This is a genomic window from Kitasatospora sp. NPDC092039 (assembly GCF_044756065.1).
Taxonomy (GTDB): Bacteria; Actinomycetota; Actinomycetes; order Streptomycetales; family Streptomycetaceae; genus Kitasatospora.
Genome location: NZ_JBIVSD010000005.1, coordinates 61,682 through 117,346, shown reverse-complemented (window position 1 = coordinate 117,346; position 55,665 = coordinate 61,682). Strand labels below are relative to the sequence as shown.

General features: G+C 73.9%; 52 protein-coding genes (1 of these 52 running past the window's edge). 31 read left to right on the top strand and 21 right to left on the bottom strand.

The annotated features are described in order from the left end of the window. Nucleotides 1–1,088: the 5' portion of an MFS transporter gene (locus tag ACIQI7_RS12850; RefSeq protein WP_401108284.1), read on the bottom strand. 154 nt of this gene lie to the left of the window's left edge; 1,088 of the gene's 1,242 nt are visible here — the first part of the coding sequence; it begins with the start codon at nt 1,086–1,088; its stop codon lies beyond the left edge, outside the window. 109 nt (nt 1,089–1,197) lie between these two features. Here ACIQI7_RS12850 and ACIQI7_RS12845 point away from each other — a divergent pair, with 109 nt between their 5' ends. The 10 genes from ACIQI7_RS12845 to ACIQI7_RS12800 all read left to right on the top strand — a co-directional run bounded on the left by ACIQI7_RS12845 (nt 1,198) and on the right by ACIQI7_RS12800 (nt 11,018). Continuing rightward, entirely contained in the window at nt 1,198–2,382 is a 1,185-nt protein-coding gene (locus tag ACIQI7_RS12845) for an ROK family transcriptional regulator (RefSeq protein ID WP_401108282.1), read from the top strand. 101 nt (nt 2,383–2,483) lie between these two features. After that, the gene (locus ACIQI7_RS12840) at nt 2,484–2,900 is read left to right on the top strand and encodes a molybdopterin-binding protein (RefSeq protein WP_387747787.1); all 417 of its coding nucleotides are present in this window, start codon (nt 2,484–2,486) and stop codon (nt 2,898–2,900) included. Between the two features lie 105 nt (nt 2,901–3,005). Beyond that, a complete protein-coding gene (locus tag ACIQI7_RS12835; RefSeq protein ID WP_401108279.1) occupies nt 3,006–3,452 on the top strand; it encodes a hypothetical protein in 447 nt (148 codons plus the stop codon). Further along, nucleotides 3,449–4,153: a glycerophosphodiester phosphodiesterase gene (locus tag ACIQI7_RS12830; RefSeq protein WP_401108277.1), complete on the top strand. Its 705-nt coding sequence runs from the start codon at nt 3,449–3,451 to the stop codon at nt 4,151–4,153. The genes ACIQI7_RS12835 and ACIQI7_RS12830 overlap by 4 nt, the downstream gene beginning before the upstream one ends. Next, nucleotides 4,150–5,247, top strand: coding sequence for a winged helix DNA-binding domain-containing protein (locus tag ACIQI7_RS12825; protein WP_401108274.1), 1,098 nt, complete (start codon nt 4,150–4,152; stop codon nt 5,245–5,247). Before ACIQI7_RS12830 ends, ACIQI7_RS12825 begins: the two co-directional genes overlap by 4 nt. A 99-nt stretch (nt 5,248–5,346) precedes the next feature. Beyond that, nucleotides 5,347–6,456, top strand: coding sequence for an AI-2E family transporter (locus tag ACIQI7_RS12820; RefSeq protein WP_401108272.1), 1,110 nt, complete (start codon nt 5,347–5,349; stop codon nt 6,454–6,456). A gap of 58 nt (nt 6,457–6,514) precedes the next feature. Next, nucleotides 6,515–7,402 (top strand): virginiamycin B lyase, encoded by an 888-nt coding sequence (locus tag ACIQI7_RS12815; RefSeq protein ID WP_401108269.1) that lies wholly within the window; start codon nt 6,515–6,517, stop codon nt 7,400–7,402. Between the two features lie 372 nt (nt 7,403–7,774). Then, complete coding sequence (ctaD, locus tag ACIQI7_RS12810) at nt 7,775–9,463, top strand: cytochrome c oxidase subunit I (protein ID WP_401108851.1); 1,689 nt, start codon at nt 7,775–7,777, stop codon at nt 9,461–9,463. A 104-nt stretch (nt 9,464–9,567) separates the two neighbouring features. Beyond that, entirely contained in the window at nt 9,568–10,101 is a 534-nt protein-coding gene (locus ACIQI7_RS12805; protein ID WP_401108266.1) for a hypothetical protein, read from the top strand. Nucleotides 10,102–10,298: 197 nt separating this feature from the next. After that, nucleotides 10,299–11,018, top strand: coding sequence for a response regulator (locus ACIQI7_RS12800; RefSeq protein ID WP_401108848.1), 720 nt, complete (start codon nt 10,299–10,301; stop codon nt 11,016–11,018). A gap of 38 nt (nt 11,019–11,056) precedes the next feature. Here the strand turns inward: ACIQI7_RS12800 and ACIQI7_RS12795 are convergent, their stop codons facing one another. Together ACIQI7_RS12795 and ACIQI7_RS12790 are read right to left on the bottom strand one after the other, a co-directional pair. Next, nucleotides 11,057–11,638 (bottom strand): TetR/AcrR family transcriptional regulator, encoded by a 582-nt coding sequence (locus ACIQI7_RS12795; protein ID WP_401108263.1) that lies wholly within the window; start codon nt 11,636–11,638, stop codon nt 11,057–11,059. Continuing rightward, the gene (locus ACIQI7_RS12790) at nt 11,635–12,780 is read right to left on the bottom strand and encodes a saccharopine dehydrogenase (RefSeq protein ID WP_401108260.1); all 1,146 of its coding nucleotides are present in this window, start codon (nt 12,778–12,780) and stop codon (nt 11,635–11,637) included. Before ACIQI7_RS12790 ends, ACIQI7_RS12795 begins: the two co-directional genes overlap by 4 nt. A 39-nt stretch (nt 12,781–12,819) precedes the next feature. On the opposite strand from ACIQI7_RS12790, the gene ACIQI7_RS12785 reads away from it, so the two are divergent. The 3 genes from ACIQI7_RS12785 to ACIQI7_RS12775 all read left to right on the top strand — a co-directional run bounded on the left by ACIQI7_RS12785 (nt 12,820) and on the right by ACIQI7_RS12775 (nt 16,008). Next, the gene (locus ACIQI7_RS12785) at nt 12,820–13,659 is read left to right on the top strand and encodes an alpha/beta fold hydrolase (protein WP_401108257.1); all 840 of its coding nucleotides are present in this window, start codon (nt 12,820–12,822) and stop codon (nt 13,657–13,659) included. A gap of 277 nt (nt 13,660–13,936) precedes the next feature. Further along, nucleotides 13,937–14,788, top strand: coding sequence for a universal stress protein (locus tag ACIQI7_RS12780; protein WP_401108254.1), 852 nt, complete (start codon nt 13,937–13,939; stop codon nt 14,786–14,788). A gap of 215 nt (nt 14,789–15,003) precedes the next feature. Continuing rightward, complete coding sequence (locus ACIQI7_RS12775; RefSeq protein WP_401108251.1) at nt 15,004–16,008, top strand: Acg family FMN-binding oxidoreductase; 1,005 nt, start codon at nt 15,004–15,006, stop codon at nt 16,006–16,008. 75 nt (nt 16,009–16,083) lie between these two features. On the opposite strand, the gene ACIQI7_RS12770 is transcribed toward ACIQI7_RS12775, so the two are convergent. Genes ACIQI7_RS12770 through ACIQI7_RS12760 form a run of 3 tightly spaced genes read right to left on the bottom strand, consistent with a single transcriptional unit; the run spans nt 16,084 to nt 18,961 of the window. Next, the gene (locus ACIQI7_RS12770; protein WP_401108248.1) at nt 16,084–16,569 is read right to left on the bottom strand and encodes a copper chaperone PCu(A)C; all 486 of its coding nucleotides are present in this window, start codon (nt 16,567–16,569) and stop codon (nt 16,084–16,086) included. Further along, entirely contained in the window at nt 16,566–18,803 is a 2,238-nt protein-coding gene (locus ACIQI7_RS12765) for a heavy metal translocating P-type ATPase (protein WP_401108245.1), read from the bottom strand. Before ACIQI7_RS12765 ends, ACIQI7_RS12770 begins: the two co-directional genes overlap by 4 nt. After that, the gene (locus ACIQI7_RS12760) at nt 18,800–18,961 is read right to left on the bottom strand and encodes a hypothetical protein (protein ID WP_401108243.1); all 162 of its coding nucleotides are present in this window, start codon (nt 18,959–18,961) and stop codon (nt 18,800–18,802) included. The genes ACIQI7_RS12765 and ACIQI7_RS12760 overlap by 4 nt, the downstream gene beginning before the upstream one ends. 509 nt (nt 18,962–19,470) lie before the next feature. On the opposite strand from ACIQI7_RS12760, the gene ACIQI7_RS12755 reads away from it, so the two are divergent. Further along, on the top strand, nt 19,471–21,669 hold the full coding sequence (locus ACIQI7_RS12755) for a M4 family metallopeptidase (RefSeq protein WP_401108240.1): 2,199 nt from the start codon (nt 19,471–19,473) through the stop codon (nt 21,667–21,669). Nucleotides 21,670–21,789: 120 nt separating this feature from the next. Here the strand turns inward: ACIQI7_RS12755 and ACIQI7_RS12750 are convergent, their stop codons facing one another. The 4 genes from ACIQI7_RS12750 to ACIQI7_RS12735 form a co-directional block, all read right to left on the bottom strand. Beyond that, nucleotides 21,790–22,191: an NTP pyrophosphohydrolase gene (locus ACIQI7_RS12750; protein WP_401108238.1), complete on the bottom strand. Its 402-nt coding sequence runs from the start codon at nt 22,189–22,191 to the stop codon at nt 21,790–21,792. A 110-nt stretch (nt 22,192–22,301) separates the two neighbouring features. Continuing rightward, nucleotides 22,302–22,715 carry a PPOX class F420-dependent oxidoreductase gene (locus ACIQI7_RS12745; protein WP_401108235.1) on the bottom strand — a complete coding sequence of 138 codons (414 nt, stop codon included), beginning with the start codon at nt 22,713–22,715 and terminating at the stop codon, nt 22,302–22,304. A gap of 50 nt (nt 22,716–22,765) precedes the next feature. Further along, nucleotides 22,766–23,290 carry an AAA family ATPase gene (locus ACIQI7_RS12740; RefSeq protein ID WP_401108232.1) on the bottom strand — a complete coding sequence of 175 codons (525 nt, stop codon included), beginning with the start codon at nt 23,288–23,290 and terminating at the stop codon, nt 22,766–22,768. A 103-nt stretch (nt 23,291–23,393) separates the two neighbouring features. Next, nucleotides 23,394–24,746, bottom strand: a complete 1,353-nt coding sequence (locus tag ACIQI7_RS12735) for a D-alanyl-D-alanine carboxypeptidase family protein (RefSeq protein ID WP_401108229.1) — start codon at nt 24,744–24,746, stop codon at nt 23,394–23,396. A gap of 162 nt (nt 24,747–24,908) precedes the next feature. On the opposite strand from ACIQI7_RS12735, the gene ACIQI7_RS12730 reads away from it, so the two are divergent. Then, nucleotides 24,909–25,106: a hypothetical protein gene (locus tag ACIQI7_RS12730; RefSeq protein ID WP_387747827.1), complete on the top strand. Its 198-nt coding sequence runs from the start codon at nt 24,909–24,911 to the stop codon at nt 25,104–25,106. A 230-nt stretch (nt 25,107–25,336) separates the two neighbouring features. Here the strand turns inward: ACIQI7_RS12730 and ACIQI7_RS12725 are convergent, their stop codons facing one another. The 4 genes from ACIQI7_RS12725 to ACIQI7_RS12710 all read right to left on the bottom strand — a co-directional run bounded on the left by ACIQI7_RS12725 (nt 25,337) and on the right by ACIQI7_RS12710 (nt 26,938). Continuing rightward, nucleotides 25,337–25,498 (bottom strand): hypothetical protein, encoded by a 162-nt coding sequence (locus ACIQI7_RS12725; protein ID WP_401108227.1) that lies wholly within the window; start codon nt 25,496–25,498, stop codon nt 25,337–25,339. Nucleotides 25,499–25,508: 10 nt separating this feature from the next. Beyond that, nucleotides 25,509–25,679: a transposase gene (locus ACIQI7_RS12720; protein ID WP_401108225.1), complete on the bottom strand. Its 171-nt coding sequence runs from the start codon at nt 25,677–25,679 to the stop codon at nt 25,509–25,511. Nucleotides 25,680–25,756: 77 nt separating this feature from the next. Further along, nucleotides 25,757–26,047, bottom strand: a complete 291-nt coding sequence (locus tag ACIQI7_RS12715; RefSeq protein WP_401108222.1) for a hypothetical protein — start codon at nt 26,045–26,047, stop codon at nt 25,757–25,759. Nucleotides 26,048–26,125: 78 nt separating this feature from the next. Continuing rightward, nucleotides 26,126–26,938: a TetR/AcrR family transcriptional regulator gene (locus ACIQI7_RS12710; RefSeq protein ID WP_401108219.1), complete on the bottom strand. Its 813-nt coding sequence runs from the start codon at nt 26,936–26,938 to the stop codon at nt 26,126–26,128. Between the two features lie 80 nt (nt 26,939–27,018). Here ACIQI7_RS12710 and ACIQI7_RS12705 point away from each other — a divergent pair, with 80 nt between their 5' ends. The 3 genes from ACIQI7_RS12705 (at nt 27,019) to ACIQI7_RS12695 (ending at nt 32,822) form a co-directional block, all read left to right on the top strand. Further along, nucleotides 27,019–27,870, top strand: a complete 852-nt coding sequence (locus ACIQI7_RS12705) for a siderophore-interacting protein (protein ID WP_401108217.1) — start codon at nt 27,019–27,021, stop codon at nt 27,868–27,870. 172 nt (nt 27,871–28,042) lie between these two features. Further along, nucleotides 28,043–31,630 carry a S8 family serine peptidase gene (locus ACIQI7_RS12700; RefSeq protein WP_401108214.1) on the top strand — a complete coding sequence of 1,196 codons (3,588 nt, stop codon included), beginning with the start codon at nt 28,043–28,045 and terminating at the stop codon, nt 31,628–31,630. A 223-nt stretch (nt 31,631–31,853) separates the two neighbouring features. Continuing rightward, complete coding sequence (locus tag ACIQI7_RS12695) at nt 31,854–32,822, top strand: alpha/beta fold hydrolase (protein WP_387747841.1); 969 nt, start codon at nt 31,854–31,856, stop codon at nt 32,820–32,822. An 81-nt stretch (nt 32,823–32,903) separates the two neighbouring features. On the opposite strand, the gene ACIQI7_RS12690 is transcribed toward ACIQI7_RS12695, so the two are convergent. From ACIQI7_RS12690 to ACIQI7_RS12680, 3 genes are all read right to left on the bottom strand, one after another. Next, on the bottom strand, nt 32,904–34,328 hold the full coding sequence (locus ACIQI7_RS12690; RefSeq protein ID WP_401108211.1) for a VWA domain-containing protein: 1,425 nt from the start codon (nt 34,326–34,328) through the stop codon (nt 32,904–32,906). Then, nucleotides 34,325–35,221: an AAA family ATPase gene (locus tag ACIQI7_RS12685; protein WP_401108210.1), complete on the bottom strand. Its 897-nt coding sequence runs from the start codon at nt 35,219–35,221 to the stop codon at nt 34,325–34,327. Before ACIQI7_RS12685 ends, ACIQI7_RS12690 begins: the two co-directional genes overlap by 4 nt. Before the next feature lie 178 nt (nt 35,222–35,399). Beyond that, nucleotides 35,400–36,068: a Tat pathway signal sequence domain protein gene (locus tag ACIQI7_RS12680; RefSeq protein WP_401108207.1), complete on the bottom strand. Its 669-nt coding sequence runs from the start codon at nt 36,066–36,068 to the stop codon at nt 35,400–35,402. Nucleotides 36,069–36,674: 606 nt separating this feature from the next. Here ACIQI7_RS12680 and ACIQI7_RS12675 point away from each other — a divergent pair. The 4 genes from ACIQI7_RS12675 to ACIQI7_RS12660 all read left to right on the top strand — a co-directional run bounded on the left by ACIQI7_RS12675 (nt 36,675) and on the right by ACIQI7_RS12660 (nt 40,273). After that, on the top strand, nt 36,675–37,403 hold the full coding sequence (locus ACIQI7_RS12675; RefSeq protein ID WP_401108204.1) for a TetR/AcrR family transcriptional regulator: 729 nt from the start codon (nt 36,675–36,677) through the stop codon (nt 37,401–37,403). A gap of 185 nt (nt 37,404–37,588) precedes the next feature. Then, a complete protein-coding gene (locus tag ACIQI7_RS12670; RefSeq protein WP_387747851.1) occupies nt 37,589–38,245 on the top strand; it encodes a DUF6230 family protein in 657 nt (218 codons plus the stop codon). Between the two features lie 2 nt (nt 38,246–38,247). After that, nucleotides 38,248–38,778: a DUF6114 domain-containing protein gene (locus ACIQI7_RS12665; protein WP_401108202.1), complete on the top strand. Its 531-nt coding sequence runs from the start codon at nt 38,248–38,250 to the stop codon at nt 38,776–38,778. A gap of 247 nt (nt 38,779–39,025) precedes the next feature. After that, a complete protein-coding gene (locus ACIQI7_RS12660; protein WP_401108199.1) occupies nt 39,026–40,273 on the top strand; it encodes a globin domain-containing protein in 1,248 nt (415 codons plus the stop codon). 19 nt (nt 40,274–40,292) lie between these two features. On the opposite strand, the gene ACIQI7_RS12655 is transcribed toward ACIQI7_RS12660, so the two are convergent. Next, nucleotides 40,293–41,696 (bottom strand): selenium-binding protein SBP56-related protein, encoded by a 1,404-nt coding sequence (locus ACIQI7_RS12655; RefSeq protein WP_401108195.1) that lies wholly within the window; start codon nt 41,694–41,696, stop codon nt 40,293–40,295. Between the two features lie 478 nt (nt 41,697–42,174). Here ACIQI7_RS12655 and ACIQI7_RS12650 point away from each other — a divergent pair, with 478 nt between their 5' ends. The 3 genes from ACIQI7_RS12650 to ACIQI7_RS12640 all read left to right on the top strand — a co-directional run bounded on the left by ACIQI7_RS12650 (nt 42,175) and on the right by ACIQI7_RS12640 (nt 44,809). After that, complete coding sequence (locus ACIQI7_RS12650) at nt 42,175–43,161, top strand: alpha/beta hydrolase (protein WP_401108192.1); 987 nt, start codon at nt 42,175–42,177, stop codon at nt 43,159–43,161. Between the two features lie 161 nt (nt 43,162–43,322). After that, the gene (locus ACIQI7_RS12645; protein WP_401108846.1) at nt 43,323–44,117 is read left to right on the top strand and encodes a spermidine synthase; all 795 of its coding nucleotides are present in this window, start codon (nt 43,323–43,325) and stop codon (nt 44,115–44,117) included. Nucleotides 44,118–44,260: 143 nt separating this feature from the next. Beyond that, the gene (locus ACIQI7_RS12640; RefSeq protein WP_401108189.1) at nt 44,261–44,809 is read left to right on the top strand and encodes a hypothetical protein; all 549 of its coding nucleotides are present in this window, start codon (nt 44,261–44,263) and stop codon (nt 44,807–44,809) included. A gap of 125 nt (nt 44,810–44,934) precedes the next feature. Here the strand turns inward: ACIQI7_RS12640 and ACIQI7_RS12635 are convergent, their stop codons facing one another. After that, nucleotides 44,935–45,282, bottom strand: coding sequence for a low molecular weight phosphatase family protein (locus tag ACIQI7_RS12635; RefSeq protein ID WP_401108186.1), 348 nt, complete (start codon nt 45,280–45,282; stop codon nt 44,935–44,937). Between the two features lie 118 nt (nt 45,283–45,400). Here ACIQI7_RS12635 and ACIQI7_RS12630 point away from each other — a divergent pair, with 118 nt between their 5' ends. Then, a complete protein-coding gene (locus ACIQI7_RS12630; protein WP_401108183.1) occupies nt 45,401–45,784 on the top strand; it encodes a hypothetical protein in 384 nt (127 codons plus the stop codon). A gap of 113 nt (nt 45,785–45,897) precedes the next feature. Here ACIQI7_RS12630 and ACIQI7_RS12625 read toward each other — a convergent pair whose 3' ends face one another. Next, nucleotides 45,898–46,164: a VOC family protein gene (locus ACIQI7_RS12625; protein ID WP_401108843.1), complete on the bottom strand. Its 267-nt coding sequence runs from the start codon at nt 46,162–46,164 to the stop codon at nt 45,898–45,900. A gap of 593 nt (nt 46,165–46,757) precedes the next feature. Here ACIQI7_RS12625 and ACIQI7_RS12620 point away from each other — a divergent pair. The 3 genes from ACIQI7_RS12620 to ACIQI7_RS12610 all read left to right on the top strand — a co-directional run bounded on the left by ACIQI7_RS12620 (nt 46,758) and on the right by ACIQI7_RS12610 (nt 48,632). Further along, nucleotides 46,758–46,880, top strand: a complete 123-nt coding sequence (locus ACIQI7_RS12620) for a hypothetical protein (protein ID WP_401108180.1) — start codon at nt 46,758–46,760, stop codon at nt 46,878–46,880. Nucleotides 46,881–47,409: 529 nt separating this feature from the next. Further along, a complete protein-coding gene (locus ACIQI7_RS12615; RefSeq protein WP_401108840.1) occupies nt 47,410–47,937 on the top strand; it encodes a GNAT family N-acetyltransferase in 528 nt (175 codons plus the stop codon). 293 nt (nt 47,938–48,230) lie between these two features. Continuing rightward, the gene (locus tag ACIQI7_RS12610; protein WP_401108179.1) at nt 48,231–48,632 is read left to right on the top strand and encodes a hypothetical protein; all 402 of its coding nucleotides are present in this window, start codon (nt 48,231–48,233) and stop codon (nt 48,630–48,632) included. Nucleotides 48,633–49,314: 682 nt separating this feature from the next. Here the strand turns inward: ACIQI7_RS12610 and ACIQI7_RS12605 are convergent. After that, nucleotides 49,315–53,217 carry a polymorphic toxin-type HINT domain-containing protein gene (locus ACIQI7_RS12605; RefSeq protein ID WP_401108177.1) on the bottom strand — a complete coding sequence of 1,301 codons (3,903 nt, stop codon included), beginning with the start codon at nt 53,215–53,217 and terminating at the stop codon, nt 49,315–49,317. 447 nt (nt 53,218–53,664) lie between these two features. Between ACIQI7_RS12605 and ACIQI7_RS12600 the strand changes: the two genes are divergently transcribed. Continuing rightward, nucleotides 53,665–54,195: a hypothetical protein gene (locus ACIQI7_RS12600; protein ID WP_401108174.1), complete on the top strand. Its 531-nt coding sequence runs from the start codon at nt 53,665–53,667 to the stop codon at nt 54,193–54,195. A 143-nt stretch (nt 54,196–54,338) separates the two neighbouring features. After that, on the top strand, nt 54,339–55,665 hold a 1,327-nt coding region (locus ACIQI7_RS12595), incomplete at its 3' end, for a trypsin-like serine protease (RefSeq protein WP_401108172.1).

The following is a 55,665-nucleotide window of genomic DNA, read 5'->3' as shown; positions in this document are numbered from 1 at the left end:
GAGGTGGCCTGGGCGAGGGCGCCGATGACCGCGGGGGCGATCAGGCCGGAGGTGTAGGTGACGGTGGCGACGCCCGCGATGGCCTGGCTGGGGTTGGTGCCGATCCGGCCGGCCGCGGCGAAGGCGAGCGGGACGATCACCGCGATGCCGACGCCGATGAGGGCGAACCCGGGGATGGCCAGCGCGGGGCTGTCCGCGGCGACCACCAGCAGGCCGCCGGCGGTGGCGACGGCGCCGCCGATGCGGGTGGTGCGGACGGCGCCGAGGCGGCGGATCGCGGCGTCCCCGGCGAGCCGGCTGACCGCCATGGTGAGCGAGAAGGCGGTGTACGAGGCGGCGGCGACGGTGGCCGAGGCGCCGGTGACGTCCCGCAGGTAGACGCCGCTCCAGTCCATCGAGGCGCCCTCGGCGAAGACCGCGCAGAAGCCGACCAGCCCGATCACCAGCGAGCTGCGCGGCGGCAGTGCGAACCGGGGCGGCTCCTCCGCGCCCTCGTGCGCCCGGATGTCGGGCAGGGCGCGGCAGACGGGCTGGGCGAGGGCGAGCAGGATCAGCGCGGTGACGGCCAGCTGGAGCCGGGCGTCCAGCTCCAGGTGGGCGGCGAGGATGCCGAAGGGGGAGGCCAGCAGGCCGCCGGCGCTCCACATCCCGTGCAGTCCGGACATGATCGAGCGCCCGAGCCGTTCCTCGATCTCCACGCCCTGGGCGTTCATCGCGACGTCCGCCATCCCGGCCGTGGCGCCGTACACCAGCAGCGCGGCGCACAGCGCGGGCAGCGAGGGGGCGAGCGCGGGCAGGGCGAGGGCCAGGCACCAGAGCGAGATCAGCCCGCGCACCGCCGCCCGGCCGCCGTAGCGGTGCACGAAGCGGCCGGCCAGCGGCATGGCGAGGGAGGAGCCGATGGCGGGCATGACCAGGGCCAGGCCGAGCTGGCCGGCGGAGAGGTCGAGGCGGTCCTGGATCCACGGGATGCGGGTGACGAAGCTGCCGCTGACGGCCCCGTGCACGCAGAAGACCAGGGCGATGCCCGCTCGGGCCCGGCGCGGGGCGGTCAGCGGCTCCGGCGGTGGTGCGGTGGTCCCGCTCATTCGGTGTTCCCTCCCGGTCGCGCGACGAGGGGCGCGACAGTGCCCTGTGACGGTGGATAAATTATCAGGAAGGGACCCTGATAGAAATGCTCTGGAAGGATGATCTGCCATGACCATCGCGCGTACGGCCACGCCGAGCACCGCCCGGGCGATCAACGACCGGCTGGCACTCAACCTGCTGCTCGAACAGGGCCCCCTGACCGCGACCGAGCTGCGCGACCTCACCGGCCTGTCCCGGCCGACCGTCGCCGACCTGCTCGAACGCCTCCAGCGCACCGGCCTGGTGGCCGTCGTCGGCGAGCGCGGCGAACAGCGGCGCGGCCCCAACGCCCGGCTCTACGCGCTGGTCGCGTCCCGGGCCCACCTGGCCGCCTTCGACGTCCGATCCGGCGGCGTCAGCCTGGTCGTCGCCGACCTGGCCGGGCGCAGCCTCGCCACCGCCGAGGTCCCGGTCGAGGGCGACGGCGGCCCGGACACCGCCGGCGCCGTCGTCGCCGCCCTGCGGGAGACCGCCCGCGGCGCCGGCGTCGAACGGCTGCACACCGTCGCCGTCGGCGCCCCCGGGCTGGTCGACCCGGCCACCGGACGGCTGCAGAGCACCGGCAAGCTCCCCGCCTGGCACGCCGAACTCCTCGCCGCGCTGCGGGACCTCCCCGGCACCGAGGTGATCCTGGAGAACGAGGTCAACCTGGCCGGGCGGGCCGAGTACCGGGTCGGCGCCGCGCGCGACCGCGACACCTTCGTCCTGATGTGGCTCGGCCACAGCGTCGGCGCCGCCGTGATCCTGGACGGGCGGCTGCGCCGGGGCTTCTCCGGCGGCACCGGCGAGATCTGCTTCCTGCCCGTCCCGGGCACCGTCGGCCTGCCCAGCGCCGACAGCTGCGAGGGCGGCTTCCACGGACTGGTCGGCAGCGCCGCGATCTGCGCGCTGGCCCGCGCCCACGGACTGCCGGCGGACCCGGCGGACGACGCCCCCGCCGCCGAGGCCGCCGTCCGGGCCGCGCTGTCGGCCGGCGCCGCGGGCGACGGCTTCCTGGACGAGCTGGCCGAGCGGATCGCGATCGGCGCGGCCGGCGTCTGCGTGGTGCTGGACCCCGGCTGCGTGGTGCTCGGCGGCGAGACCGGCCGGGCCGGCGGACCGGAGCTGGCCCGCCGGGTCGAACGGCGGCTGGCCCGGCTCTCCCCGCTCAGCACCGAGGTGCGGGCCGGCGCGGCGGGCGGCGGCGCGGTGCTCGCCGGGGCGGTGCTCACCGCCGGGGACGCGGTGCGGCGCGACCTCTTCGGCGAGCCGTAGCGCCGCTCCGCCGCCCTCGGGTGATCACCCGCGCCGCCGGTACGGCAGGATGGCGCGGGGGCACCCGTCCCCGGATCCCGAACCACGGTCAGGAGACGCACATGGGCCAGCCCGAGGTGCCGGCCAACCCGTACCGCATCGGCGAGGCCGCGGCGCTGCTCGGCGTCAGCGCGGACACCATGCGGCGCTGGGTGGACGCCGGGCGGGTCGCCGCCGCGCGGGACGAGAACGGGCACCGGATCATCCCGGGCGCCGAGCTCGCCGCCTTCGCCCGGGAGCTGGCCCGGCCGGAGAACGCCGAGGCGGAGGGCCGGCCGTCCTCGGCCCGCAACCGCTTCCCGGGGATCGTCACCCACGTGGTGCTCGGCGACGTGGCCGCGCAGGTGGAGATCCAGGCCGGGCCGTTCCGGGTGGTGTCGCTGATCAGCCGGGAGTCGGCGGAGGAGCTGAAGCTGGTCCCCGGCGCACCCGCCACGGCGGTCGTCAAGTCCACCAACGTGATGGTCGAACTGCGCTAGGGCGGGTCTGACGATTCGCGTCGCGCACCCGGCGGGAATCGTCAGACCAGCCCTAGCCCTCCCCGCACCAGCCGCCCGAGTCCCGGAACCGAAGGAGAGGCCCGGATGCCGCCCCCGCACCTGCCGACCACCCAGAGCGCCGTGCTCGCGATCGAGGCCGTGGCCGGGCGGCACGGCCGCTCCGTCCGCGCCGAGCACGACATCGGCCGCGACCGGACCTTCGCCGGGCTGGTCGGCCCGGACGGCCCGGCGGACGAGCCGGCCGGCCTCCCGCACGAGGCGCTGCTGGAGTTCGACGGTCGCCCCGCCGTCACCGTCCGGCTGTTCACCCACGACGAGGTCACCGTGACCGTCGAGGGCATCCCCTTCGACGTCGACCGCGACCGCGTCCCCGGCTTCCTGAACGCCGTCTGGTCCGACCTGGTGCACGTCCGGGCGCGCACCTTCCCGCCGTCCACCACGCTGATCGTCACCGTCCCCGGGGAGCCGGGCTACCGCGAGGACGTCGGCGTCCACAGCCTCACCCCCTGGCTCACCGGAAGGATCCGTTGAACACCGCAGCCAAGCCGCTCGCCGTCGCCCACCGCGGGGACCCGTACCGCTTCCGCGAGAACACCCTGCCCTCCGTCGAGTCCGCGCTCGCCGCCGGGGCCGACGCCGTCGAGGTGGACGTCCGGCTCACCCGCGACCGGGTGCCCGTGCTGCTGCACGACCGCACCCTGGAGCGGCTCTGGGGCGACCCGCGCCCGATCGACCGGATCACCGCCGACCAGCTGGCGGAGCTGCGGCACGGCCCGCTGGCCGTCCCCACCCTCGCCGAGGCGGTCAAGGCGGTGGCCGCCGTCGACGGCCGCCGGCTGCTGATCGACCTGGACGACGCCGCGCCGGCCGCCGCCACCTGGTCGGTGGTCACCGCGCTCGGCGCCGAACGGGCGGTCGCCTTCTGCGGCCCCGCCGCCGCCATGCTCGCCGTGCGCGAGCTGAGCCCGGACGCCGAGCTCGCCCTCACCTGGAAGCAGCCCCGGATGCCCGTGCGCGCCCTGCTGGACGACCTGCGCCCGCGCTACCTCAACCCGCCGTTCGGGCTGGTCACCCCCGAGTTCACCGCCGCCGCGACGGACGAGGGACTCGCCGTCTCCACCTGGACCGCCGACCTGCGCCGCACCATGCGCCGACTGCGCGGGAGCGGCGTCGCCTCCATCACCTCGAACCGGATCGGCGTCCTGCGCTCGGTGCTGGACGGCCGCCGGTGACCGGCCCGGTCCTCGGGCGGCGGGCGCTCGGCCGGGCCCTGCTGGCCCGCCAGCACCTGCTCGCCCGCACCGAGCAGCCGCCCGCCGCCGTCGTCCACCACCTCGGCGGACTCCAGGCCCAGGCCGCCCCCCAGCCGCCCTACCTCGGCCTGCTCGCCCGGCTCGACGGCTTCACGCCCGAGCGGCTGAGCACGCTGCTGGAGCAGCGGGCCGCGGTCCGGATCGCCCTCCACCGCGGCACCATCCACCTGGTCACCGCCGAGGACTGCCTGACGCTGCGCCCGCTCCTCCAGCCGATGCTGGACCAGGCGCTGCGCACCACCTACGGCAAGCGGCTCGCCGGGCTGGACCTGGACGCGCTCGCGGCCGAGGCCCGCGCCCTGGTCGAGGCGGAGCCGCGCACCTTCCAGCAGCTCGGCGCGCTGCTCGCGCAGAGCCGGCCGGACCGCGACCCGGCCGCCCTCGCCCAGGCCGCCCGCTGCCGGCTGCCGCTGGTGCAGGTCCCGCCGCGCGGGCTGTGGGGGCGAGGCGGCCCGGCCGCCCACACCACCGCCGAAGCCTGGCTCGGCCGCCCGCTCGACCCGTCGCCCGACCCGGACGACCTGGTGCTGCGCCATCTCGCCGCCTTCGGCCCGGCCTCCGCGGCGGACCTGCGCCAGTGGTGCGGCCTGGCCGGCCTCGCCCCGGTGCTGCGGCGGCTCGCTCCGCGGCTCCTGGCCTTCCGCGACGAGCGGGGCCGGCAGCTGTACGACCTGCCCGAGGCGCCCCGCCCCGACCCGGACACCCCGGCGCCGGTACGGCTGGTCGCGCCCTTCGACAACCTGCTGCTCTCGCACGCCGACCGCACCCGGGTGCTGCCCGAGGAGCACCGCGGCCGGGTGATGACCCGCAACGGCATCGTGCCCGGGACGCTGCTGGTGGACGGGCTGGTCGCCGGCACCTGGCGGCTGACCGGCGAACGCGAGGTGGACGTCGTACCGTTCGCGCCGCTGGGGCGGGCCGACCGGCAGGCGGCGGAGGCCGAGGCGCGGCGGGTGCTGGCCTTCGCGGGGGCGGGCGAGGACGGCGTGGTGCGGTTCCAGGCGCCCGGGTAGCCCGTTCGGGTACTCCCGGCCGGTCCGCCGCGCGGGCCGTCGGAACCTCTGCTGAGCTGGGGCGGTCCGGAATCCCCGACGACCCCGGCGGAGGTGGCCGTGTCCGTGGAGCGCGAGCCCGGCGAGCAGCGGCCGCCGGACCACCGCAGGCCGTACCTGATGCTGCCGCCCGCGCTGCGGCAGGCGGCGGCCTGGTCGGTGGCGGTGATCCTGCTGATCGCCGTCGCCTCGCTGGCGGTCTTCGCGCTGGTCGAACTGCGGGCCGCGACCGTGCCGTTCGTCCTGGCGCTGCTCGGCGCCTCGCTGCTCCACCCGGTGGTGCCCTGGCTGGTGCGCCGGGGCGTCGGGCGTGGCCTGGCCGCTGGACTGACCTGCACCGTGCTGGTCTGCGCGGTCGGCGGGGTGCTGGCGCTGCTGGTCAACTCCCTGGTGCACAGCGCCCCGCAGATCGCCTCCTCGCTCCAGGAGGCCGGGGCGCGGCTGGCCGACTGGCTCGGCCCGTTCGGGGCGAAGATCCAGCACGCCCTCAGCAACGCCAAGGGCGAGACCAACTCGCTGGTCTCCACCCTCACCAGCGGGGTGCTCTCCGGGCTCGGCCTGCTCACCCAGCTGATCGCCGGCGCGGTGCTGTCGCTCGCCCTGGTGTTCTTCTTCCTCCGGGACGGCCACCGCACCGGCGACGCCATCCGCTCCTACCTGCCCGAGCGCAGCGCCACGACCGTGATCGCCTGCGCCGAGCGGGCCTTCGCCGCGATGGCCGGGTTCATGCGCGGCACCACCCTGATCGCCCTGATCGACGCGGGGTTCATCACCGTCGGCCTGGTCGCCCTCGGCGTTCCGGGTGCGCCGGGGCTCGGGGCGCTGGTCTTCATGGGGGCCTACATCCCCTTCGTCGGCGCCTTCCTGTCCGGCACGGTGGCGGTGCTGGTGGCCCTCGCCGACGGCGGCCTCGGCACGGCCCTGTGGGCGCTCGGCGTGGTGCTCGCGGTGCAGATGATCGAGGGCAACATCCTCCAACCGGTCATCCAGAGCCGGACGGTGGAGCTGCACCCGGCCACCATCATGGTCGCCGTGGTGGCCGGCTCCGGCATCGCGGGCATCATCGGCGCCCTGCTCGCCGTCCCGGTCTGCGCCGCGGGCATGGGCGTCGTCTCGGTCCTGCGGGGCGACCCGGGACCGGCGGCGGAGAAGTCGGTTGCCGGGGCCTGACCCGCTGTGCGAAGATCGCTAATGCGACGAGAGTCGCGATAGTGCTTGGAGGGGTCGCATGGAACTGATCGAGGTCGCCGAGGCGGGGGCCGGGCCGTACGGAGTCGCGGTGGCGCCGGACGGGGGCGTCTGGTTCACGCTGGTGCACGGCGGGCGGGTCGGGCGGCTCGACGCGGGCGGCGGTGTCGAGCTCCACGGCCTCGGGGCGCCCGGGTGCGGGCCTTCGGTGATCACGGCGGGGCCGGACGGGGCGATGTGGTTCTGCCGGATGCGGGACCACCGGATCGGGCGGATCGGCGCGGACGGGACGGCGCGCTCGTACGGGGTGCCGACGGCGGACGCCGGGCCGTACGGCATCGCGGCCGGGCCCGACGGGGCGCTCTGGTTCACCGAGCTGAACGCGAACCGGGTCGGGCGGATCACCGTGGACGGCGAGGTGACGGAGTACCCGCTGCCGGTCGAAGGGGCGTTCCCGTCGCTGATCACCGCCGGGCCGGACGGGGCGCTGTGGTGCACGCTCAACCAGGCGGACGCGGTGGCGAGGGTCGCCACCGACGGCGAGGTGACCGTCCATCGGCTGCCCACCGCGGGCACCGCGCCGGTCGGGATCACCGCCGGGGCGGACGGGGCGCTCTGGTACGTCGGGATCGGCGGCGGGCTGGTCGGGCGGATCACCGTGGACGGCGAGGTGACCGAGTACCCGCTGGCCGACCGCTCGGCCCGGCCGCACGCGATCGCGGCCGGGCCGGACGGCCGGCTCTGGTTCACCGAGTGGGGCGCCGGGCGGATCGGCGTGCTCACCCCGGACGGGCGGCTCGACGGACACCCGGTCCCGGGTGGCGGCGCCGAGCCGCACGGCATCGCGGTCGCCCCGGACGGCACCGTGTACGCGGCGCTGGAGCGCGGGCAGATCGCCCGCCTGGCGCCGGCGCGGCCGGGAGTCTGACGGCCGGTCGGGAGGTCCCGCGCGGGCGGTGCGGAGGCCCCGGGCGCGTGGCCGTCGAGCTCCCGGACACGCGGTCGGTGAGGGCCCGGGCACGCGGTCGGGAGGTCCCGGTCGGGGCCCGGGAACTCGGGCCCAGCGGCCCCGGGCGGCCGGGCCCAAGGGCCCTGGGGTGCGGAGGCGGTCTGTTCGGATCATGGATCGCCACCCATCCGCACCACGTTCCGAAGGAGCGCGTCCTTGAGCGCCACCCAGGCACAGGGCGACCCCACCTCACCGCCGACGGCCCTCCCCGCCGGGGCGGTCAGGCCCAGCAGGCCCGGTTCGGCCCTGGTCAGACTGCTGACCACCACCGACCACAAGACGATCGGCACCATGTACCTGGTGTCCTCGTTCGCGTTCTTCCTGATCGGCGGCGTCCTCGCCCTGGTCATGCGCGCCGAACTCGCCCGGCCCGGAACGCAGATCCTCTCCAACGAGCAGTTCAACCAGGCCTTCACCATGCACGGCTCGGTGATGCTGCTGCTGTTCGCGATGCCGCTGTTCACCGGCTTCGCCAACTGGATCATGCCGCTGCAGATCGGCGCCCCGGACGTCGCCTTCCCGCGGCTGAACATGCTGTCCTACTGGCTGTTCATGTTCGGCTCGCTGATCGCCGCGGCCGGTTTCGCGACCCCGCAGGGCGCCGCCGACTTCGGCTGGTTCCTCTACGCGCCGCTGTCCGACGCGATCCACTCGCCCGGCGTCGGCGCCGACATGTGGATCATGGGCGTGACGCTGTCCGGCTTCGGCAGCATCTTCGGCGCCGTCAACTTCATCACCACCATCATCTGCATGCGCGCCCCGGGCATGACGATGTTCCGGATGTCGATCTTCTGCTGGAACGTGCTGCTGACCTCGGTGCTGGTGCTGCTGGTCTTCCCGGTGCTGGCCGCCGCGCTGCTGGCGCTGGAGTGCGACCGCAAGTTCGGCTCGCACGTCTTCGACCCGGCCAACGGCGGGGCGATGCTCTGGCAGCACCTGTTCTGGTTCTTCGGGCACCCCGAGGTGTACATCCTGGCGCTGCCGTTCTTCGGGATCGTCTCCGAGGTCATCCCGGTGTTCAGCCGCAAGCCGATGTTCGGCTACTCCGGCCTGATCGCCGCGACGGTGGCCATCGCGGGCCTGTCGGTGACGGTGTGGGCGCACCACATGTACGTCACCGGGCAGGTCCTGCTGCCGTTCTTCTCCTTCATGACCTTCCTGATCGCCGTGCCGACGGGCGTGAAGTTCTTCAACTGGGTCGGCACCATGTGGAAGGGCTCGCTGAGCTTCGAGACCCCGATGCTCTGGACGGTCGGCTTCCTGGTCACCTTCCTGTTCGGCGGCCTGACCGGCGTGCTGCTCGCGGCCCCGCCGATCGACTTCCACGTCTCCGACTCGTACTTCGTCGTCGCGCACTTCCACTACACGCTGTTCGGCACCGTGGTCTACGCGATGTTCGCCGGCTTCCACTTCTGGTGGCCGAAGATGACCGGCAGGAAGCTCGACGAGCGCCTGGGCCGGATCACCTTCTGGACCCTCACCGTCGGCTTCCACTCGACCTTCCTGGTCCAGCACTGGCTGGGCGCCGAGGGCATGCCCCGACGGTACGCCGACTACCTGGCGTCGGACGGCTTCACCACCCTGAACACCGTCTCCACCATCGGCTCGTTCCTGCTGGGCCTGTCGATCCTGCCGTTCCTCTACAACGTCTGGAAGACCGCCAAGTACGGCGAGAAGGTCACCGTGGACGACCCGTGGGGCTGGGGCCGCTCGCTGGAGTGGGCCACCTCCTGCCCGCCGCCGCGGCACAACTTCGTGAAGCTGCCGCGGGTCCGCTCCGAGTCCCCGGCCTTCGACCTCCACCACCCGGACATCGCGGCCCGGGACGTGCTGGAGCACAGCGGGGAGCCCGCCAAACACCTGGAGGGCGTGGAGCCGGCGAAGTACGACCGGCCGCTGAGCCGGGCGGACCGGGCGGCCGCCGCCCTCGCCGCCGAGGCCCCGGCCGCCGGGCCCGCCGACCCGCCGTCGGGCGGCTGAGTCCCGCCGCCCCGAACGCCGTCCCCGCCCGCTCCGCCGCCGCCGGGCGGGCGGGGACGGCCCGTCCACTCTCGCCACCCCTTCGTGACCAGGAAGGCCGGGTCGTGAACCACACCGTTCTCGCCATCGGCACCGCCGCCCTCACCGCGAGCGGCTGTGTCTGGTACCTGCCCGCCATCGCCGACCTCCAGGCCGGCGCCGACCGACCGCGCTCCACCCGTACGGCCGCCGCGGCCTGCGTGCTGTGGTGGGCCGGGCTCGCGCTGGCGGGCGGGCTGCTGCTCGTCCTGCCGGACTGGCGGCCCGCCGCGCAGATCGCACTCGCCGGCCTGGTCGGCGGCGCGGCGCTGCGGCTGCGGGCCCTGGGCGACCGCCGCCGGGAGGTGCGGGAGTCGGCCGCCCGCTGGGCCGCCCTGGACGCCGGGCCCGTCCCGCGCTCCGACCGGCCGCCGGCGGTGGTCCTGGCCGGGTGGCTGGTGGTCGGCGCGGCCGTCGCCTCGCTGGGGGCGGCGGCCATCCTGCTGTCCGGCGGCGGCGCGGTGGTGCCCCGGGTGGTGCTCGCGGCGGTCAGCGGCGCGGGCGTCGCGCTCGCCTTCCTGCTGATGGGGCTGGGCAACGTACGGCGGCAGGGGCGCTGAGGCGCCGTCGCCGACGGCCCGGTGCCCGCGCCGGGGGGCGGGGGAGGGGGCGGCGGGCCAGGGCTCCGGGCCGAGGGCACCGCGGCCCGGTCCGAATGGGGCCGTTGGGCCCTGGGACGGCGGCCGGATCCGGGGGAGGATGCCCTGGGCCCCGCTGGGAGTGTGCGGGGGTGTGACGAAGACGGAGCCGCATCATGATGGCGACCAAGACGGAGGGTGCCGAGGCCTCGGCACCGGTCCGGGTGTTCCTGCTGGACGACCACGAGGTGGTGCGCCGCGGCGTGCACGACCTGCTGGACAGCGAGCCGGACCTGGAGGTGGTCGGCGAGGCGGCGACGGCCGAGCAGGCGCTCGTCCGGGTGCCCGCCCTGCGGCCCGACGTGGCCGTGCTGGACGTCCGGCTGGGCGACGGCGACGGCGTCTCGGTCTGCCGTGAGCTGCGCTCGCGGATGCCCGGGCTGGCCTGCCTGATGCTGACCTCCTTCGACGACGAGGAGGCGCTGCTGGACGCCGTGATGGCGGGCGCCGCCGGCTACGTGCTCAAGCAGATCAGCGGGACCGACCTGGTCGCCGCCGTCCGCACCGTCGCCTCCGGGCGCTCGATGCTGGACCCGGGCGCCGCGACCCGCCTGCTCAACCGGCTGCGCAGCGACGCCGAGCCGGCCCAGCCGGTCACCACCGGGCCGGGCCTGACCGCGCGCGAGCAGGAGGTCCTGGAACTCATCGGCGAGGGCCTGACCAACCGGCAGATCGGCGAGCGGCTCTACCTCGCCGAGAAGACCGTCAAGAACCACGTCTCGCGGCTGCTCGCCAAGCTCGGCGTCGAGCGGCGGGTGCAGGCCGCCCTGATCGCCACCGAGCTGCGCCAGGCCTCCGCCGCCCCGCAGTCCTCCGTGCTGCGCTCCGGCCGGTTCTGACCCGGCAGCCCGGCTCCCTCCGGGGCGGTTCGCTCCCCTCACAGGCCGAGCAACCCCCGGGCGGTCCGCAGGAGTTCGGTGTCCGCAGAGGTGTCCGGAGCGCCGGCCAGGCCGGAGCGGAAGAGCGAGGCGCCCTCGATCAGCATGATGAACACCTGGGCGCGGGCCCGGCGTTCGTCCGCCCCGAGGGCCGGGCGGCGTTCGGCGAGGAAGCAGACGACCAGGTCCCGGTAGCGGGCGTAGAAGGCCTGGACGGCGGTGGCCACCGAGGCGTCGCGGGCGGCCAGTGCCCACAGCTCGGCGAACAGCCGGACCAGGCGGGCGTCCTGCTGCTCGGCGAGGAGGGCGCGGATCAGGTCGTCCTCGTCGCGGCCCGGGTCGAGCAGCGGGGCGAGCCGTTCCGCCGAGCGGCCGAGGACGCGTTCCAGTACGGCGCCCACCAGCTCGGCGTGGGTCGGGAAGTAGTGCTGGAGGTGGCCGAGGCGCACGCCCGCGGCGGCCGCCACCGCCCGCATGGACAGCTCGCTGCCGCCGGCGGTGACCAGCAACTCCTCGGCCGTTTCCAGCAGTTGTTCGCGGCGCTGGGCGCCCTTGCCGCTCAGGCCCCGGGTGTTGCTCATGCCGCCGCCTCCGTACCGAGCCGCCCGTCGGCCGCGGAGACCGTGACGGTGACGTCCAGTGCCGCGAGGTCCCCCAGCACCCGCCCGGGCAGGGGGGTCTGCTCCGGGAAGGCCACCCCGGCGGGCGGCGGGGCGCCGTCGGTGCCGAGCGCCCGGCGCAGCGCGAGCAGGGCGCCGACGGCGGTGAGCCGGGCCTGTCCGGCCCGGTCCTCGACGGTGGCGGTGAGGGCGCGCCCGCCGGAGCCGACGTCGACGCGCAGCCGGGCGGTGCCGCCCTCGCCGGGGGAGTGCAGCAGGGCGCGGCGGGCGCCCTGCCAGCGCTCGCCGCGCCCCCAGCGGAAGAACCCGGCGCGGCGGACGGCCAGCAGGGCGGTGGTGGAGGAGCGGGAGCTGAAGCCGATCCGGGTGGTGGCGGTGGTGGCGCCCAGGGTGAGCGGGAGGGTGAACTGCTCGGGGGTGTCGATCCCGGCGACCAGGGTCGGGGTGTCCCCGATCCGGACGGTGCCGGGGCGGCTGAGCGGGGTGACGGAGCGGCGCAGGCCGTCCTGCACCACCTCGTAGTCGAGCCCGAGGCGGTCCATGAACTCCACCGAGTCGGCGCCGGCCCGGTCCGCGAGGTCCCAGCGGACGGCGGTCTCGATCCGCTCGGCGCCGCCCAGCCGGTCCGCCAGGGCGGCGGCGACCAGGCTGGTCACCCCGCCCATCCAGGCGGAGGAGAGCAGCACCGGGGCGGTCGGGCGCAGCAGGGCGGCGAGCGTGGCCGCGCGCTGCAGCCGGGCGGTCCAGCGGGTGACGTCCACGTACGGGACGCCGGCGCGGACGGCGGCCCGCAGCACCCGGTCGTCCGGGTCGTTGACCACCCCGACCACCGCCCGGACGGCGGCGCCGAACGGCTCGGGGTCGGCGAGGTCCCAGCGCCGGACGGTGGCGTCGTCCAGTTCGGCGGCCAGGGCGGCGCCGCGCCGCTCGGAGCGGCCGGTGAGCAGCAGCGGCCAGTCGGGGGAGGCGAGTCGGGCGAGTTCGGCGCCCACGGTGCCGTAGCCGCCGACCAGCAGGACGGGGCCGTCGGGGTTGTGGCTGAGGCGGTCTGAGGGGAAGGTGGGGTGTACGGGCAGGCCGTCGCCCACGGGGTCGGTGCTCATGGGAGACAAATATAGGTCGTCCGACCTAAAATTCTCGTCATGACGTACTCCGCTGCCCCCGGATCGACCTTCGACCTGCATTCGTTCGACAGCGGCCACGGCCGCCTCGCCTACCTCGACGCCGGTTCGGGCGAGCCGCTGGTGCTCCTGCACGGCGGCCTGCTGGACCACCGGAGCTGGGCGGACCAGCTCCCCGCCCTGCTGCCCGAACACCGGGTGATCGCACCGGACACCCGCGGCCACGGCGCCTCCGACAACGCGAGCCGGCCGTTCCGCCCCGCCGACGACCTGGCGGACCTGCTGCGCCACCTCGGCCTCGGCCCGGTCACCGTGGTCGGGCTCTCCATGGGCGGGACGATCGCCCTCGACCTGGCGCTCGAACACCCCGAGCTGGTCCGCGCGTTGGTGATCAGCGGCAACGGCACCGGCGAGTCCGAGTTCAACGACCCGTGGCTGCGCGAACTCGCCGCCGAGCAGGGCGCCGCGCTCGCCGAGGGGGACGGCGAGCGCTGGCTCGACTCGTTCACCCGGCTCGCCTCCGGTCCGTACCGCGGCCTGGACGAGGTCGATCCCGAAGTGGTCCGCCGGCTCAAGGAGATGACCCGGCACACCGTCGCCAAGCACACCCCCGACGAGCCCCAGTACCTGGTGCCGGTGACCGACACCTGGAAGCGGCTGACGGGCATCACCGTCCCGCTGCTGGCGATCAACGGCGGCATCGACTCGGTGGACCACATCGGCCTGGCCGAACGGGTCTGCCGCACCGTCGTCGACGGCCGCGCGGTGACGGTCGAGGGCACCGCGCACTACCCGAACATGGAACGGCCCGCCGAGTTCAACGCCCACCTCCTGGGCTTCCTGCGCGCCCTGCGGGGCTGACGGCTGACGGCCCCGGCGCCCGGCCGGGAGATCGAGTGCCGCCCGCCCGGCGGGACCGCCCGGCGGCGCCATCGTGTCGGCGGTGGGGACGGCGGGGTCGGCCGTAGGCTCCGTCGGGCGGGCCTTTCGTCCCGTCGCGGAGGGTCCTGCGGCCTCTGCCGCCGGGCCGTGCACCGCTGCCAGGGTAGGGGAGGAGCGGACGGGGCGTCAGAGCGCACCGCGGCCCGCACCGAACCGCCGAGCGTCGACAGCGTGTCGACAGTGTGGAGGAGGACTCATGACGTCAACCGTGCTGGCCGGGGTCGACGGATCGCCGCAGAGCACCGCGGCCGCCCGCTGGGCCGCCACCGAGGCGGTGCGCCGGGGCGCCTCGCTGCGCCTGGTGCACGCCTGGCCGTGGCTGACCGACGGCGTGTCGTCCTTCGCCGAGCCGGACACGCTGCCCGACGCCGTCCGCCGCATCCTGGCCGAGGCCGCCGAGGACGTCCGCGGTCCGCACCCGGAGCTGGCCGTGGAGACCGACGCCGTGCTGGACGCACCGGTGGACGGTCTGGTGGCCGCCGCCGAGGAGGCGGAACTGCTGGTGCTCGGCTCGCGGGGCCGCGGCGGCTTCACCGGGCTGCTGCTGGGCTCGGTGAGCAGGTCGGTGGCCGGGCGCAGCCCCGTGCCGGTGGTCGTGGTGCGCGAGGCCGGCGCGGAGGCCGCGGGCGAGGTGGTGGTGGGCGTCGACGCCCACGCCCCGGAGGCCGAGGTGCTCGACTTCGCCTTCCGCGAGGCGGCCCTGCGCGGCGCCCGGGTCCGGGCGGTGCACGGCTGGGAGCTGCCGCCGGTGTTCGGCTACGCGGGCGGCGCCGTCCCGGCGGCCGAGCTCACCCAGCTGGAGGCGCTGGAGGCCGAGCTGCTGACGCTCGCCCTGGCCGGGCCGCGCGAGCGGCACCAGGGCGTCGAGGTGGTCGAGGACGTGCAGCTCGGCGCCGCCCGCGCCCTGGTCGAGGCCTCGGCCGGCGCCGCGCTGGTCGTGGTCGGCCGGGGCCGCCGCCCGATCGAGCTCGGCCCCCGGCTCGGCCGGGTCGCGCACGCCGTCCTGCACCACACCGAGGCCCCCGTCGCGGTCGTTCCGCACGGGTGACGGGCGGCCCGTCCGGTGGATCCGTCCCCGTCCCGATCCACCGGACGGGCCCTCCCCAGGCCTGCGCACGCCTGGGGACGGCCGGAGGAACAGGCCCAAGGGCCCTTTCGCCGGCCCGTGCCGGGCGCGCACGCTCGGAAGCAGCGGGACCTCCGGGCACGCGCGCGGACCCGGCGGTCGAAGCCGAAGCCCCGCGGTTGAAGGAGTGCATCGCCATGACGCTCGACCCGGCCCTCACCCCGATGCTCAGCGACGCCGACCTGCGCCTGCTCGCCGCGGCCGGCGGCGCCGCGCCGTCGCTGCACAACAGCCAGCCCTGGCGCTTCACGCCGACCCCGGACGGGCGCGGGCTGGCCGTGTACGCCGACACCGGACGCTCCGTACCGCTGGCCGACCCGGTCGGCGCCGCGGTGCACATCGCGGTCGGCGCGGCCGTGTTCAACCTGCGGGTGGCGGCCGGACGGCTGGACCGCGAACCGCTGGTCCGGCTGCTGCCGGACGCCGCCGAGCCCGGGCTGCTCGCCGTGCTGGACCTCTCCCGCCCGGCCGCCGAGCAGACGCCGTTCGGCCGCGACCTCTACCCCGCCGTCGCCGCCCGGCACTCCAGCCGCCTGCCCTTCACCCAGCGCGACGTGCCCGAGGCGGTGGTCGGCGAGCTCATCGACGCCGCCCGCGAGGAGGGCGTCGTACTGACCGTGCTGGAGGAGGAGGGCGTACGGCGGGTGCAGGCGCTCACCGCCGAGGCCGAGCGCCGCAACGCCGCCGACCCGGCCCGCACGGCCGAGTCCCGCGCCTGGCTGCGGCCCGACGACGGCACCGCCGGGGACGGCATCCCGCGGGCCGCGCTCGGCCCGCAGGACCACGACGCGCGGGTGCCGATGCGCGGGTTCGCGGGCCGCCCGCCGGAGGCCCCCGGGCAGCAGCCGTCCCAACGCTTCGAGGCGCTGCCCCAGCTGTGCACGCTCAGCACCCCCGGCGACGGCCCGCTGGACTGGCTGCGCACCGGGCAGGCGCTGGAGCGGGTCTGGCTGCTGGCCACGGTGCACGGGGTGCGGCTCACCGTCTGGCACCAGGCGATCGAGTGGCCGGACACCCGCTGGGCGCTGCGCGACCCGGCCGCAGGGCCGGGCCACGTCCAGCTGGTGCTGCGGGCCGGCTACGGCCCGCCCGGTGCGGCCACCCCTCGGCGGTCCGCCGAGGAGACCCTCGGGGAGTCCTGAGCAGCCGTTCCCCAGCAGCCGTTCCCACCGGCCGTCGCCCAGCAGCCGGCTCGGCCCCCTGCCCCGTGCCCCCGCTCAGCGCGGCCGCTCGGCCGCGGGCAGCACCTGGGCGGCGAGCCGCAGCGGCGGGCTGTGACGGAAGGTGAGGGTGAACTCCACCCACTGGCCGGCCCGCAGCGGCGGCGGGTCGGCGATCATCAGGTCGGCGTCCTCCGGGGTCATCCGCAGCTCGCCGCGGCCCGGCACCGGGAGCGCCGGGGCCGCCTCCCAGCGGCCCGCCGCGCCCTGGTGCAGGTGCCGCTTCGGGGTGATCCGGCCGCCGAACTGCCAACTGGCACCGGTCAGTTCGTCCGGTACGTCGCCCGGGTTGCGGACCGTGAAGAAGGCCGCGGTGGCGGAGGCCGCGCCCGCCGGGGGCAGCAGCACCCAGCCCGGCCCGGCCTCCACCGGGCGGGCGCGGCCGGCCCCGCCGACCGCCGTCCACCCGGAGAGCAGGACCAGTGCGAGCGCCGCCGCGCCGACCGGCGGGCCGACCGCCCCGAGCCGTCCGACCGCCTTCACCGACGGCCTCCCCGGCGCCGCCCGTGCCCGGGCTCCCAGGTGCGCAGCCGCAGGCTGTTGCCCACCACGAGCAGCGAGCTGAGCGACATCGCGACCGCCGCCAGCATCGGGTTGAGCAGCCCGACCGCCGCCAGCGGGATCAGCACCAGGTTGTAGCCGAAGGCCCAGAGCAGGTTGGCCCGGATGGTCGCCAGGGTCTGCCGCGCCAGCCGTACGGCGTCCACCACCGCCTCGATGTCGCCGCGCACCAGGGTCAGCCCGGCCGCACCGATCGCGGCGTCGCTGCCGGAGGCCAGGGCCACCCCGAGGTCCGCCGAGGCCAGTGCCACCGCGTCGTTGACGCCGTCGCCGACCACCGCCACCGTCCGGCCGGAGGCGCGCAGCTCGGCCACCACCTCGGCCTTGCGCTCGGGGGAGGCGCAGGCGTGCACCCGTCCGATGCCCAGTTCGGCCGCCACCGCGCGGGCGGCGCCGGGGCCGTCCCCGGTCAGCAGGACGGTCTCCAGGCCCAGCCCGCGCAGCCGGTGGAGCGCCCGCCAGCTGCCCGACCGCACGGTGTCGCCCACCTCCAGGACGGCCGCCGGCCGCCCGTCCAGCTCGACCGCGACGGCCGTGCGGCCCGTCTCCCCGGCCCGCGCGACCGCCTCGGCCAGGGCCGGCGGCAGGACGGTGTCGTCCGGCCGCACCACCCGGACGGCCCGGCCCCCGACCGTCCCGGACACCCCGAGCCCGGTGGTGGCCGCGAAGCCGTCCACGGCCGGCGGCGGCCCGCAGCGCTCCCGGGCGGCCGCCGCGACCGCCCGGCCGATCGGGTGCTCCGAGCGGTGCTCGACCGCGCCGGCCAGCCGCAGCGCCTCGTCCTCGGCGAGCCCGCCCGCGGTGGTGACGGCGGCCAGCTCCATCCGGCCGGTGGTCAGCGTCCCGGTCTTGTCCATCACCACCGTGTCCACCCGGCGCAGGCTCTCCAGCACCTCCGGGCCGCGCACCAGCACGCCCAGCTCCGCGCCCCGTCCGGTCGCCGCCAGCAGCGCCGTCGGCGTGGCCAGCCCGAGCGCGCACGGGCAGGCCACCACCAGCACCGCGACCGCCGCCGTCACCGCCGCCTGCGGCTCGGCGCCCGCCCCCAGCCAGAAGCCCAGCACGCTCGCCGCGACCGCCAGTACGCAGGGCACGAACACCCCGGCCACCGCGTCCGCGAGCCGCTGCGCCCGTGCCTTGCCGGCCTGGGCCTGCGCCACCAGCGCGGTGACCCGGGCCAGTTGGGTGTCCGCGCCGACCGCCGTGGCCCGGACCACCAGCGCGCCGCCGACGTTCACCGTCGCCCCCGCCACCAGGGCCCCGGGGCCGACCTCGACCGGCACGCTCTCCCCGGTCAGCAGGCTCAGGTCGAGCGCCGAACCGCCCTCGACCACCACCCCGTCGGTGGCCACCCGCTCGCCCGGCCGCACCACGAACTCCTGCCCGGGCAGCAGCAGTTCGATCGGCACCAGGCGCTCCTCGCCGTCCGCGTCCCGCAGGCACACCTGCTTGGCGCCCAGCTCGGCCAGCGCCCGCAGCGCGGAGCCGCTGCGCCGGCGCACCCGGCCCTCCAGCAGCCGCCCGGCCAGCACGAACAGCGGCACGCCGACCGCCGCCTCCAGGTACACGTGCGCGGTGCCGCCGCCGTCGGCGGTCAGCGAGAACGGCATCCGCATGCCCGGATCCCCGGCCCCGCCGAGGAACAGCGCGTACGCCGACCAGCCGAAGGACGCCACCACACCCAGGCTGACCAGGGTGTCCATGGTCGCCGCCGCGTGCCGCAGGCCCCGCAGGGCCCGGCGGTGGAAGCCGGCCGACCCCCAGGTCACCACCGGCACGGCGAGCCCGAAGCAGACCCACTGCCAGGCGGTGAACTGCGCCGACGGCACCATCGACAGCACCAGCACCGGGACGGCCAGCAGGGCGGTGACCAGCAGCCGCCACCGCTCGTCCGGCTCCTCGGCCGCCACCCCGGCCGGCGCCCCCGCGGGCAGCGGCGCGGCGGTGTAGCCCGCCCGCTCGACCGCCGCCACCAGCTCGCCGACCGGCACCCCGGCCGGGTGCAGCACCCGGGCCCGCCCGGTCGCCAGGTTCACCCCGGCCGTCACGCCCTCGATCCGGGCCAGCCGCTTCTCGACCCGGCCCACGCAGGCGGCGCAGGTCATCCCGCCGACCGCCAGATCGGTGGCGACCACGGGTTCCGCGACGGCGCTCACCGCATGCCGCCCATGTCGTGCCCACCCGCCCCGGGCGGCGCGCCGCCCCCGTCGGCGGGCCGCAGCCCGGGCGACACCGGCCCCACCTGCCGCCCCACCCCGTAGGCCACCACGAACACCACCACCAGCAGCAGGAGGAACCCCGCCAGCACACTCAACGGCCGGACACCCGGCGACTTCGCACTCACGCCCCACCAGTCGGACGGCCACCCCGGCCGGTTCCCGGACGATCGGAAATCGCGGTGCGGACAACTCCGTGCCTCGGGAGCGGCCGGGGACGGTGTGGCGCCGCCGTCGGCCCTGCCCGCCTTTTCTCCCGCATTTGCCCGTCTGCTGACGGATCATCACCTCGACATCAGGTTGATGGCGAAGGGATTTCGGCCAACTTGTCGCCGCACGGGGTGACGCGTTCCCACCAAAGCTGGCACTGTACCGTCCCATCGCGGCAGAGGCCCTTGCCGTCGCACGCGCACCACCCGACGCGGCGATCGCGTCGGGTCGGACACACCGTTCCACCCGTTCGGACCACCAGCTCTACCGGGCGGCACCACGCTCGCCGCCCGGCTGACTCCGGCCGCCCCGAACCCGGCCGTCGCAGAAGGAGTTCCGTGTGACTCGATCCTTCCGAAAGGCCACCGCCGCAGGCGCGTTGATAGCCAGCGCCGCGATGGTGGTGACCGCTCTGACGTCCGGCGTCGCCGCCGCCGACGAGACTCCCGCCATGGCCTCCGCCGAGGCCCGGGCCTTCGCCGGCGCGCTGCCGGTGGAGCTTTCGCCGGAGCAGCGCGGTGATCTGCTGGCCTCCGCCGACGCGTCGCTGGCGAAGACCGCCGCCTCGCTGAACCTGGAGTCGAAGGAGGCGCTGGTCGTCCGGGGCGTCACCAAGGACGCGGACGGCACCGTGCACACCCGCTACGAGCGGACCTTCGACGGACTGCCGGTGCTCGGTGGCGACCTGGTCGTCCACACCGCGCCGGACGGCTCCACGAAGGGCGTCGACAAGGCCACCGAGGCGAGCATCGCCGTCGACACCGCGCCCAAGGAGAGCGCGGAGGCGGCGAAGGGCCTCGCGCTGGAGAGCGCCGGGGAGGCGAAGGTCGCGGAGCCGGCCGCCGACGACGCCCGCAAGGTGGTCTGGGCCGCCTCCGGCACCCCGCGCCTGGCGTGGGAGACGGTCGTGACGGGCACCCAGGAGGACGGCACGCCGTCCGAACTGCACGTCATCACCGACGCCGCATCCGGCAAGAAGATCTTCGAGTACCAGGGCATCGAGACCGGTGTCGGCCACAGCAAGTACTCCGGCCAGGTCGACATCGGCACCACGGCGGCCGGCGGCGGCTTCGCGATGACCGACAACACCCGCGGCGGCCACAGCACCTACGACCTGAACGGCACCACCGGCACCAGGACGCTGTTCACCAACCCGACCGACACCTGGGGCGACGGCACCGTCGCCAACCGGCAGACCGCCGCCGTCGACGCCGCCTACGGCGCCCAACTCACCTGGGACTACTACAAGAACGTCCACGGCCGCAACGGCATCAAGGACGACGGCGTCGCCGCGTACACCCGGGTCCACTACGGCAAGAACTACGTCAACGCGTTCTGGTCCAACGCCTGCTTCTGCATGACGTACGGCGACGGCGCGGGCAACGTCAAGCCGCTGACCTCGATCGACGTCGGCGGCCACGAGATGACCCACGGTGTCACCTCCGCCACCGCGAACCTGGTCTACAGCGGCGAGTCCGGCGGCCTGAACGAGGCCACCTCCGACATCATGGCCACCGCGATCGAGTTCTGGGCGAACAACCCCCAGGACCAGGGCGACTACCTGATCGGCGAGAAGATCGACATCAGGGGCGACGGCAGCCCGCTGCGCTACATGGACAAGCCCTCCAAGGACGGCAAGTCGCGGGACTCCTGGTCGGCGGACCTCGGATCCGTCGACGTGCACTACTCCTCCGGGCCGGCCAACCACTGGTTCTACCTGGCCTCCGAGGGCAGCGGCGCCAAGACCGTCAACGGCGTCGCCTACGACTCCGCGACCTCCGACGGCCTGCCGGTGACCGGCATCGGCCGGGACGCCGCCACCAAGATCTGGTACCGGGCGCTCACCACCTACATGACCTCGTCCACCAACTACGCGGCCGCCCGGGTCGCCACCCTGAAGGCCACCGCCGACCTCTACGGGCCGACCAGTGCGACCTACCAGAACGTCGCCAACGCCTGGGCGGCCATCAACGTCGGCCCGCGCGTCGTCGACGGCCTCCTGCTGGACCCCGTCGACAGCCAGATCACCGCGATCGGCACCGCCGCCGACCTCCAGGTGAAGGCCGTCAACTTCAACCCCGGCGTCGTCACCTACCACGCGACCGGCCTCCCGCTGGGCCTGACGCTCCACCCGGTCACCGGCCGCGTCACCGGCGTCCCGGCCCTTCCCGGCACGTACCCGGTCACCCTCACCGCCAAGGCCTCCCACCACAGCAGCCTGACGACGACGTTCTCCTGGAAGGTCTCCGCGGGCATCTTCGCGAACACCACCCCCCTGCCGATCCCGGACGGGGGCCCGGCGGTCTTCTCGGACATCGCCGTCGACCGGCTCCCCGGCCAGGCGCCGAGCGACCTCAGGGTGTCCGTGGACATCAAGCACACCTGGCGCGGTGACCTGGCCATCGACCTGGTCGGCCCGGACGGCACCGTGTACCCGCTGAAGAAGAGCAACCTCGGCGACTCGGCCGAGAACGTCGTCGCGACCTACACGGTGGACGCCTCCGCCCAGCCCGCCAAGGGCACCTGGCGGCTCCGGGTGCAGGACGTGTACCGCGGCGACTCGGGCCGCCTCGACGGCTGGAAGCTCGTCTTCTGACCGCCGCGCCTCATCGAGGTGGTCCGGCCGGCGAAGCGCCCGCTTCGCCGGCCGGACCGTTCCCCGGACGCGCGGTACGGCTCCTCGCCGGGCTCCGGGCCACCTGGTCGGGGCCCGGCGCTACGGCCGCACAGTGCGCGGCCCGGTCACGGCGGCGCCGAGGGCGCCGACCCGGGACCGCAGTCCGCGGTCGGCGGTGGCCACCAGGCAGGCCCGCTCCGGGTGCTCGGCGCGCGCCGCCCGGACCAGTTCCACGATCCGGTCGTCCCCGCTGCCGTCCGCCTCGACCACCCGGACTCCGGGCAGCCCGGCGACGCCCCGGGCGGCGCCCTCCACCACCAGGACCACCTCCAGCGGGCCGGGCAGCTCCGGCAGGCCCCGGGCGGCGAGCGGGACGAGGGCGTCCCGCAGCCGCCCGGCGGCGCCCCGCCGGTCCCGCCACCAGCCGTCCGGGACGGAGCCGACCACGTTCGCGCCGTCGACCACCAGCAGGGGCGGCGGCGCGGCCTCGTTCTGTTCCATGGCCGCCAGCCTGCCACGCCCGGAGGGCCGCGCAGCGGCGGTCGGCCTGCCGGGGGGGGGCTTCCGGGCGGCGGTGGGCGTTCCGGCGGCGGATGGCGTCCGGGCAGCCGTCAGTCCGTCAGCGTGATCCGGATGCCGACGGTCCCGCGCTCGCCGCGCCGCAGCCGGCTGCCGAGCAGGGTGAGCACGCCCAGCAGGCCGTACTTCTGGCGCAGCAGCGTGCGGTAGGCGCCGGTGCGCTCGGGGCCGAGGATCTCGGCGGTGGCGGGGTACTGCTCGCCGGTCGGGCGGCCCTTGACGTCACAGGGGCCGACCAGCACGTCGGCGCGGTTGCGGATCCGCTTGACCTTCCAGGAGTCCGCGACGGTCCAGACACCGAGCGCCTCCCCGTCGCGCACCACCCACACCGGGGTCGGCACGGCGGTGCCGTCCTTCTTGTACGTGGTGACGAGCAGGTAGCTCCCGGAGGAGAGCCGCACGATCCGGGCGAGCCGGTCCGCGGCGGAGGGGTCGGGCGTGGTCATGGCCGGAAGTCTAGGGCCTGTCTCCCGGGCCTCCCACGCGCCGGAGCTGGTCAGGCGAACGACGGCCACCGGTGGGCGGCCCACCGCCGCCAGTCCGTCGAGCCGGGGGGCGGGCCGACCGGTTCGCGGCCTTCCAGCTCCGCCGCGTCGGGCTCCTCGAAGTGCGCCCGCCCGTGCCGGATGTCGGCCTCGGTCATCGGGAACGTCTCCGCGGGGGAAGTCGCCCAGCGGTGGGCGATCCGGGCGCGCTGGGTGGTGTCGTCCACCGGCAGGTAGACCATGCGGAAGCACGCACCCTCCGCCTCCACCAGCCAGCGGATCGCGGACCGCTCGTCCCGGGACCAACAGCCGTAGTCCACCACGACGTCGGTGCCCAGCCGGACCGCCTCCAGGGCGAGCCAGAGCAGGCGACCCTCCAGTACGTCGCGCTTCCCGTCCGCCTCCGCCGTGCCGAACAGGGGGAGCATCCAGTCGTCGGGCGTCAGGCGCAGCGCGCCGTGCTCCGCCGCGAGCCGCCGGGCCTCCGTGGTCTTGCCGGCGCCCGGCAGGCCGACCATCAGGAACAATGTCGTCACCCCTGGATGGTGCCCGCGGAGCCGGGCGTCCGGCCACCGATTTCCCCGGCCGGCCACGGCGGGGCGGCTGCCCGACCCGCTCCCGCGCGGGGCCGGCCGGCGCTCAGTGCGGCGGGCGGTGCCGGTGGGTCCGGGCGGAGTGGACCAGGGCGCGGGCGCGACGGGTGAGGCGGCGCCGGCCGCGCCCGCCGACGCCGGTGGCGCCCCCGAGGGCGGTCGCGCCGCCCCCGCCGTACGCCGGGGCGGCCACGGCCCGGGCCCGGGCGGGGGCGGTGCGGCGGCGGGCGGCGGTACGGGCGGTGGCCCAGGCGGCGAGGGCGGTGCCGAGGGCGGCGGCGGTCCAGGCGGCGGGGGCGAGGCCGGTGCCGGAGCCGCCGGTCACCGGCGGGCGGGACCAGGGCGGCACCTGCTCGACGGCGTCGGCCTCGGCCCCGGGCTGGGCCCCGGCCTGCGCGGTGGGGGAGGGCGCGGCGACCTCGTCGACCAGTCGGCCGACCGGCTGGACCTTCCCGGCGGCGGCGAAGCCCCAGTCCAGCAGGCTGGCGGCCTCGTCGTAGACCTTGCTCTGCACCTCCGGGTGCATCACCGTCACCAGCAGGGTTCGCCCGCCGCGTTCGGCGGCGCCGGTGAAGGTGGCGCCCGCGTTGGTGGTGTAGCCGTTCTTCACGCCGATCAGGCCGGGGTACTTGCCCAGCAGCCGGTCGGTGTTGGCGATGTCGAAGCTGGCGCGCTGGCCGGTGAGCTTGTCCAGCCCGCCCGGGAAGCGCGCGGTGCGGGTGGCGCAGTAGGCGCGGAAGTCGGCGTTGCGCAGCCCGGCCCGGGCGAAGAGCGTGAGGTCGTAGGCGGAGGAGACCTGGCCGTCCATGTCGTAGCCGTCCGGGGATACCACCCTGGTGTCGCGGGCCTGGAGCGCCCGGGCGCGCTCCTGCATCTCGGCGACGGTCCGCTGGAGGCCGCCGTTCATGTGGGCGAGGACGTGGACGGCGTCGTTGCCGGAGCTGAGGAAGACACCCCGCCAGAGGTCCTCGACCCGGTACGGCAGGTCCTCCTTGACGCCGACCAGGCTGCTGCCCGCGCCGAGGCCGGCGAGCTCGGCGGTGGTGACCCGGTGCTCCAGCGCCCGGTCGAACTTGGGCAGCACGGTGTCCGCGAACAGCATCTTGAGGGTGCTGGCCGGGGGCAGCGGCAGGTGGGCGTCGCGGGCGGCGAGGACCTCGCCGGTGGCCGCGTCGGCTATCAGCCAGGAGCGGCCGGTCAGTGCCGACGGCAGCGCGGGGGCCCCGGCCAGCGGCGCGACCTGGACGGCGGGGAGGCCGAGCCGCTCGCCGCCGACGGCGGGGACGGCGTCCTGGGCGAGGGCCGACGGGGCGACGACGGCGAGTACCAGGGCGGTACCGGCGGTGGCCGCGGCCCTGGCGACGTACGGCGGCTTCGGCGGTATGCGGGTGGGGAGCACACGGCGAACGTACCCGGGCCGCCGCCGGGCCGCCGGGCCTGCTGCTCCGTCCGGAGCCGTTCGCGGCCGTGCGGAGCCGCGGGGAAACCACGACTTTGGTGGTGCCCGGCCGCGCCGAAAGTCGGATGCCCGGCCGAGGGGCGGCTTCCTAGGCTCGGGATCATGAAGACCCTGCTCGGCTACCTCGGTTCCGTGTTGATCGTCGGCGGCACCTCCGGCCTGCTGTCCACCTGGATCGACGGCTTCCGGCTGTTCGGCTTCGTCCGGGTCCTGGTGCCGGTCGGCCACGAGGTCGCCGGGTACGCGACCCTGGTGGTGCTCGGCGTCGTGCTGGCCCTCCCCGCCGCCCACCGCGGTTAGTCGGTTTCGTTCGGATCATCTGGCAGACCAGAGGAAGATCCCCGCGACGTGCAGCACGGCCAAGTGGACGGCCGCGGTTTTCTCGTGCGGGCTGGCCGCTACCTGTGCCGTTGCCCGGGGTGACGAGTTCGGTGAAGGCGGCGATCGAGCCGCATAGTCGAGCTCGGCCGTCTTGACTGACCCCTGACCTGATGGCGAAACGCCGCGGCTTGCCGGGGCGGTTCCTCAGTTCAGCGCAAGCCGTCTGTGTCGTCGTGCTCTTCGCCGACTGGGAGTGGCCGACGGTCCTCCGCCGGGTCATCGCTGTGGATGGCCGCGGAGACCGCCCTGTTGTAGGCATCGTCGAGGTCGTCACCGCTTGCGCCGAGTATGTTCTCCCAGTCAATTCCCATACCTACGAGCCTACCCGTAGGGTTCGAGGAACCGAGCGATGTGGGCGTTGAGCCCGTACTCGACGGGCACGTCCCGCCACGGAACCCCAGTACGGACCCGAGACCGTATGCCATCGATCAACCGCCGCGGAGGCCGGACAGGTGGCCGGCCCGCCTTCGTGCCCTTCGGCAACAACGGCACCGCCCTGATCGTCCGTGAGATCTCCCCGACCCATGAACCGTGATCATCCACAGCACCAGATCCACTTTCGCCACAGCCTAGACGCAGCTGGTGCCATCAGCCCTGCCGACAGTTGCCCACCAGCCGATCACTCGGGCTGCCATCGCCTCAGGTCGCAGGCCCAGAGGGTCGAGACCGAAGTGATCCTCCAGCTCTTGCCGCAGAAGCGCACCAATCTCCACCTGGTCCGCGCCACCACGGAGGCGCTGGAGGAGAGGGGCGAGCATGCAGTCATACTCGTCCCGCACCTCGTCGGCGACGCCGATCGGATCCCACTCGTCGAGCAGCTGCCGCAGGTCGTTCTCGGTGGCGTCGGTTCCAGGTCGCATCGCACCAGGGTGCCACCCGGGAACCGCCGTCATCACTCGCCCTCGCCATGATCCAAGCGAAACGCCCAGGCGCCCGGGTCACCGTCCGCTGCTGAAGCCTCCCGGGCCCGGTGCGTCGCGGACGCCTCCTTCCGCCGCGATGCCGTCGAGCAGGACGGCGAGCCCGGTGCGGAAGGCCTCCCGGTGGGGGTCCTCCGGGGTGCCGCCGGCGGTGGTCTGCAGGGCGGCCAGCAGCGGGAAGCGCTGCGCGAAGTCCGGGGCCAGTTCGGCGAGTCGGGCCGAGCGGGCGGCCCACCAGTCCTCGTCGGCGACCCCGGTCGCGGCCGCCGCGCCGCGGGCGTCGGCGGCGGTGGCGGCCAGGCCGCGGACGAACTGCCAGAGCGCGGCGACCGCCCCGCGCAGTCGCGGTGGCGTCAGGCCGGCCGGCCGCAGCGCGCGCAACAGCGCCTCCATCGCGGCGAGTTCGGCGGGGCCGAGCACCGGGCGGGCCTGCGAGACCTGGAGCACCCAGGGGTGGCGCAGGTAGCAGGCGTACAGTTCCTCGGCCCAGCCGGTGACGGCCTGCCGCCAGCCGTCGGGCGCGGGCGCTCCGGCGGGGACGGCGGTGGGGAGTTCGGCGAGCGCCCGGTCGTGCATCAGGTCGAGGAGTTCGGCCTTGCCGGGCACGTAGGTGTAGAGCGCCATCGCGGTGCGGCCGAGCCGTTCGCCGACGGCGCGCATCGACAGGGCGGCCATGCCCTCGGCGTCGGCGACCGCGATGCCGGCGGACACGATCGCGTCCACACTCAGGCCGGGTTTGGGGCCGCTGCGCCCGGTGCGCGGCTCCTCGGGCGCGCCCCAGAGCAGGGCGAGCGAGCGGTGGGCGTCGCCCTGCCCGGCGTAGACGGTCATCCGGCATCTCCTTATGGCGTAAAGTATCTCTCCGAAGCAATTCTTTATGCCGTAAGGCTATCAATCGGAGGGGTTTCGCGATGACATTGCCCGTCACCTTCGTCGAGGTCGTCGAGGTCCGCCGGATCACGCCGCGCACCGCCCGGATCACCTTCGCCGCCGACGATCTGCCCGACACCGTCGGCACCGCCCCCGACCAGCAGCTCAAGCTCTGCTTCCCGCGCCCGGGGCAGCGCGAGCCGGTGCTGCCCGCCCGGCAGGACGACCCGATGGGCTGGTACCAGGCCTACCTGGCGATCCCGGAGGAGCGGCGCCCGCTGCTGCGCAGCTTCACCCTGCGCGGCCGGCGCCCCGGCACCCGACTGGTGGAGATCGACTTCGTGCTGCACGGCGACACCGGCCCGGCCGCCGCCTGGGCGCTGCGGGCCGCGCCGGGGGACCGGCTCGGGATGGTCGGCCCGTCCGCGCTGTACGCCCCGCCGGTCCCGTTCGCCGAGGCGGCGGCGGCCGCCGACTGGGTGCTGCTGGCCGGTGACGAGACCGCGCTGCCGGCGCTCGCGACGCTGTTCGGGGCGCTGCCCGAGGGGGTGCGGGCGTACGCCTGGATCGAGGTCGCCGACCGGGCGGAGAGCCAAGGCCTGGAATCCCGTGCCGAGTTGGAGGTGGAGTGGCTGTACCGCGACGGCGCGGCCCCGGGGGCGGTGCTGACCGAGGCGTTCCGGGACGGTGTGCTGCCGGCAGGCGAGCCCTTCGTCTGGCTGGCCGGGGAGGCGGGGGCGGTCCGGGCGATCCGGCGGTGCCTGGTCGAGGAGCAGGGGGTGCCGAAGGAGAACATCGACTTCACCGGCTACTGGCGCCACCGGCTGACCCAGGACGACGCACCCACCCCCGAGGACCTGGCGGACGCCCGGGAGCGGCTGGCCGGCCACTGAGCGGGGCTCGGAAAGGGCCGATCGGCTGAAAGCGGGGGGTTCGGCCCGATTTCCGCTCCGAATTTTACTGATCGATGGTCAACTTTACTTTCTGATGGGGATTTACCCCCTTGTCGTGATCCTCTCAGGTGCGTTGAAATGCGTCAGCTGTCCATCTGACGAGAGGATTTATATGATCAGCTGGCGGAAAGCCCAGCTAACAGCCGCCGTCGCGGTCACCGCCGCGTCCATGGTCCTGAGCCTCGGGACGGTCGCCGGAGCGGCCCCGGCGGCCCCCGCCCCGCAGAACGCCCAGGCGGCGCCCGCGGACGGGGCCCCGGTGCCGGTGATCGTGGTCCTGAAGGACCAGATCGCGGACGCCCCGGCCGACCACCGCCACCTGGGCGCCCGGCAGCAGAAGGCCGCCGACGCGCAGGCGCCGCTGCTGGACAGGGTCAGGGCGGGCGGCGGAACCGACATCAAGACCTTCGTGGTCGGCAACGCCTTCTCCGCCACGGTCGGTCCCGCCCTGCGGGCCCGGCTCCAGGCAGACCCGGCGGTCGCCGCCGTGGTGGCGGACGGCCAGGTCCAGGTCGCCCCGCCGACCGCGGCCAAGGCGAAGGCCGCCGCTGCCGCCGCGGGTGCCAAGGCGCCCAGGGCCGACGCCTCCCCACAGGCCGACGCCGCTCCGCAGGCCGTTCCGGGCAGCAACGGTCAGGACAGCAAGGCTCAGGACGGCAAGGCTCAGGACGGCAAGGCTCAGGGCGGCAAGGGTGAGGGCGGCAAGGCTCAGGCGGTCGAGGAGAACGCGACCAACACGGTCTGCCCCTCCGACCCGGGCAAGCCGCTCCTGGAGCCCGAGGCCCTGTACTCGACCCGGGCCGTCACCGGCAACGGCAAGCCCGGTGTGGAGGACCTGGCCACCGGCAAGGGCGTCAAGGTCGCCTACATTGCGGACGGCCTCGACCCGGACAACCCGGACTTCATCCGGGCCGACGGCTCGCACGCCGTGGTCGACCACCAGGACTTCGCGGGCGACGGCTGGGACGCGCCGACCGGCGCCGCCGAGGCCTTCGGCGACGCCTCGGCGGTCATCGCCCAGGGCCGCCAGGTCTACGACGTCTCCGCTTTCGTCAACGCCTCGCACCCGCTGCCGACCGGCTGCACCATCCGCATCCGCGGCCTCGCCCCGGACGCCGACCTGGTCGCGCTGAAGGCCGGCGGCGAGATGATGTCCAACTCGTCGATCCTCCAGGCGATCGACTACGCGGTGCGGGTCGCCCACGTGGACGTGCTGAACGAGTCCTTCGGCGGCAACGTCACTCCGGACAGTGGCGCGCACGACACCATCTCGCTCTTCAACGAGCAGGCCGTCAAGGCCGGTGTCACCGTCGCCGTCTCCAGTGGTGACGCCGGCATCAGCGGCACGATCGGCACCCCGGCCACCGACCCGTACGTGATCGCGGTCGGCGCCTCCACCGACAACCAGAACTACCAGCAGACCGGTTACGCGGCCTCCCAGTTCTCCAACCGGACCTGGAGCGACAACCGGATCTCCGCGCTCTCCTCGGGCGGCTTCACCCAGGCCGGCCGGACCGTCGACCTGGTCGCGCCCGGCGAGTCGGACTGGGCGCTGTGCACGCCCGACACCAGCAGGTACACCGACTGCAAGGGCTACAACGGCCGGCCCTCGCCGATCCAGCCGTTCGGCGGCACCAGCCAGTCCGCCCCCTTCGTGACCGGCGCCGCGGCCCTGGTCATCCAGGCCTACCGGGACACCCACGGCGGCGACTCGCCGTCCCCGGCCCTGGTGAAGAAGCTCCTCACCGGCACCGCCACCGACCTCGGCGTGCCGGCCGAGGAGCAGGGTGCCGGCCTGCTGAACGTCCGCGCCGCCGTCGAGGCCGCCCGCGGCTACGACGACGGGGACGGCACCGAGGGCGCGCGGACCGTGGTGGTCGGCACCGGCCAGGTCGACATCGCCGGCGCCCCCGGCTCGACCCACACCGCCGAGGTGTCCGTCACCAACACCGGCGACAGCACCCAGACGGTGAGCGCCGCGACCCGCACCTTCGCCCCGCAGTCGAGCGAGCGGCAGACCGTCCAGCTGGACCCGTCCTCGACGGACACCTTCAAGTACGCGACCAACGGCGCGGACTGGGTGCGCAAGCAGGTCACGTTCACCGTCCCGGCCGGCGCCGACCGCCTCGCGGCCTCGATCGCCTGGCAGGGCGCGCCCGACCCGGTCACCAACGGGCCGGTGGTCCGCATGACGCTGCTCGACCCCTCGGGCCGCTTCGAGACCAACACCCGTCCGCAGGGCGGCGCCACCCCGGCGGACTTCGGCCTGGTCGACGTCCCGCACCCGGTGGCCGGCGAGTGGACCGCCGTCCTCTACACCCCGGCCGGCCCCGCCGGTTACAAGGGCGACGTCCAACTGGGCACCGCCACCCAGCGCGCGGTGCCGGCCGGCGCCGTGAGCCCGAGCACCACCGACCTGAAGCCGGGCCAGACCAGGACCCTCAAGGTCCAGCTCACCACCCCGGCCACCAGCGGCGACTCCAGCCAGGCCGTGCTGGTCTCCAGCTCCGACGGCCGCACCACCAGCGTCCCGGTCGTGCTGCGCAGCCTCGTCCCGGTCGACCACGGCAAGGGCACCTTCACCGCCACCGTCACCGGTGGCAACGCCCGCAGCGCCTCGCCGACGCAGAGCTTCTCGTACGCCTTCGACGTCCCGAAGGGGCAGCGGGACCTGCGGGTCGGCGTGACCGTCGGCAAGGACCCGAAGCTGCTCATGCAGGGCGCGCTGATCAGCCCGAACGGCACCCCGGTCGACATCGAGGGCAACGGGCTGTTCGACGCCCAGGGCAACCTGGCCGGCACCGGTGACGGCGTCTCGGCCACCGCCGTCGCCCCGGCCGCCGGCCGCTGGCGGTTCGTCCTGAACGTGCTCGGCCCGGTCAGCGGGCAGGAACTCGCCCAGGACTTCACCGGCACCGTGGCGTTCGACCGGAACCAGGCCACCGCGGCCGGGCTGCCGAACGACACCCGCACCAGGCTGGCGGCCGGCAAGCCGGTCACCGTCCAGGTGGACTACGCCAACAACACCGTCGCGACCCAGCGGATCGCGGCCGACGGCCGGCTGGACCGCCGGGTGGACCTGCCGCTGGTGCCGCGGGGCGCCTCGGCGACCGTCAGCCTGCCGCTCAGCCTCGACTCCGCGGTGCCGTCCTTCCTGGTGCCGCCGGGCACCGACCGGCTCCAGGCCGTGGCGGCGTCCTCGACGCCGGCGCAGATCGAGCTGAGCGCCACCGCCGGCTCGCCGGACCTGTTCGGCGACCTGAAGAAGGCCCAGGACGGCTCGGCCGTCTCGGTCGTGACCGACCACGGCACCGCCGAGCAGCCGGTCGTCCCCGGCAACTGGGGCACCTTCGTCCAGCAGATCGGCCCGTTCGGCACCGGCGGCGCGCCGGCCGGCACCTCCACCGTCACGGCCACCGCGCACACCCTGGCCTTCGACCCGGCACTGACCTCCAGCACCGGTGACCCGTACGCCGCCTCGGTGGACGCCTCGGCCGCGGCAGCCGTCCCGGTGACCGTCGCCCCCGGTGCCACCGGCTCGCTCCAGGTGACGCTGACCCCGGCCGGCCCCAGGGGCAGCACCGTCAGGGGCGTGCTGTACCTGGTGTCCGGCCCGACCGGCGTGGCCACCGCCAACAACGTCCTGAACACCACCGGTTCGGTGCTCGCGGCGATCCCGTACAGCTACACGGTGGGCTGACCCCACACCGGTTCCACCGGAGTCGAGACCGAGGCCGTCCCGGATCGCCGGGGCGGCCTCGGCCGCGTCCGGCGGGTCGACACCTTGCGGGTCGGGCACGTTGCGGGCGGGACCGTGCGGGCACCAACGCGGCACCGGCGCGGCACCGGCGGGGTTCCGGGGCCGGTCGGCTGGGCAGGGTCGGGAGTGAACGGATGTCGTCACCGGATGGGGAGTCTTCGAGTTGAACCAGGCGATCAAGCACGGCGAGGCCGAGGTGAACGGCGTACGGCTGCACTTCGCGGAGCAGGGCGAAGGGCCGCTGGTCCTGCTGCTGCACGGCTTCCCGGAGAGCTGGTACTCCTGGCGGCACCAGTTCGGGCCGCTCGCCGAGGCCGGCTACCGGGTCGTCGCGCCGGACCAGCGCGGGTACGCCCGCAGCGCGCAGCCGGAGCGGGCGGACGCCTACAGCCTGCTGCACCTGGTAGGCGACGTGACCGCGCTGATCGGCGCGCTGGGCGAGGAGCGGGCGGTCGTGGTCGGGCACGACTGGGGCGCGCCGGTGGCCTGGACGACCGCCGCGCTGCGCCCCGACCTGGTGCGCGGGGTGGCCGGGCTGAGCGTGCCGCCGCTGCCGGTGGGCGGGCCGCCACCGCTGGAGGCGGCCCGGGCGGCCTTCGGCGAGGGCTTCTACCAGGTCTACTTCCAGGAGCCCGGCAAGGCCGACGCCGAACTGGCCGCGGACGTGAAGTCCAGCCTGCGCCGCATCCTCTGCGGCAGGCAGCCGGACGGCGTGCCCCGGCCGTGGATCATCCCCGAGGGCAAGGGGCTGCTGGACACCGTCCCGGAGCCGGAGCGGCTGCCGGACTGGCTCACCGACGCGGACCTGGACGTCTTCACGGCCGACTACGCCACCCACGGCGCGAAGGCCTTCACCGGCGGCCTCAACTGGTACCGCAACCTCGACCGCAACGCCGAACTGCTGGCCGCCTTCAGCGGGGTGACGGTCGACGTGCCCGCGCTGTTCGTGGTCGGCGAGCAGGACCTGGTCAACGCGATGGTCCCGCCCCCGGTGCTGGACCACCTGCTGGGGCGGCTGCCCAGGCTGCACCGCCACGTCCGGCTGCCGGACACCGGGCACTGGACGCAGCAGGAACGCCCGGCCGAGGTGACCGAGGCGCTGCTGGACTTCCTGGCGCACCTGGACAAGTGATCGGCCGACGGGACGCCGGTCGCGGCCGCCCGCCCGGGCCCGGCGTTCCGACCCGGCGCCGACCAGGGGCCCCGGTCGGCGTCAGACCGGCAGCAGGCGGGCGATCAGCTCGCCGAGGCGGCGGGCGTTGCGGCAGGAGTGCATCTCCACCACGCCCGCGTAGGCCAGGGCGGCGGAGTCGCCGGTCGGCCAGAGCGAGGGCTGCTCGGGGTTGAGCCAGAACACCCGGCGGGCCCGGGCGGCGATCCGGCGCAGCGCCTCCAGGTTGGGGTCGCGCTGGTTGTTCCTGGCGTCGCCGAGGACCAGGACGCAGGTGCGCGGGCCGACCGCGTCCAGGTGGTGCTCGGCGAACCCGCCCAGCGCGGAGCCGTAGTCGCTGTTGCCGTGGTAGCCCGTGACCTCGGCCTCGGCGAGGATCCGGGCGGCCAGGCGGGCCGGGTCGTCGCCGCCGCGGAGCAGGCCGGTGACCTCGGCGGTGCGGTTGACGAAGGCGAACACCCGGACCTTGCTGAACTGTTCGCTCATCGCCTGCACCAGCAGCATGGTGAAGTCGGCGAAGCCGGCCACCGAGCCGGAGACGTCGCACAGCAGCACCAGCTCCGGGCGGGCCGGGCGGCGCAGCCGGTACGCGGGGCGCAGTGGTACCCCGCCGGTGGACAGCGAGCGGCGCAGGGTGCGGCGCAGGTCGATCTCGCCGCGGGCGGCGCGGCGGCGCCGGGCGGCCAGCCGGGTGGCGAGCTTGCGGGCCAACGGGTGGACGGTGCGGCGCAGTTCGGCGAGCTGGTCGCGGCCGGCGTAGAGGAAGTCGACCTGGTCGGGGGTGGGGGCGACGGCGCGTTCGGCGATCCGCTCGGGGCCGCGCAGCTCGGCGACCCGGCGGCGGGCCTCGCCGGCGGTCAGCGCGCGGAAGTCCCGGATGCGGCGGCGGATCTCGTCGGCGAGCACCAGGTCGGAGAGGTCCGGGGTGCCCTGGCCCTCGCGCAGGGCGGCCAGGACGCGGGCCAGCAGCGTCTCGGGGGCGAGCCGGCCGAGCGCCTGCTGGGCGGACCAGCCGCCGGTGCCGGGCGAGCCGCCGGTGCCGTACCGGCCGAAGGCCTCCACCACCTCGCCGGCCAGCCGGGCCTGGGCGGCGCGGTCGTCGGCGGCCAATGCGGCGGCGAGGCGGTCGCGCAGCTGCTCGCGCAGCGGGTCGGGGCGGCCGAAGCGCGGCGGCTCGGGGTCGTCGGGGACGGGCGGCGGGTCCGCCCGGACGGCCTCCGGGGTGCCGACGCCGAGCGGGAAGAACAGGTCGAAGGCGGCGTCGAAGACCGTCCGCTGGCCCTCCGAGCGCAGCAGGGCGGCGGCCAGGCCGGCCCGCATCCGCTCGCGGTCGGTGAAGCCGAGGACGTCCAGCACGGCGGCGGCGTCCACCGTCTCGGCCGGGCCGATCCGCAGGCCGTGGCCGCGCAGGGCGCGGACCAGGCCGGTGAGGCGGGCGGCGGTGTCGGCCGGCTGCGGCGCCGTCACGCCGGGGTGAGCTTCTGGGCGGCCTTGCGGACGTCGTCCTGGTGCTTGAGGATCACCCCGAGGGTGTCCCGGACGACCGCCTCGTCCAGGGTGTCGGCGCCGAGGGCGAGCAGGGTGCGGGCCCAGTCGATGGTCTCGGCGACGGACGGCGCCTTGCGCAGCTCCATCGCCCGCAGCGCGCCGACGATCCGGACCAGCGACCCGGCCAGCGTCTCGTCCAGGCCGGGCACCTTGAGCCGGACGATCCGGCGCTCCAGCTCGGCGTCGGGGTAGTCGAGGTGGAGGAAGAGGCAGCGGCGGCGCAGCGCCTCGGAGAGCTCGCGGGTGGCGTTCGAGGTGAGCAGGACGAAGGGGCGGCGGGTCGCGGTGATGGTGCCCAGCTCGGGGACGGTGACCTGGAAGTCGCTGAGCACCTCCAGCAGCAGCGCCTCCACCTCGACGTCGGCCTTGTCCATCTCGTCGATCAGCAGCACGGTCGGCTCCTCGCCGCGGATCGCGGTGAGCAGCGGGCGGGTGAGTAGGAACTCCTCGCCGAAGATGTCGGTGCGGGCCTCCTGCCAGCCCTCGTCGCGGCCGGCGGTGATCCGCAGCAGCTGCTTGGCGTGGTTCCACTCGTAGAGGGCGCGGGCCTCGTCGATGCCCTCGTAGCACTGGAGCCGGACCAGCCGGGCGCGGCCGATCTCGGCGACCGCCTTGGCGAGTTCGGTCTTGCCGACCCCGGCGGGGCCCTCGACCAGCAGCGGCTTGCCGAGGCGGTCGGCGAGGAAGACGGTGGTGGCCACGGCGGCGGAGGCCAGGTAGCCGGTGGCGGCCAACTGCTCGGCGGCGTCCGCCACCGAGGTGAAGAAGCCCGTGCTGTCCCCGCTGCTGCCTTTGCTGCTGTCCCCGCTCATCCGCCTGCCCCGTTCCGGTTGGCCGTCTGCGTGCGGCGCCACCCTACCGGCCGGTCACTTCGCTGTCGCGGGGTCCGGGGCTGGGGTCCGGTCAGGGCGCGGGTACGGCGGAGCGGCGTACGGCCCGGTGAAGGTGCCGTACGCCGCCGTCGTCAGGACGGGCCGGTGGGCCCTGGCGTCAGTTGACGAAGAGGACCGGGCTGCCGGCGACGGAGGTGTCGACGACCGGGCCGTAGGTGGCGGTGAAGTAGCCCGTCGCGAAGCACAGGCTCGGCCCGGAGGCCAGGGTGAAGGGCTGGGCCTTGAAGCCGATGGTGTTGCCGGTGTTCGAGGCGTTGCCGTTGATCCCGGTGGAGTTCTGGTAGTTGCAGCTGATGCTGCCCAGGATGGTGTTGAGCACCACGGTGGTGCCCATCACGCCGGCCGCGCCGGGGGTGAGCTTGACCGGGTAGCCGGCGGCGTCGCTGACGGTGTTGGTGAACGGCAGGCTGGTGACCGTGACGCTCTTGACGCCGGTGACACCGACGACGTTGGAGGTGCAGGACCCGAAGGTCTGGGTGTCGAGCCGCTCGACGGCGCTGCCCGGCGCGGCCGGGTTGGAGGTGACGGTCGCCGAGAAGGAGGAGGCGGCGCACTTGACGCCGGTCGTCCCGGTGGCGCTGTTGTAGAAGGTCGCGGAGGTGCCGGAGACCAGGTTGGCGGTCAGCACGTCACCGACGGCGACGGCCGGGCCGGTCGGACCGCCGGTGGTCAGGACCGCGCCGGCGGCCTGGGCGGGGGAGACGGCCGCGCCGGTGAGGGCGAGCGCGGCGAGGGCGGTGGTGGCGAGGGTGCGGCGGATGCGCATGAGGGTACCTCTCTCCGTCCGGAGGACGGGTGGGGGAATCCCGGCGTGCGGGTGTGGTGGTGAGCACGACGGGGGAGGTGCATGGCGTGCCGGAGGCTTGGTACCGGCGGCTTCGTGCCGAAGGCTTCGTCGAGCCGGTTCGTCCCGCAGGATGTGTCGCGCAGGATGCGTCGCGAGGGCTTCGGCCGGTGCCGAGGGCGGGCGGGCCCGGCGCCACGGGCCCGCCCGTACGGTACGGCGGTGCGGACGTACGCGAGGGTGGGCGTACGGAGGTGCGGTGGTGCGCGGTGCTGCGGTGCGGGTGGTGCTGTGGTACCGGCGTGCGGTGGTGCTGCCGTGCGGCCCTGCGTACGGACGGCGGCGTGGACCACCAGCGGCACCGCGCCGTTCGGTCGGGGACGTGCGGTGCCGTGGGGGCACGTCGACGGCTGCCACCGTCGCGGTCCCGCCTCCGCCGTGGTCCCGACGGCCCGGGCGTTCGCCTCGGGCCGATCGGGGCCCCCGGAGGTTCGGCCGGTGGGGGCCTGCTCGCCCACCGGTTGGAAACCTGTCAGTGTTGTAAACCCGGTGTTCCGTCAATGTCAATACAGGACACAGGAGTTGGTGATGGATCGGAAACACCTCCGCGGAGCCGACGTGGTCCTGCTGCCGGGCGCCCGGACCGGCCGCGATCCGGCCCGTTCGATCAAGCCCGGCCCGCGCCGACTGCCCGCCGGCGTGGTCGCCGCCACCCAGCGCGACCGGCTGCTGGACGGCCTGGTGCGGACCGTCGCCGAGCGCGGCTACCAGCACGCCACGGTCAGCGACATCTGCCGGGCGGCCGGCGTGACCAGGCCGGTCTTCTACGAGCTGTTCAGCGGCAAGGAGGACGCCTTCCTGGCCGCGCACCGGCACGGCACCGGCGTGGTGATCCGGCGGATGGCGGAGGCCTTCACGGCCGAATCCGACTGGTGCCGGGGCATCCGGAAGGCCCTCGGTGTGATGCTCCAACTGCTCGCCGGAACACCGGCGTTCGCCACCATGGCGGTGATCGAGGTCGAGGCCGTCGGCCCGGCCGGCCGGCACGAGCGGGCCCAACTGCTCACCAGGTTCCGGGGGTTCTTCGCCGAGGTGCCCCAACTTCCGGGCGGCGTCGAGGCGAAGGAGATGGTGGACGCCGTGGTGGGCGGCGTCTACAGCGCGATCTACCGGCGGATCGACTCCGGCCGGACAGAACAACTGTTGGAACTGCTACCGGTGTTGAGCATGTTCTGCCTGTCGCCGTTCCTCGGCCCGGCGGAGGCGGCCGAGCGGCTGGGAGTGCGGGACTGGCCGAAGCGGGTCGCGGACTGGTGAAGATCCTTCGTGCACCCGTATTGACCCGGCCAATACCGGGCAGTAGCTTCCCAGTTACTCACCGAGCGCCGACCGGGCCCGCCCCGCTGCCAAGGGGCGGACGGCCCGGTCGGGCCGGGTAACGCTGTCCGCGCCAGGACAACGTGCCAGTGCCTGCACACCCATTCCATCCACAGGGAGCACACATGGCCATGTCCGAGGACGCCGCCACGGCGGCCGAGACCCCGCAGACGCCGAGCGCGCCGAGAAGAGGCCGGGTTCGGATGAAGCGCACCGCCCTGATGGCCGTGCCGGCCGTCGCGGCCGGGGGCGTCCTGATGGCGCTCACCGCGCAGGGCGTGCTCGCCGCCCAGTTCTCCATCTCCGGCATGCCGTTCACCATCACCGCCGACAAGCTGGACGGCGAGGGCTTCGCGCAGTTCGGCGCGCTGGACTCGATGATCCCCGACAGCCCCAACGCCGGGTCCACCGGCGGCCAGGTGCTGGTCGCGGTGTCGGCGATCAAGAAGGCCGAGATCACCAACCTCTGCCAGAGCGTCGACCTCGGCGGCATCAACCTGGTGATCCACGCGGGCGACGGCGGCACCCCCGTCACCGCCTCCGACCTCACCACCGACTCCGACCTGCTCTCCGGCAACGCGGAGTTCAGGAACATCGAGATCGGCGGCGACGCCAGCACGTACACCAAGGCCGGACCGATCGGCAAGGGCAACCCCGGCGTGTTCGGCCAGCAGGCCGACCACGTCACGCTGACCAACCTGAACCAGCACAACTACGCGAGCACCGCCGTCGGGTTCAAGCTGCCCAACCTGCGGCTGAGCTTCAGCTCCACGGGCTGCTGACCATGACGGAGTCCGTACCGGAGCCGGCCCGCACCGGCGGGGACACCGCGGCACGGGCCGAGGGGGTGGCCGCCGAGGGGACGGCGGCCGCGCCCGCCCAGGCCGTGGCGGCCCCCGCCGCCGAGCCCGCCGCACGCCCGGCCAAGCGCGACTGGCGGGGCGGGCGACCGTTCTGGGGCGGGCTGCTGGTGACACTCGGCGGCGCCCAGATCCTGTTCACCCTGAAGGCCCCGCTGCCCGTCATCCTGCACATCGGGATGCAGGGGCTGGCGGGGTACCTGGTGCCGGCGGTGATGGTGCTGTGCGGGCTGCTGATCCTGTTCAACCCGGCGCAGCGGCTGTTCTACTCCATCCTCGCCCTGCTGGCCTCGCTGGGCAGCTGGATCACCTCCAACCTGGGCGGCTTCGTGATCGGGATGCTGCTCGGGGTGGTCGGCGCCTGCCTCACCTTCGGATGGCTGCCCGACCAGCCGCTGCGCCAGGGCCGGCAGCGGCGGCTGGACCGCCGGGAGGCGCGCCGGGCGGGGGCCTGACGGGATCCTCACACGGCCTGACGGGCGGCGCCCCGGGTCCTGGTGGTGGGAGAGCACCAGGGCGCGGGGCGCCGGGGCACGGGGGCACCCTCCGGTCGTGCCCGCCCCGTTCCGGGCGGGCCCGGTCCCGGTCACCGTCAACCCTCCCGGTCCGTCGGCACCGAAGCAAGGGGTCGATGGTCCCGGGTCCGCCCGGGGCGATCGGCCCTTCTCGCGTTCGGCGGGCGGGCAGTTGACTGAACAGGACATGGACAACAGCAGCAGCACGAGCACCGGCACCGCCACCGCCGAGTACGACCGCCTGATCGCCCGCCATCACGCGATGCGCCTGCGACGCCGACTCCTGGCCCCGTCCTCCTCGGGCGGCGGCGACCTCGGGTACGGCGCCCACGGCGGGGACAGCGGCTACGACGGCGCCGCCGACCAGTACCTGATCCGGCGCGACCTCGATCTGATCTCCCCGCTCGCGGACCTGATCGACCACCTCTACGCGGTGATGTTCGACCACCGCCCGTACCTGCGGCCGCTCTTCCCCGACTCCATGGAGTTCCAGCAGCTCCACCTCGAACGGATCTTCCACCACCTGATCGACCACCTCGACCGGCCGGCCGAACTGGAGCGGACGCTGCGACAACTCGGCCGCGACCACCGGAAACTGGGCGTCCGGCCGGTGCACTACGAGGCCTTCGAGGAGGCCCTGTGCGCGGCCGTCCGGCACCGGGCCGGCGAGCACTGGACGGAGGAACTGGAGGGCGCCTGGGTGCGGATGCTGCGCTTCGCCGTCGGCGCGATGGTCGCCGGCGCCGACTCCGCGCTCACCGAACCCCCGTACTGGCACGCCGTGGTCACCGGCCACGAGCGCCGCCGCCCCGACCTCGCCGTGCTGCGGGTGCGCACCGGCGAACCGTACCCGTACCGGGCCGGGCAGTACGGCACCGTGGAGCACCCGGCGCTGCCGCGCACCTGGCGGCAGTACTCGATGGGCTGCGCCCCGCGCGCCGACAACGAGGTGGAGTTCCACGTCCGCCGCACCGGCCCCGGCGGGGTCAGTGCCGCCCTGGTCGAGCACACCGCCGTCGGCGACCGGCTGCGCCTCGGCCCGCCGCGCGGCAGCCTGCTGCCCGACGACGACGCCCGGGACCTACTGCTGGTCGCGGGAGGCACCGGCCTCGCCCCGATGAAGGCGATCGTCGAGCAGCAGGCCGCCCACCGGCCGGCCGGCCGCCTGGTCCACCTGTTCGTCGGCGCCCGGGACCGCGCGGACCTCTACGACTGGCAGTCGCTGGCCGAACTCGGCCTGCACAAGCCGTGGTTGACCGTCACCCCGGTCACCGTCGGCGAACTCGCCGACACCGTCGCGGCGGCCGGCGACTGGCGCGAGCACCTGGCCTGCGTCACCGGGCCGGTCGGCATGGTCGGCTCCGTCCGCACCCGGCTGGCGGCGGCCGGGCTGCCGCCGGCGCGGGTACGGTTCGACCAGGCGCTGTTCCGGTGACGCCGGCGGTGCGGACGGCTCAGCGGTAGCAGTAGGAGTCGGAGGAGGCGTCGCCGCCCGCCAGGTGGGTCTGGTGGACGCGCAGGCCCCGGAAGTCGGCGCCGTGCGGGAAGAAGCGTTCGTCGACGCTCAGCCCGCCGGCCTCCGGGTCCGCGTCCAGCTTGACCATCCACGGCTCGATGCCGTCCGGGTAGAACTGGTCGTCCCAGGCGCCGTACAGCGAGTTGGTGAGGTAGAGCCGTCGGCCGTCCCGGCTGATCTCCACCATCTGCGGCGCCCCGCTCAGTGGACGGCCCGGCTCGGCCGGGTGCGGGGTGCGGGCGGCGATCCCGCCGAGCCGGACCGAACCGGCCAGCCGGGGGTGGAACGGGTCCGACACGTCGTACTGGAACAACTCGCCGGTGCCCCAGGCGGACACGTACAGCCAGCGGTCGTCCACCGACAGGTTGATGTCCGTCACCAGCGGCGGCACCGCGCCGAACGGCCGCAGCGCCGGCGGCAGGTCCTCGGCCTTCGCCGGCTCGGCAGGGATCTCGATCACCTTGCGCGCGGTGAAGGCCGGCCCCTCCCGGTACCAGAGCCAGACCGAGGAGGAGAGGTCCTCGACGTTGGTGACCACCCCGGCGAAGCCCCACTCCGCCTGCGGGTCGTGCGCCGGGCGCAGCTCCAGCACCATCTGGTACTGGTCGCCGAGGTCCACCCGCTGGAGGTGGCGGCCGGAGTCCAGCTCCCAGAAGTGCAGCGCGTGCCCGTACTTCCGTCCCAGCAGGAGGTCCGGCACCACGCCGTCCTCGACCATCCACGGGGTGCCCCACTCGCTGGTGACGGCCACGTTGGTGCCCAGGTGCCACCAGACGTCGTAGGCGAAGTGCTGCGGCCCGCGCTCGGTCTCCCAGGCGCGCAGCACCTCGAAGGTGGTGTGGTCGAGCAGCGCCACCCCGCCCGGGCCGTCGTCGCCCTCGCCGCTGCCGAGGCAGGACAGGAAGACGCCGTCGGGGCCGCAGTGCAGGGTGTGCGGGCGCGAGTAGCCCGCCCGGGCGGCCAGTTCCCCGGCCTCGACCGTCTTGACCAGGCGCGGACGGACCGGGTCGGGGCGGGTGTCCAGCACGTACAGCCGGGAGGAGCGCAGCCCGGGCAGCAGCAGGTAGCGCCGCTCCGGGTTCTCGTGGCAGGCGTGGGCGAGGGCACTGGAGCAGGCGTTCCACCCGAAGTGATGCAACTCGTCGCCGAACGTGGGAAGTTCGGCGAAGTTCAGGACCTTCCCGTAGCTCGCGGAGTCCGGATCGGTGTCGACGCTCAGCAGCGCGTCCGGCCGCCGCCCCGACCGGTCGAAGCCGGCCACGTACGCCAGCTTCTCCGGCGGAGCGGCGATCGCCTCGGCGGCCGACCGGTAGAGCGACGGATCGATGTGCCCGTGCCGCATGCAGACTCCCCAACTCGCCTTGTCCGTCCGGGAAGCGTTCCACACGACCACCGGCGCACAGCAGGCGCACGAGGGGCGGACGGCTACCCTGGCGGCGTGCACAACAGCGTTCGGGGCGGCAACCTCCACGCCCCGGCCGTCCGGGCGCACACGGCGCAGCCGGCCCTCCCCGCCCGGCCCCCGACCAAGTCCGCCTCCGCCGGCCCCGTCCGCCCGCCGCCGCCTCCTGGTCACCTCCCGGGAGACCCTCCCCAGCCACGGCGCCCGGCGGTCCTCGTTCCTCCGTCCGGATGGTCGCCCTGTCCAACCGTGGCGAGGTGGAATCCCGGCCCCGTCCGCGGGGCCGGGGAGCGGACCGGCGCGTGACACCCCCGGCCGCCGAGCGCTCCGCGGCTACCGGCCGGTATGGTCAGGGGCGGAAACGGGTGGTCGCCTGCCGATCCGGGCAGGCGGAGCAGAGGACGGGTGCGGCGAGCTGATGGATTTCCGCGAAGACATCCTGGGTGCCCCCTACGAGGCGGCCGAGCTGACGATGCGGCCGGACGGCGAGGGGCCGGTGTGCGCGACGCTCGTCCGCCGGCTGGTGCCCGGGTCGGAGCGGGCCGTGCTGTACATCCACGGCTACAACGACTACTTCTTCCAGACCAACCTCGCGGACCACTACACCGCGCTCGGGTTCTCCTTCTACGCCCTCGACCTGCGCAAGTACGGCCGCTCGCTGCGCCCGCACCAGTCGCCGAACTTCGTCCGCCACCTCGCCGAGTACGACGAGGAGATCGACGAGGCGGTCCGGATCATCCGCGAGGTGGACGGCCACCGGCAGCTGCTGCTGAACGGGCACTCCACCGGCGGGCTCGTCGCCGCGCTGTGGGCCGGCCGGCGGGCCGGGCGCGGGGTGGTGGACGGGCTGTTCCTCAACTCGCCGTTCCTGTCGATGCCGACCGGGCCGGCCGTCCGCGCGCTCGGCGGGCCGCCCCTGACGGCGCTCGGGCGGATGGCGCCGACCCGCGTCCTGCCGTCCGCGCTCAACCCGCACTACACCCACAGCCTGCACAAGGACCACCGGGGCGAGTGGGACTTCGACCTCACCCTCAAGCGCCCCGAGAGCTTCCCGCTGTTCGCGGGGTGGCTGTCGGCGATCCACCAGGGCCACCGGCGGCTGCGGCAGGGGCTGGGGATCGACGTGCCGGTGCTGCTGATGGCCTCGACCCGGTCCATCTCCACCACCAAGTGGCACAACGCGCTGCACCACGCCGACGCCGTGCTGCGCGCCGACGACATCGCCGCGCAGGGGCCCCGGCTGGGCCGGCACGTCACCATCGTGCGGATCGAGGGCGGCATGCACGACCTGGTGCTCTCCGGCGAGGCGGCCCGCACCGAGGTGTTCGCCGAGCTGGACCACTGGCTCGCGGCCTACCTGGACGTCGAGCCCGTGGCCGCGCGGCCCGTCGGAGAGCACGCGTGACCTCCGAGCAGCACGAGCACGACTCGCGCGACCCGCACGACCCGCACGACTCGCCCGACGGGCGTGACCCGCGTGACTCGTACGACTCGGACGACTCGGACGACTCGCACGACGAGCCGTTGCCGGTCGGGCGGCAGACCGACCTGGGCTTCGCCAAGCTCATGCCCGACCTCGACCGCGACGGCGGCTGGCTGCTCACCCTCGACGGCACCCCGCAGTCGTACGTGGACCTCGCCGACCCCACCCACCTGGAGTTCGAGTACACCCGGCGCCTCGGCCACCTCGCCGACGCACTGGCCCCCGCCGGACGGCCGCTGGACGCGCTGCACCTCGGCGGCGGCGCCCTCACCCTGCCCCGCTACCTGGCAGCCACCCGGCCCGGCTCGCGGCAGCGCGTGGTGGAGGTCGACGGACCGCTGCTGGAACTGGTCACCGAGCGACTGCCCTGGCAGAGCCCCGGCGCGGACATCACCGCGAGCGTCGGCGACGCCCGCGCGGCCCTGGCCGAGGTGCCGGCCGGCTCCCAGGACCTGGTGATCGCCGACGTCTTCCACGGCTCGCGCACCCCCGCCCACCTCACCTCGGTCGAGTTCCTGCGGCTGGCGGCGGCCGCGCTGCGCCCCGGCGGCTGCTACGCGGCGAACCTGGCGGACGGCCCGCCGCTGGCCTTCGCCAAGGCCCAGGCGGCGACGGTACGGGCGGTGTTCCCGTACGTCTGCCTGGTGGCGGAGGCGCCGGTGCTGCGCGGCCGCCGGTACGGCAACATCCTGCTGGCCGGTTCGACGGCGCCGCTGCCGGTCGCCGAGCTGACCAGGCTGCTCGCGGGCGACATCTTCCCGGCCCGGCTCACCGAGGGGGAGGACCTGGCGGCCCTGGTCGGCCGGACCGCCCCGGTCACCGACGCCGAGGCCACCGACTCCCCGCCCCCGCCGGACGGCGCCTTCAGCATCGGCTGAGGCCCCGAGACCCCGAGGCCCCGAGGCCCGCCGTCCCACCGTCCCGCCGTCCCGAGGCCCCGCCGTCCCGGGCCCGGAAATCCGTTGGGCCTCCCCGGTCCCCGCCGATAGCGTGCGGGGACGAACCCGGAGGAGGCGAGACGATGCGGCCACTGCTGCTGGTGGACGTCGACGGACCACTGAACCCGCACGCGGCGAAGCCGTACCGGCGGCCCGAGGGCTACGAGACCCACCGCCTGATGACCCCGCGCTGGGCGGCGGCCGAGCGCCGCCGGCTCACCGCGTGGGGCCTTCCCCACAAACCCCCGAAGCCGCTGCGGGTCTGGCTCAACCCGGCCCACGGGCCGGCCCTCGCCGCGCTGCCCTTCGACCTGGTCTGGGCGACGACCTGGGAAGAGGAAGCCAACACCTTCATCGCGCCCCTCCTGGGGCTGCCCGCCCTGCCGTACCTCGCCTGGCCCGAACCCCGGCCCGAGCCGGACGGCGGAGTGTTCTGGAAGACCCCGGAGATCGTCGCCTGGGCGCAGGGCCGTCCGTTCGCCTGGGTCGACGACCTGATCACTGACGCCGACCGCACCTGGGTCGCCGCCCACCACGACGGCCCGGCCCTCCTCCACCACGTCGACCCGAAGACCGGCCTGACGACGAGGGACTTCGCCCGGCTGACGGACTGGTCGAACGGGCTCGGCTGAGCGGAAGGGCCGGGCCGCTCCCCGCCTTCGTCAGAACATCCCGGGGACCGCTACGCGGCGTGGAAGAGCCTCGTGGCGTCCTCGATCTCCGAGACGGCCCTGGCGAAGTCCTTCAGCTCGGCGCCCTACGGGTCCGTGATGCCGCTGCCGAGGATGAGCACGGGGCGGTCCGGCCCGACGAGGGCCCGGACGGCCCCGGCGGTCTCGTCGTCGACCGCGAGCAGGTCGTCCGCCCAGTCGAGCTGTTCCTCGTCCAGGAACGCCCCCCGGTGGTCGGTGAGGTCGTAGCCGAAGCCGGCGGCGGCCTGGATCATGAGAGGGTGCGCGGGCTTGCCGACGCGCCAGTCCCGGATGCCGGCCGAGCGGACGTCGAGGGCGCCTCCGGACCGCTCGGCGATGATCAGCGCGGCGATCGGGGATCGGCAGTGGTTGCCCTTGCAGATCACCAGGACCTTGCGGCGTGCCGGGCTCACGCGGGGTCCACCCTCTCGATCTCGCAGGTGAGCACGCCGAGGGCTTCCTTGTGGGGCGGGAAGATGGCACGGATCGCTTCGAGGTGGGCTCTGGTGCCCGCCCTCCGATCTCCACTCCATGGGCGGGCAACTGCCGGACGACGGCCTCGGCCTGGTGGCGGTAGGGGTGGCGGGAGTGGAAGTGGCCGTTCTCCCGGATCTCGTACACGTCCGATGCGAAGTCGCGGTCGTCGAGAACCACGTCGAGCCGGCGGTCGCAGCCGCTGCCGGTGACGCTCCAGCGGTCGGCGCCCGCCGCGGACCACGTGAGGTCGATGTCCGCGCCGGTGCGGGCCAGGTGGGCGCGCTCGCGTTCGGCCTGCTCGTTGGCTGTGCGCCGGCGCTCGGCCGCCGGCTCGGCCTGGTGGTGCCGATCGGCCTGCTCGCGCAATCGCAGGAACGAGGCCCGGCTCTCGGCGGTTTGGCGCTCCAGCTCCAGGGCGGTGGTGCTGCCAGATGGTGAGCATGACGCGGCCGTCCAGGGTGGCCGCGACGTCGCCGGCCACCCTGGTGGAGGAACCCGGCGGCGATGACCAGCTCGACCACGCGGCAGCGCGCCCGGCGGCCCTTGGCCCCTTAGCTGGCGAAGCCGCCCTGGGGGCGGATGATCTCCAGGTTGGTGCCGTCCGGGTCGTTGAAGTAGGCGACCCGGGTGCCGAGGGCCGCGTTCGGGATGACCTCGCCCTCGATGAAGGTGTGGTCCTCGCCGAGGAATTCGTAGCCGGCCTCCTTCATCCGCCGGTACACGGCGTCGAAGTCGTCGACCCGCAGGCACAGGTGCATCGAGTCGGGCCGGTTGGCCACCCCGTTGGTCCGCTCGGCGACCGGCTCCTGGAACTGGATGAGGTCGATGCCGAGGCTGTTGTCCAGGTTGATCGTGGCCTACCGCGGCTTCGCGACGGGCAGCCCCTGCGACCGGCCGAACGGCGCGCTGTGCATGGTCCCCTCCGCGACGGGCTCCCGTCCGGTGAGGCCGTGTAGAACGCGATCGACGCGTCCAGGTCGGAGACCGAGATGCCGACATGGGCGGCCCGGGTGAGGTTCATCGGGGTGGTGGAAACGGCCATGGCCATCCCTCTCGTTCACGCCCCGCGGCCCGGTGGTCGGGGCAGCGGGGGGCGGGGGTACTGGAGAACCGGTCCGCTCCCGTTCTCCCGGCGTCCGCCGATGGCGCACCTCGGACGACTGCGGTGCCGGAGCCGGGGGCGCGGCGGTGCTTGGACTCTGGACAGGGCGTAGACGGGCTTCGGCGGGGACGAGGCGGCAGCCACCCTGGTGGACGAGTTCCAGGGCATCGACACCCGCCTGGCCGCGATGGAGCGCACCGCCAGCGCCCTCGGCGCGGTCCTGCCGATGACCCCCTACCGCCCCGGCCTGGACGTCGCCACCATCCCCGCGGCCGGCATCGCCCACCCCGTCCCCAGAGCAGCGCCGCCGTGGACCAGACCCTCAAGGACCACGAGGACCGCGTCCGGGCCCTGGAACGCTGGCGCTACGGCATCGTCGCCTCCGGACTCGCCCGGAGGCACCGCACTGATCGACGCGGTTGTACGCCCTGAAGGGCTGAGCACCGAGGCGCGGCCGCGACGCCCGCGACGCCATCGCTGCTGCTGGGGTAACCGCGTGTGGGACGCGGCGTCCGTGTCGCCTACGTCGCGTGGAATCTGTCGCACGTGGTAACTCACGTGGTAACTCACTTGTTATTTCCGCGAGTTAGAACGATGGGTGACCGCGTTCCCGCCGGGGCACAATGAGGACATGTGGAGCAAGTTCCGAGTGCCACGCACGCTCTTGCTCGTCGTGTTCACGGTGATCGCCACGGCCCTCATCCTCCACTTGCCCGGACCTACTGGTCATGGTCGATCGAATCCTCCGCGTCACCATGAGGGGCCTGTCTACCAGCCCCCGCCGCTCCCGCAGCCCCTTCCACCCCCACCTCCACCCTGGCCGGGGTGGCCGGGGCCGCCGTCGTGGCAGGTGTATCGGTAGTCATCGGGTGTCGGAAGCCGGTACCGCCCGGCGTGGTGGCGTCCGAGCCGAGGGCATGCGGGTGCGGCTCCGAGTGCCACGGTGGCGGTGCGGTCGGTCATGTCAGTGGCGGGGCGTATGGTCCGCGCCATGAACAGTCTTCACCTCGCACCATGGTCCGAGAAGGGTCTGCAGATCCTGCACCGCCAGAACACTCCCGAGATGACCGAGCACCTCGGCGGACCGGAGACCGAGCAGGCGATCGCCGATCGTCATGCGCGCTACCTGCGCCTTGACGGCGGCGAGATGCTGATCGTCCACCTCGGTGAGGTGGCGATCGGTTCGGTCGGGTACTGGGAGCGGGAGTGGAACGGCGAGGACGTGTACGAGACCGGGTACGGGATCCTTCCGGAGTTCGGCGGTAACGGATACGCGGTCGAGGCCCTGCGGTTGGCTGCGGACCGGGCGGCGGCGCGTGGCGACCGGCGCTACCTGCACGCGTTTCCCCATGTGGAACACGCGGCGTCGAACGCGGTGTGCCGCAAGGCCGGGTTCGACCTGGTCGGCACGGTCTCCTTCGAATACCCCAAGGGCACGTGGTCGGAGTCCAACGACTGGCGGCTCGACCTGACTGCCCGGGGAGCCTGACCGTACCGCTCGGACAGGTGCGTGAAGCCGCTTCTTCGACTCCAAGTCCCTGGTACGGGGACGCGCCAGCCGCGATGACATGCGGCTCGCCGCCTGGGAAGCCCGCTGTGCTCGGCAGAAGGCGCATCGATCCTCCGCCACGACACCACCTACGACCTGTACAGCCGGACCCTGAGTACACCGCCGCCCGGTCAACACCGGACGGCGGCGGCCACCCGCCCGTGCGATACCCGCGGCGAAATCCCTCCGGAACGATAGGCCTACGAACTGCCCGTACAGACAGGGAGGCCCGCATGGCCCGCTTCGTGAACCGCCGCCTGGCCCAGATCGCGCTGGCCGCGACCTGCACCGCCGTCCTCGCCGCCACCCAGACCTCCCAGGCCTTCGCCGCCAGCCGCACCGTCAGCTTCGAGTACACGCACCTGTGGGTTACCCCCGAGTTCGAGACCGGCGACGGTACCATCGCGCTCACTGTCAAGAGCTGCAACCGCCCCAAGTCCGACATGACGATCGCGCTGCGCAGCACCGACGGCATCAACACGGACATCGGTCACGAGCGCATCAGGTGTGCGGAAGGCAGCAGGGTCTCGTTCGACGGACTGAAGGGCGGAACGTTCGAGTTCGAACTCGGGAAGCTCGACGACGGCACCACTTTCAAGGGGACCGCCACCTACTCCTACCCCGCCCCCAAGTAACACAGTTCAACCGACGCATTGCGGCCGGTCGATCCGACAGTTTGTCGGTTTGACCGGCCGCTCTGCTGCTCGGTGATGTAGAGGGGTCCTCACGGTTGGCGATGGGGTTCTGCGGGATGGACGCAATGAAAATCCCGCGGCCCATAACTCGCAAGGCATCCTTCTTTGCTCTAGTTCATGGATTCACCAGATGCGTGAAGAGAACGCAAACGACTTTTTGCCGCAGCCCGGATTCGCTTCGAGGACCCACTTTCACTGAGCGCCTCGAGGACCGGCCCGTTTCTAGCCGAATTAGCCGCCCGTAGCTGCAGCCAGGTCGACCAACTCCGAGTACTGGACTCCACCTCATCTGGCGTCTCGGTCCCCGCAGAGATCCTTTCAAGGATCGATAGCTCCCGAGCCCGGGTCGCCGCATATTCACGAGACTTCCCCGGGGGGAGTGCTGTGACATATTCCAGTCTCCGGTGATCTGGCACAACCTCCATGATCTTCACAACCATGGATGAGGCGATCGAATCGTCTGGCTCCTGCCTGACCAGCTCCAGCAGCTCCGGCCACTCCCCGGCGGTTGGGATTGCTTGGGAATAGATAGCCCAACGAGCGTGCCCGCTCTCAAGGGCCCCGTAATTGCTGCCGACCCTTCCCGCCAGGTCTCTCAGCCTTTCCTCGAATGACTGTGGCATCACTTGCATCCGCCTTGCTGGTTAAGCCGATGGGCGACCATGCTCTTGCGAATGGCGCTGCGAATGTCGCCCAGGTTGTTGTCGATTACCTGCTGCTGGGCCCGCGAAAGCTTGATATTTGAGTCGAGCGGCTTCCCATTCTGGCCAATCTGAATCCCATCACCCTTGATTCCGGGGCCGAGGAGATGGCCATGCGCCGGCCCGTGATCGTTCGAGTAGATCTGGAAGCGATATGCACCGTCCCTGAAGACAGTTCCGCTGAATCCATCGTCATTATGGACCAGGACCGGTATGGCACCAGCGAGTACATAGTACGCATGGATGGTGTCGACGGTGAGGTTGTAGGCGGGCTGGAGGGTCGTCCAGTGCCTGGTCGCGGCGATGTCCAGGGGCCGGCCGTTTGCGGTGCGGAGGGTGTCGTCGGCGGTGAGGTCGGCGGCGTAACGCCAGGCACGTTGGTTCTCGGCCCAGAAGGGGTGATGGTCGGTGGAGGTGATGGTGCCGGTTGCGCCGCTTTCGGAGGTGATGGCGAGGTCGGTGAATTCGCGATCGTCGGGTGTGTGGATGGTGGCGTCCACGCGGCGCCCGCCGGCCTCACCTGACTCGGGGTTGGTTGCCCATACCTGGTCGCCGACGCGGATCCGCTCGATCGCGAGGGTGGTTCCGTCTGCCATGAGGACGCGCGTGCCGGCAGGGAAACTGTTCAGCCGCCGGCAGTCTGCCAGGACTTTCCTGAGTCGCGATGCTTGTGCGGCCTCTTCAACGTTCTTGGCCTTCTTTGCCAGTTCGACGAGCCTCGCTGCTTTTCCAGCGGGAAAGAAGCTGACCGCTAGTTCTGCGCAGGAGGCGGCATTCTTCTGCTTGATGCATTCCTCGGCGCTGTCCACACCGAGGACACTCTTCATGACCGCCTTGAGAAGCCTGGCCTTGTCATAGACCCCATCGAAGAAGAACGACAGATCGCCGAGGAAATTTAGAAGGCTGCTCTGGTTGACCCCGATTTGAACGCGGTTTCTGAGGAGCATGCATTTCCAGGCCCCCTCTCCCCACTGCCCGACCACGTAGGGGCAGGGTGGGTTCTTGGCGCGCCAGTACTCATACTCGGCCTTGTTGATCTCTTCCTGGATTAGTGCGTCCAGTTCCTTCTTCAGGTCCTCCTCGATCCGGGCGGCCTGGGCCTGAACGTTTGCCTCTTCGGCAGCCAGTTCGTCCCGGCGTTCCCGAATCACCTTCTCTGCGGTGATGGTCCAAGCTTCGTCGGCGGCCTGCTGAGCAGCGTCGGCGTCCTGGCCTGCAGCCCGCGCGGAGGCATAGGCGCTGTTCGCGGCCTCACGGGCGGATTCGGCGGACCAACGGGCCTGCTGGGCCGAGAAACGGGCACGGCTGGCGGAGACGGTGGCCTTGCCGGCGTCGCGTGCGGCGGTCTGGGCGGCGTTGCGGGCGGTGGCGGCGGACTGGTCGGCGCGGGTGGCGGAGGCTTCGGCGTTCTGGGCGAAGGTCTTGGCGTCCGCGGCGTAGCGGCCGGCCTGGGCGGCGTAGGAGCTTGCTTGTTTGCGGGCGGTCTCGGCCTCGCCGGCCGCGTCGTTCGCCACGGCGGCGGCCTCGGTCGCTTCCCAGGCGTCCTGCTGGGCCGTGGCCGCGACCTGGGCGGCCTCGGCGATCAGGTGGCGCATCTGTTCGGCGTGGGTGGCGGCGAGCTGGTCCTTTCGGTCGGCCGTGTACCGGCCAGTCTGCAGGAAGGAAGTGACGGACTCGGGTGTCCCGGCGAGGGCGAACGTGGCCTCGGCCTTAACCTCCGGGCCACCGACAGCCAGCAGCTGGGTGGCCTGGACGCGTTCGTCGACCTGGCGGGCGGTGTACTGGCCCGTCATCAGGAAGGCGGCGACGGCCTTCGGCGAGCCGTCCCGCAGGGCCTTCTCACCGGCTTCCTTGACGCTGGTGTCACCAATGGCGATCAGCCGGTATACGCGGATGCGGTTGTCGGCAGCCGCGGCCTCGTGCTGACCGGTGGTGAAGAAGACCTCGACCTGCTGGGCGCCGCCCTCCAATGCTGCGGTGGCGGCGGTGCGTACCGCCTCGTCCGGGCTGTCCTCAGCGATCTCTCGAACGCTCTGGCGCATGTCGTCCAGCTCGGCCTTCTGCCTCCCGGCACGTGCCCACTCCACAACAGCCGCGTCCGTGCCGGACAGGGCGAGTTCGGCGGCCTCCTGACTCCAAGGGCCTCCGGTCTTCGCCGTCTGGAGTGCGACCTTGCGGCCCTTGGCCGCGAGAACCTTGGGGTCGGCGTCGGGGCGGGCGGCCTCGGTGGCCAGGTCGGCGGCCTCCTGGTCGTGGGCCTTCCAGTCGGTGAGGAAGGTGCCGATGCCACCGGTGGCCTCGTCCTCCTCCGCTTTCAGGACCCGGGCTTCCTCGACGGCCGCAGCGGTGCGGGCGGTGAGTTCCTCGGCCTCGGTCCTGCGGGCGAGTTCGTAGACGTTGCCCGCCGTGGTCACCGCTGTGCTCGCCGTCGCGGCGGCGGTGCGTGCCGCCTCGGCCTGGCGGGTGGCCTCGGCGGCCGACGTCGCGGATTCGCCGGCGTGTTCGGCTGCCCGGTCGGCGGCCGTGGCCGCGTTCTGGGCGTGGGTGGCGGCGGATCGGGCGGCGTCGCGGGCCTGGTAGGACGCCTGGGCCGCCTGGCGTGCCAGGGCGCCGGAGGCGGTGGCGGCCCGGTCGGCCTCCTTGGCCTGGCGGCGGGCCTGGTTGGCCGCGGCCTCGGCGCGCTGGGAGCTGGCGCCCGCGGCGCTCGCCAGGCGGCCGGCCTTGTCGGCGGACCCGGCGGCCGCGTTCGCGTTGACGCTGGCGCTCTTGGCCGCGTCCGACGCCTCGCCCGCCGCGTCCGAGGCGGCGCCCGCGTGATCCGCGGCCTCGGCGGCGCGCTGGGCGTCCCTGGCGGCGTTGCGGGACTCTTCGGCCCGCTGACGGGCCTCGGCGGCCCGGCCTTGGTCGGAGGCGGCCGCGTTGGCTGCCTTGCGGGCGTTGGCCGAGGCGAGGGCCGCGCCGCTGGCGGCGCTTGCGGCGCTGGCGGCCGCACCGGCGGCGGTGCGGGAGGCCTGGTTGGCGGCGCCTGCGGCCGCGACCGCCTGGCTGGCGGCGGCCGCGGCGCCCTGGGCCGCGTCGGCGGCCCGTGCGGCGGCGGCTGAGGCGCGGGCCCGGTCCTGGCCGGCCGCCTCCGTCTCCTTGGCCGCGGTCTCGGCGGACTCCTTGGCCAGCCGGGAGGCCTCGACCGCGCGTGCGGAGGCCGCCTTGGCGGCGTCCTTGGCGATCTGGGCCTGCGTGCCGGCCTGTTCGGCCTGGTCGGCCAGTTGGGAGATGGTGGCGCGTTCCTGGTCCCTGGCCAAGGCGGTGAACTGGCCGACCGACAGGAACTCGGCGATGTCGGCGGGCGTGCCCCGCAGGGCGACCTTGGCCGCCTCCTTCATGGCGGGGCCGCCGGCCGCGAGGAGTTGCATCACGCGGGCGCGGTCGTCGACCGCGGCGGCATCGAAGCGGCCTTGCTCAAGGAAGTTCTTCAGCTCCTCCGGAGTGCCTTGCAGCGCGGCGGTGGCCTGCTCCTTGACGCTCACTCCGCCGGTGGCGACGAGGTGGAACGCGTCGACCCGGCGGTCCGCCTCCAGCGGCGCCTGCCAGCCGTCCTTGAGGAAGGTGCGCAGCTCTTCCTGCGTGCCTTTCAGGGCCTTGGTGGCGGCTTCGCGTACTCCGGGGCCGCCGAGGCTGAAGATCTGGAGCGTGGAGACGCGTTCGTCGTGGTACTCCGCGATGTCCGCCTCTACATCGAGGAAGCGTTTGACGTCCTCGTCGGTGCCGGCCAGTGCCGTCTCGGCGGCCGCCTTCACGCCGGGGCCGCCGTTCAGCCAGAGGCTCACGGCACGACTGCGGTCCGTCGCCGTCGGTGCACTCGGTCCGGGCCCGGGGTCCGTCGCGGACGCGGGAGCCGTGCCGAGCAGGCCGGCCGTGAGGGCCACGGGCAGCATGCCGGCGCATATTCGACCGAGAACCGATAAGCGGATGCCGTGACGCCGTTTCCTCCCGGCTTCAGGTACTCCCAGTGACCGGATGGGATGATTCACGATAAATACCCCCCAAATGGTGCATCTGTATTTCCATGGCAGATCGCCGAACGCGTAAAGCGGAATTCGGTGTGCGAACTCGCAAGGCGTGGCCGAAATTCGACCCGAAACTCTTCCTTGAACGACTCCAGGAGCCTCCTAGGAGAGGAGATTGCTGGTACTTTACGCTGGCTCCACCGTCGCTCAACACCCCTTCTCGCATTGCGGATTCATTTTGACGCCGCCAAGACCGAAGGAACTGCCTTGATCAAATCCCGCACCCGGACGATTCTCCTGGCCGGCGCCTCCGGAACCCTGCTGGCATGTATCGGGCTCGCGTCCCTGTCGACCGCGCAGGCCACCGCCGGAGCGGCAGCGACAGCGGCGGAGACGGACATGCCCACCGCTGTCGAGGACTTCCAGTACCCGGAGGCCGACCGCATCCTGACGGAACGCAAGATCACATTGAAGCGGGGTGACGGGCGCATCCTGCTCAAGGAAGGACCCGGCCACACGGTTCCGACCAGTTGCCAGGCGGGGAACGAGATCTTCGTCGAATCGCGCCTCGACAGGCTCGGCTACTGCTTCACCGTTTCCGGCACGACCGGCTATCTCACCATGGAACTGCCGGACGCGTACGGCATCTGGACCGAGGACCGCTCCGTCAGCGCCAAGCTGGTCGCGGCGGGCCAGGAGAAGCAGGTGAATATCGGCCCTAACTCGGTCGAACCGGTCGGCGAGAGCCTGCCCGGCGGAAAGCGTTCCGTCCTGGTCGAACTCCGCATCACCGGATGATTCGGGCACGCAAGGCCACTGTCACGCGATACCGCCACCGCCCAAATCCATTCGATCCGGCCGAAACGGCAAGGAAAGGACAGTGCTCCGTGTTTCGCTCACGATCACATTCGGCCTGGACGACCGGGGCGGTCACGGCCGCCGTGCTGACCGCGACCCTGCTGACCGGCACGCCCGCGCCGGCCGTCAGTGGTGACACCTCACCGGCGGGCTCCTACGCCTTCACCGCCAAGCTGGACATCGGCAACGGCAAACGTGCCTGCACCGGCGCCCTGGTCGACCCGTTCTGGGTCGTCACCGCCTCCTCCTGCTTCGCCGACGACCCCGCCCAGCCGACCACCGTCCCCGCCGGACCACCCGCCCTCAAGACCACCGCCACCATCGGCCGCACCGACCCGACCACCACCGGACAGGTCCGCGACATCGCCGAACTCGTCCCCCGCACCGACCGCGACCTCGTCCTGGCCCGGCTCGCCACGCCCGTCACCGACATCACCCCGGTGGCCGTGGCCACCACCGCCCCCGACACCGGCGAGGAGCTGACGGTGGCGGGCTTCGGCCGCACCAAGGCCGAGTGGGTGCCCGACAAGCTCCACAGTGCCGCCTTCACCGTCGGCACCCTCCAGCCGACCGGCCTCGGCATCGCCGCCAAGGCCCCCGCGGACGCCGCCCTCTGCAAGGGCGACACCGGCGGCCCCGCCCTGCGCAAGGTCGGCGACCGCTACGAGCTCGCCGCCGTCAACAGCCGCTCCTGGCAGAACGGCTGCCTCGGCTCCACCGAGACCACCCGCACCGGCGCGTACGAGACCCGCACCGACGACCTCGGCGACTGGATCCAGCAGACCGTCTCCGCCTGGTCCGCCGTGGTCGCAGCCCGCTCCGGGGGCCGCTCCACGGTCTACAACCCGGACACCAGGACCGCCGAGACCTTCGCCTTACGGAGCGACGGCGCCATGATCCACGCCTACAACACCAACGGCGAGGGCTGGTCCGGCTGGCACGTCCTCGGCGACGGCGCGCGGTTCACCGGTCCCCCGGCCGTCGTCCACAATCCGGTCACCAACACCCTCGACGTGTTCTCCATCGGCACCGACGCCTCCATGTACCGCGCGACCTGGAGCCGCACCACCGGCTGGCAGCCGTGGACCATGACCGGCGACTGGAAGTTCAACGGCACCCCCACCACCGTGTACAACCCGGACACCAGAACCGCCGAGGTCTTCGCCCTGCGCACCGACGGCACCATGGCCCACCTCTACAACACCGACGGCGCCGGCTGGCACGGCTGGTTCACCCTCAACCCCTCAGGTCAGTTCGTCGGCGTCCCCGCCGTCGTCCACAACCCCGTCACCAACACCCTCGACGTGTTCGTCACCGGCACCGACGCCTCCATGTACCGCGCGACCTGGAGCCGCACCACCGGCTGGCAGCCGTGGACCATGACCGGCGACTGGAAGTTCAACGGCACCC

Bases quoted from the DNA above. Each gene is read 5' to 3' on its own strand.
- ACIQI7_RS12845 (WP_401108282.1), top strand. From the start codon at position 1,198: ATGACCATCGCGCGTACGGCCACGCCGAGCACCGCCCGGGCGATCAAC.
- ACIQI7_RS12840 (WP_387747787.1), top strand. From the start codon at position 2,484: ATGGGCCAGCCCGAGGTGCCGGCCAACCCGTACCGCATCGGCGAGGCC.
- ACIQI7_RS12835 (WP_401108279.1), top strand. From the start codon at position 3,006: ATGCCGCCCCCGCACCTGCCGACCACCCAGAGCGCCGTGCTCGCGATC.
- ACIQI7_RS12815 (WP_401108269.1), top strand. From the start codon at position 6,515: ATGGAACTGATCGAGGTCGCCGAGGCGGGGGCCGGGCCGTACGGAGTC.
- ctaD (WP_401108851.1), top strand. From the start codon at position 7,775: ATGTACCTGGTGTCCTCGTTCGCGTTCTTCCTGATCGGCGGCGTCCTC.
- ACIQI7_RS12800 (WP_401108848.1), top strand. From the start codon at position 10,299: ATGGCGACCAAGACGGAGGGTGCCGAGGCCTCGGCACCGGTCCGGGTG.
- ACIQI7_RS12795 (WP_401108263.1), bottom strand. From the start codon at position 11,638: ATGAGCAACACCCGGGGCCTGAGCGGCAAGGGCGCCCAGCGCCGCGAA.
- ACIQI7_RS12790 (WP_401108260.1), bottom strand. From the start codon at position 12,780: ATGAGCACCGACCCCGTGGGCGACGGCCTGCCCGTACACCCCACCTTC.
- ACIQI7_RS12785 (WP_401108257.1), top strand. From the start codon at position 12,820: ATGACGTACTCCGCTGCCCCCGGATCGACCTTCGACCTGCATTCGTTC.
- ACIQI7_RS12780 (WP_401108254.1), top strand. From the start codon at position 13,937: ATGACGTCAACCGTGCTGGCCGGGGTCGACGGATCGCCGCAGAGCACC.
- ACIQI7_RS12775 (WP_401108251.1), top strand. From the start codon at position 15,004: ATGACGCTCGACCCGGCCCTCACCCCGATGCTCAGCGACGCCGACCTG.
- ACIQI7_RS12755 (WP_401108240.1), top strand. From the start codon at position 19,471: ATGGTGGTGACCGCTCTGACGTCCGGCGTCGCCGCCGCCGACGAGACT.
- ACIQI7_RS12750 (WP_401108238.1), bottom strand. From the start codon at position 22,191: ATGGAACAGAACGAGGCCGCGCCGCCGCCCCTGCTGGTGGTCGACGGC.
- ACIQI7_RS12745 (WP_401108235.1), bottom strand. From the start codon at position 22,715: ATGACCACGCCCGACCCCTCCGCCGCGGACCGGCTCGCCCGGATCGTG.
- ACIQI7_RS12730 (WP_387747827.1), top strand. From the start codon at position 24,909: ATGAAGACCCTGCTCGGCTACCTCGGTTCCGTGTTGATCGTCGGCGGC.
- ACIQI7_RS12725 (WP_401108227.1), bottom strand. From the start codon at position 25,498: ATGGGAATTGACTGGGAGAACATACTCGGCGCAAGCGGTGACGACCTC.
- ACIQI7_RS12715 (WP_401108222.1), bottom strand. From the start codon at position 26,047: ATGCGACCTGGAACCGACGCCACCGAGAACGACCTGCGGCAGCTGCTC.
- ACIQI7_RS12710 (WP_401108219.1), bottom strand. From the start codon at position 26,938: ATGACCGTCTACGCCGGGCAGGGCGACGCCCACCGCTCGCTCGCCCTG.
- ACIQI7_RS12705 (WP_401108217.1), top strand. From the start codon at position 27,019: ATGACATTGCCCGTCACCTTCGTCGAGGTCGTCGAGGTCCGCCGGATC.
- ACIQI7_RS12700 (WP_401108214.1), top strand. From the start codon at position 28,043: ATGATCAGCTGGCGGAAAGCCCAGCTAACAGCCGCCGTCGCGGTCACC.
- ACIQI7_RS12685 (WP_401108210.1), bottom strand. From the start codon at position 35,221: ATGAGCGGGGACAGCAGCAAAGGCAGCAGCGGGGACAGCACGGGCTTC.
- ACIQI7_RS12680 (WP_401108207.1), bottom strand. From the start codon at position 36,068: ATGCGCATCCGCCGCACCCTCGCCACCACCGCCCTCGCCGCGCTCGCC.
- ACIQI7_RS12675 (WP_401108204.1), top strand. From the start codon at position 36,675: ATGGATCGGAAACACCTCCGCGGAGCCGACGTGGTCCTGCTGCCGGGC.
- ACIQI7_RS12670 (WP_387747851.1), top strand. From the start codon at position 37,589: ATGGCCATGTCCGAGGACGCCGCCACGGCGGCCGAGACCCCGCAGACG.
- ACIQI7_RS12665 (WP_401108202.1), top strand. From the start codon at position 38,248: ATGACGGAGTCCGTACCGGAGCCGGCCCGCACCGGCGGGGACACCGCG.
- ACIQI7_RS12660 (WP_401108199.1), top strand. From the start codon at position 39,026: ATGGACAACAGCAGCAGCACGAGCACCGGCACCGCCACCGCCGAGTAC.
- ACIQI7_RS12655 (WP_401108195.1), bottom strand. From the start codon at position 41,696: ATGCGGCACGGGCACATCGATCCGTCGCTCTACCGGTCGGCCGCCGAG.
- ACIQI7_RS12650 (WP_401108192.1), top strand. From the start codon at position 42,175: ATGGATTTCCGCGAAGACATCCTGGGTGCCCCCTACGAGGCGGCCGAG.
- ACIQI7_RS12645 (WP_401108846.1), top strand. From the start codon at position 43,323: ATGCCCGACCTCGACCGCGACGGCGGCTGGCTGCTCACCCTCGACGGC.
- ACIQI7_RS12640 (WP_401108189.1), top strand. From the start codon at position 44,261: ATGCGGCCACTGCTGCTGGTGGACGTCGACGGACCACTGAACCCGCAC.
- ACIQI7_RS12630 (WP_401108183.1), top strand. From the start codon at position 45,401: ATGGGCGGGCAACTGCCGGACGACGGCCTCGGCCTGGTGGCGGTAGGG.
- ACIQI7_RS12615 (WP_401108840.1), top strand. From the start codon at position 47,410: ATGTCAGTGGCGGGGCGTATGGTCCGCGCCATGAACAGTCTTCACCTC.
- ACIQI7_RS12610 (WP_401108179.1), top strand. From the start codon at position 48,231: ATGGCCCGCTTCGTGAACCGCCGCCTGGCCCAGATCGCGCTGGCCGCG.